Here is a 56,472-nt window from a genome sequence, read left to right as displayed (position 1 = left end):
GGATCAATGATGACAGCGGGGCCGAGGTCGTCGCTGGTCCGGGCGCGCTGATCGGCGAGCTGGCGCTGGTGGTCGAGATGAAGCGGCCGGCCAGTGCGGTGGCGCTGGAGCATTCGACCGTGGTGCGCATCTCGCGCAGCTTGTTTCAGCGCGTGCTCGAAAGCGATCCTGCCTCCGCAGTGCGTCTGCGCGACGAGTTTGCGAAACGCGCGAATCGGGTCGCGGTCGATATCCGGACTGCCGGATCGAGATTGAATTTCTGATCAGATATCCAGAGTGACCGTGACCGGCACGTGGTCGGAGGGCCGCTCCCAGCCGCGCGCCTCGCGCAGAATCCGGAAATCGCTGACCTGGTCCTTGAGGGCTCGCGACACCCAGATGTGGTCGAGCCGGCGGCCGCGGTCGTGGGCGGTCCAATCCGCGGCGCGATAGCTCCACCACGTGTAGACCTTTTCCGAGTGCGGGATGCGTTCGCGCGCGACGTCGAACCATTCGCCATGGCTCTGCGCTGCCAGCAGCTTCTCGCATTCGATCGGCGTATGCGAGACCACCTTCAGGAGCTGCTTGTGCGACCAGACGTCGTGCTCGTGAGGCGCGACGTTGAGATCACCGACCAGGATGTGGCGATCGTCGCCGCGCGGGTGCAGCGGCTCGCACGCCTTCATCTCGTCGAGGAACTGCAGCTTGTGCTCGAATTTCGGATTGAGCGCGGGATCTGGAATGTCGCCGCCCGCGGGCACGTAGAAATTATGCAGCACCAGCGGCCTGTCGAGCGCGGCTTTCTCGCCGAACGAGACCGAGATGTGGCGGCTATCGATCTTGTCGCAGAAGGTGCGGATGTCAGTGTTCTCGAACGGCAGTTTCGAGATCACCGCAACGCCGTGATAACCCTTCTGCCCGTTGAGCGCGACATGCTCATAGCCGAGCCGCTTGAACCGCTTCAGCGGAAAGGCGTCGTCGATGCACTTGGTTTCCTGCAGGCACAGCACGTCGGGCCGCGCCGCCTTGATGAACTTGGCGACGAGATCGATGCGCAGCCGCACCGAGTTGATGTTCCAGGTTGTCAGGGTGAGACGCATGGGAATTGCGTCATAACATGGTTTTTGTTGCTGTCTGCCGCAAGGCTTTAGCGGCGCGGCGCCAAGCGTGAATCACGCGGCGAACAGCGGCGTTTATCCCCAGCTATGTCCCGAGGTGGATCTGGCTCAGCCCGGCGGGGTGCCCGGATAGTTGGTGAAGTCGATCTTGAACAGGCTCGGATCGAGCTTCTTGTTGGGGTCGAGATTGTAGACCGCGACCGTGGTGTCGTAGCCCTGCGGATCGGTCACGGTCCATTGCTTGAGCTGGCCATCCTTGACGCCGACCATCAGCAACATGCGGCTCGTGCCGACCAGCGCCTGCTTCTCCTCGATCGTGATCGAGATGTAGAGATCGTCCGATGACACCGCGATCACGTTGGTGTCCTTCATCAGATCGATGCGGTCCGACAAGAGATAGCGCAGCGGCGTCTGCGACAGGGGATAGACGTCCTGCGTTGCCAGATTGCGATCGCGCACCACCACCGACGATCCGTCGGCGACGATGTCGATCGGGCTCGGCGGATCATATTCGAAGCGCAACTTGCCCGGCTTCTGGATGTAGAAGTCGCCCTTGGTCTTGCTGCCGTCCGGGCCGACCTGGACGAAGTTTCCGACCAGCGTCTGCAGGGACGACAGATAGGCGCTCACCTTGGCTGCCTGCGCCTTCTGGTTGGCGTCGAAGGTGGTGAAGATGCTGGCCGGCGTGTTGCGCCGGGGATCCGGAATGATCGGGTTCGGCGCCGCCTGGCTGCCTGGCGCTGCCCCGCCGCGCTGTGCTTCCGAAGCGCTCAGCTGCGTGCCGTCGCGGCCTTTCGGCGCCGCTTTCGGCGTCGGCACGGTTTGAGCCGCGGAATGTGCCGCGACGCCCGTCAGCGAAATGGCCAGCAGCAGCGCGGCTGCGGAGAGCTTCGCGCTGGGCGGCATGACGGGCTTCGGGTTCTGCAATGGGGTATGGCTGTTCAAAACGTCGTCCCTGGGCTGTCGGGTATCTAGCGCGGTTCGGTCCGGAAGCCTTATCGTTTTTCCGTGAGATTATGATCGTGGTGGGGCCGAGCCCCCACCGCGGGCCGAAATCAGAACCCGCCTTCTTCCTCAGGAACCAGAATTTCGCGCTTGCCGGCATGGTTGGCCTGGCCGACGATACCTTCCTGTTCCATGCGTTCCATCAGCGAAGCGGCCTTGTTATAGCCGATCTGCAGCCGACGTTGAATGTAGGAAGTGGATGCCTTGCGGTCTCGCTTGACGATCGCGACCGCCTGCGTGAACAGGTCGTCGCTGCCGCCGCCGGCGCCCATGCCGGTCGCATCGAACACCGCGCCGTCCTCCTCGCTCGATTCCTCCGCGGTGACGGCCTCGAGATATTCCGGCGCACCCTGCGCCTTGAGGTGGCGCACCACCTTCTCGACCTCCTCATCGGAACAGAACGGGCCGTGGACGCGGCTGATGCGGCCGCCGCCGGCCATGTAGAGCATGTCACCCTGGCCGAGCAGCTGCTCGGCGCCCATCTCGCCGAGAATGGTGCGGCTGTCGATCTTCGAGGTGACCTGGAAGGAGATGCGGGTCGGGAAGTTCGCCTTGATGGTGCCGGTGATGACGTCGACCGACGGACGCTGGGTGGCGAGGATCACGTGCAGGCCGGCGGCGCGCGCCATCTGTGCCAGCCGCTGCACCGTGCCCTCGATGTCCTTGCCGGCCACCATCATCAGGTCGGCCATCTCGTCGACGATGATGACGATGTAGGGCAGCGGATCGAGGTCGAGCTTCTCCTCCTCATAGATAGCCTTGCCGGTCTCCTTGTCGAAGCCGGTGTGCACCGTGCGTGTCAGCTCCTCGCCCTTGGCGCGGGCCTCAGCAAGGCGCGCGTTATAGCCGTCGATATTGCGCACGCCGAGCTTGGCCATCTTCTTGTAGCGCTCTTCCATCTCGCGCACGGCCCATTTCAGCGCGACAACGGCCTTCTTCGGGTCGGTCACGACCGGCGTCAAAAGATGCGGGATGCCGTCATAGACCGAGAGTTCGAGCATCTTCGGATCGACCATGATCAGGCGGCACTGGTCGGGCCGCAGCCGGTAGACCAGGCTCAGGATCATGGTGTTGATGGCGACCGATTTGCCGGAGCCGGTGGTACCGGCGATCAGCATGTGCGGCGTGCGCGCGAGATCGATGATGATGGATTCGCCGCCGATATTCTTGCCGAGGCAGAGCGGCAGCTTGGCGACGCTCTCGGTCGCCTCCTTCGCCACCAATAGCTCGCGCAAGTAGACCTTCTCGCGATGCGCGTTCGGCAGCTCGATGCCGATCGCGTTGCGGCCCGGCACCACCGCGACGCGCGCCGACAGCGCGCTCATCGAGCGGGCGATGTCGTCGGCGAGGCCGATGACGCGCGAGGACTTGATGCCGGGCGCGGGCTCGAGCTCGTACAGCGTCACCACCGGACCCGGATTGGCTTTGACGATCTCGCCGCGCACGCCGAAATCCTGCAGCACGCCTTCGAGCGCGCGCGAATTGGCTTCCAGCTCGCTCTTCGACAGCGGCTGGCGATCGGCAGCTTTCGGCGCCGCCAGCATCGAGACCGAGGGCAGATCGTATTTGTCTTTCTTGGCCGCCGGTTTCGGCGCGGCCTTCTTGCGCGCGACCTTCGCGGGTGGCGCTTCCTCTTCTTCCTCCTCCTCGTCCTCGGCGACGTCCTCCTCGTCCTCCATCTCAGGCGCGAGCGAGGCGCGCGAGCGGCCGGCGAGCGTCGGCTCCTGGCGGCTTGCGCCGCTGCTGCGCGCTCCCGAAGAGACCAGGGCGCGATAGGCCGTGGTCAAGAACCAGCCGATCCGCGCTTTCGTGCTCATGATCGCATGGAAGATCCAGCCCAGCCGCACCGAGCCTTCCTCGTCCTCCTCGTCCGGGTCGGCCAGCGGCTTGTCCTCGTCCTCATCCGCGGACAGATCCTCCTCGCTTTCGCGCGCACCGAGTCCGCCGGCCACCAGCAGCGTGGTAATGGTCGCAAAGCCGAGCAGGCTGCCGAGCACCAGGCGGTAGAGGAAGCCGGGCGGGCCGAACACGACGGCGGGCGCGCGCACCAAGGCGTCTCCGACCACGCCGCCGAGGCCGGTCGGCAGCGGCCAAGTGGTATTGTGCGGCCAGCAGCTGGCAAAGCCTGCACCGATCACGACGCACAGCACCCAGGCGCCGAAGCGCAGCGCCTCGCGGTCGAACGGGCGATGCGTCAGCATCCGCCAGCCGCGCACCGCGATTGGCAGGATCACCAGGATGGCGCCAAGCCCAAGGATCTGCATCAACAAATCGGCGCCGATGGCGCCGGGATAGCCGACCACGTTGCGGATCGCGCGCGAGGTCGCGTGGCTGAGGCTGGGGTCGCGCACCGACCAGGTCATCAGCGCCGCGGCGGCAACGCCTGCGACCGCGATCAGGCCGAGACCCATCAGCTCGCGCAGCCGCTTGGCCAGCGCGTCCCGGATCGACGTCGGCAGGTGGTTGACCAGGGGTATCACGCGCTCGATCGCAGCCATCCTAAGAGGCCTTCAAAACACTAATCCAAAACACCGACCAGCCGGTGCAGGGCTTCGCCGGTCGATTCGCTGTCGGCAACCAGCGCCAGGCGGATATAGCCGGCGCCGGGGTTGAAGCCGTCCACCTGCTGCCTGGCAAGATAGCTGCCCGGCACCACGCGAACGCCGGCTTCGGAAAAGAGTTTCACTGTCATCGCTTCGTCACCGCCGCGATCAGCCACGTCGAGCCAGACACAGAAGCCGCCGGCGGGCCGCTTGTAGCCGTAGCGGCCACCGATGATCTGGTCGGCGAGATCGAACTTGGCGCGATAGAGCCTGCGATTCTCCTCGACATGCGCCTCGTCGGCATAGGCCGCCACCGCGACGTGCTGCAGCGGCACCGGCACCTGCGGCGCCGCGACATTGCGCAGCTCATGAAAGGCCGCGAGGAATTTCTTGTCGCCGGCCGCAAAGCCGATGCGCATGCCCGGCAGGTTGGAGCGCTTCGACAGTGACTGGAATACAACCACGTTGGTGTAGTCGGGACCCGCATGTTCGAGCATGCTGCCGGGCGCCTCGCGCGTGTAGATCTCCGAGTAGCACTCGTCGCTGAAGATCATGAAGCCATGGCGATCAGCGAGCTGCTTCAGCTTGCGGAAGTAATCCGGAGTCGCCACTGCGCCTTGCGGGTTGGCGGGCGATGCGATGTAGAACGCGATGGTGCGCCTCAGCGTCGCCTCGTCGATCGCATCGAGATCGGGCAGGTAGCCGGTCTCGCGCGTGGTCGGCAGATGGATTTGGTCGCAGCCTGCTGTGCGCGCACCGACGCCATAGACCGGGTAGAACGGATTGGGCATCAGGATCGCGGGCCGGCCAGCGCGCGGTCCGACATGGCGAAGCGCGGTGTGGGCCGCGAAGAACAGGCCTTCGCGGCTGCCATTGAGCACCAGCACCTCGCTCTCCGGATCGAGCTCGCGGGGCAGGCGGAAGCGGCGCGACAGCCAGCCGCTAGCTGCCTTGCGAAACGGCTCGATGCCCTTGGCCGCCGGATAGCGGCCGAAATCGGCGATGTGCTTTGCCAGAACGGGACGGACGAAATCGGGAACTGGATGCTGCGGCTCGCCGACAGCGAGCGTGATCAACGGCTTGCCGGGTCGATAGGGCGCCAGCAGCTCGGTCAGCCGCGCAAATGGCGATCGTTCGCTGTCCGGATGGCCGGCGCCAACGGGCGCGGGGGATGAAGCGGTCATTGCCATACGTAACGCGCCAGTACTGTTGAAGCCGCCGATCGCTGCCGTATCAGGTGGAAGCGGATCACATCACCATAGTGAAGGCGAGGTTAAGGCGCGATTAACCATCGGGGCCGGCGCCTGTTTTGATCGCTTTTTGCGGTGCGATCCAGAGGTTTTTTTACCACAGCGGCGCGGATTGTGGCGGGTGAGATCTTGCGCAATCGCGATCTCGAACCCAGGAAATGCGGCGTTTTCAAACCAAATCGGATCACGTGACTGTCGGCGCCGCGCATCGTCGATGCCGCATTCCGTACGATGCCGGATCGCTGGGCGTGAAGTTCTGATGATTGCCGCGTCATCTGCAACGGATGCAGACTTTGTGCGCGTCATGCTTTGCGAGAGCAGCGTGGCGCCTGACCTCTCCCCGCCTGCAGGGAGAGGTCAGATCGCGAAGCAATCCGGGTGAGGGGTACAGATCCGACAACTCACATCGATCGTGCATCTGCCCCTCGCTCCAACCTTCTCGGCGCGAGCGAAGCTCGTCGCGCCCCGCAGAGAACCGAACGGGAAGGGGAGAGCGCACCGGCGCGTTGTGCGAGAGCTTGCAAACTAAGTCGTACTATGTCGCGCCATCCGGCACGCGCGCCATGGCATCCGTGGAACGCTTCGTTATGTCTCGGCGCCTTGCCTCGCGCGGCGTTCTGGCGCCCCCACTCTGACCCGCTCCGCGAGCAGATAATGCTCCGTCACCGTGACGCGCTCGACAACTGCGAGCGCATCGACCTTCGCGTCTATTTCCTCAGCCGCAGGCGCAAGCGCCGCTTCTTCGTCAGCCGTTTCAGGAACAAGCGGCGGCGAACTGACCGGTCCTTGAAACATTGCGAATGGGCCCGCTACCTCCGCGAGCGGCTTCTGCTTATCGGCCCAGTGCAGGGCGGTGTAGTCGAATCCGTTGACGATGGTCGGCTTGACGATCTCGAAATAGGGCGAGATGTCGAAGTCTCTGGGCATGTAGAGCGAGGAATCGCGGATGTGCAGGATCTCGCGCCGTGCCCGCCTCGAACCCGCGCGCGTGATCTTCGGGAGGATCGGGTAGCGAACAGCGTCGAAGGCCTGCGCGATCAGCGCCGAGCAGATCATCTTGGTCGGATCGCCCGAGCCGAGCGCGATCATGCGGCGGCGCCAGCGCTGCGGCACCGGCAGCGGAATCAGATAGCGCATCAGGTCGACGATGTTCTTGGTGTCGTAGCCGAAGCCGATCCGGTTGATGGCATAGCGGCAGACCGTATAGCGGTCTTCATAAGTGAGGCCGACCGGGCGACAGATCCGCGTGTGATAGGAGAAGTATTTCGACAGCGGTGCCGATTCGACGCCTTCGCCGACATTGGCCTCGATCAGCACATGCGGCTCGCCGTCGGGTTCGCAGGCGCCGTCGATCGGACCGACATAGAGCGCCGCGTGCGACCAGGTCGACTGCGTCAGATATTTGATGATGCCGGAAATGCGGTTGTTGCCCTCGACCAGCAGCACGTCGCCGGGCTGCATGTCCTTGCGCAGGCTTTCCGGATCGCTCGGCGTGAACGGCTCATAGCCCGGCACCTCCTTCTGAAGGTAGCCGGCAATGACCTTGCCGATGCTATCGAGCACAACACCCATGGTTCACACTTGCCCCCGAGCCGCCTTGTCCCGGCGCTTGTCCCTGATCCTATGATGGTCTGATGCGGTTGCAATTTGGTTCATGGCGCTGCGAGCTTATCAATCATGATTGATTCACCATCACCGTTGCCGCCCCACCTCAGATGCGGCAATGTCCGCCGATATTCCCCATCGGTCAAACCTTTCGGAAACCATGACATGACGATCACGCGCCGCGGCTTCCTGTCGGCATCCGCAGGCCTTGCCGTGCTGCCCGTATTTGACCGGACATCCGCGGCGGTGCCGCGTGAGGCCGATATCGTCGTGATCGGCGCGGGCGCGGCCGGCATCGCGGCGGCTCGGCGCATCATGGCTGCGAATCGCAAGGTGATCGTGCTCGAGGCCGCGGGGCAGGTCGGCGGACGTTGCATCACGGATCTCACCACCTTCGGCGTGCCGTTCGATCGCGGCGCGCGCTGGATCCATAATGCCGAGAGCAATCCGATGGTGAAGCTCGCGCGCGGCGCCGGGCTCGATGTGTCGGCTGCGCCGGTCGGCCATAAGATCCGCGTCGGCCGTCGCAATGCGCGTCCCGGCGAGACCGAGCAGTTCCTCGCCGCTTTGGTGCGCGCCAACCGCGCTATCGATGACGCCGCGCGGGGCCGGCTCGACACCTCCTGTGCAGCGGCACTGCCGAAGGATCTCGGCGACTGGACCGGCACCGCGGAATTCGCGCTCGGCGCCGGCTTTGCGGGCAAGGATCTCAAAGAACTCTCCGCCATGGACAAGGCCCATGCGCAGGACCGCAACGCGGCGCTGGCCTGCCGCCAGGGGTTGGGCACGCTGGTCACGAGGCTCGGCGAGCAGCTGCCACTGGCGCTGTCGACGCCTGCGACGCGGATCGTCTGGACCAATCGCGATACCAATGTGGAGACTCCTGCCGGACGGATCAGCGCACGTGCGATCATCCTGACAGTCTCCACCAATGTGCTGACGTCGGGCGTGATCAAGTTCACGCCCGAGCTGCCGAAGCGACAGCTCGATGCGGCCAGCAAGCTCAGCCTCGGCAGCTACGACCGTATCGCGCTGCAGTTTTCGGGCAATCCGCTCGGTCTGGCGCGGGACGAGGTCGTGATAGAGCAGAGCAATTCGGCGCGCACCGGCTTGCTGTTCGCCAATATCGGCGGCTCCTCGCTCTGCACGGTCGATGTCGGCGGCGCATTCGGGCGCGATCTCTCTGCGCAGGGCGAAGCGGCGATGATCGCATTTGCGAAGGAGTGGTTGACCGGCCTGTTCGGCGGTGAAGTCGCCGCTGCGATCGGTAAGACCAGTGCGACGCGCTGGAACAATGTGCCGACGATCCTGGGCGCGATGTCGGCGGCTGCGCCTGGTGGGCAGGCCTCGCGCAAGATCCTGACGGAGCCGCTGGGGGGCGCCGTGTTCCTTGCCGGCGAAGCGACTCACGAGACGCTGTGGGGCACGGTGGATGGCGCCTGGGAGTCAGGCGAGCGCGCCGCGGACGCGGCGCTGCGTCGTATCGGCGGCGCGCTCAAGGAGCCGGAACCGCTGGAGGCGCCGGAGCGGCCGAAGCCGCGCCGGCGTGGATCGGTCCGGTCGGTCTCGCCGCTCGATTGATAGTTGCCGTTACACCGGCAGTTTCAGCTCCATCAGGTCCTTGGCGAGGATGACGCGCCCCGAGTAGTTCTTCTTCACGTCCCGCGTCCAGTCGTCGTCGGTCACTGTGGGATCGTCGCCCGGCACGAAGTGGCTGAGCACCAGCGTCTTCACGCCGGCGCTGGCTGCGATGCGGCCGACATCCTCGGTCGAGGTATGGCTGTCCATCAGGTGTTTCTTCAAGGTCGCGCCATTCTTGGTTTTCAGCACCAGCCGATCGACTGCCGGTACATACAAACATTCGTGCACCAGCACGTCGGCTCCCTTTGCGAACTCCGCAAGCTTCGGATTGTAGGCGGTGTCCGAGGAGAACACGATGGTGCCATCCGGCGTCTCGAACTTGTAGGCGAAATTGTCCGTGATCGGTGGATGCGGCGTGCGGAACGCAGTGACCGTCACGTCTGATGTCTTCAGCACCACGCCATCAGCGTCGATATCCTTGGCGATCAACAGCGGGCGCGGATCAGGCCGGCCTTCGTCCGCGATGCGGGTCTCCACATCGAACTTGTTCAGCTCCCAAAAGGTCCTGGTCATCGCCTCGATCCCCTTCGGACCGAAGGAGTGGATCGGCGTCGACAGGCCAGCGGCCCAGGCATTGTAGACCACATTGCCGTATTCCAGATTGTGATCGGAATGATGGTGGCTGATGAAGATGTACTTCACCGACGGAATCGGCACGCCGGCGGCGACGAGCTGGCGGCTAACGCCCATGCCGCAATCGATCAGATAGGGCGTATCGTTCACCACCACGAGGTTGGCGGGATTGGAAGCGCCGATGCCGACGCGCGGGCCACCCTTGGTGCCGAGAAAGACAATGCGCGTGCGGGACGTGCCGGGTTGCGCGAACACCGCCGGGATCGCCAATATCCCTGCGGCGCCGAGCCCCGCCTTCAACATGGCGCGACGGTCGATCATGGTCTCCTCCTCGAACATTCTTGATGTTGAGGAGAGCCTAGCCGCGGCCGAGCATGCCGTCGAGGGCGGGCAGGCCGAAGATGACGGACAGCGCGATCAGCGCATAGCAGATCGCACGGAATGTCCACTCGCTGGCACGGCCGAACAGCGACGCGCCGAAGAATACACCAATCGCGTAGATCGGGCCGACCAGCAGCGACAGCTTGAGCGAATCGGCCGTGATCAATCCACTCGCAGCATAACTCACCATCGAGAAGAAATCGGAAGCGCCGAAGAACAGCAGGATGTTGGCGCGCGCGATCTTCGATGGAATCGGCCGCCCCAGCCAATAGCCGACGATCGGCGGGCCGCCGGTCTGCGCGAGCCCGCTACAGAAACCCGAGATGCCGCCGACCGCGACCGACAGCGCCGGATAATCCTTGCCGCGATAGCGCCAGCGTGAGAGCAACAGCACGAGCAGCGCGATGACAAAGCCGGAGATGATCCAGCGCGTGGTGATGGGATCGAGCCGGCTCAGGAAATAGGTGCCGATGGGTACGCCGACCAATGCGCCGGCGACGATCACCGCCGTCGCCTTGCGATCGGCTTCTTTCCAGGCATTAGGAACCAGCGGCGCGGCTGCCACGAAATCGATCACGAGCAGCAGCGCAGCCACCAGCCGCGGCCCTGCGACGCTGCTGGCGAGCGGCATGAAGATCAGCGCCGAGCCGAAGCCGGAGAAGCCGCGCGCAGTGGAAGAGAGAAACGCGATCGCGCAGAGCGCGATCACGGTCGATAGACTGACGTCGGCAGGGATGAGGCCGGAGAGGCTCATCCGCGCAGCACGCCGCCGGTCTTCTTGCCGACCTCGGCGGTGACCTTGGCGGCGATGGCGTCGATCTCCTCGTCTGTCATGGTCTTGTCGCGCGGCTGCAGGGTCACGGCGATGGCGATCGACTTCTTGCCGTCCTCGATGCCCTTGCCTTCATAGACGTCGAACACCGAGACATCCGTGATCAGCTTCTTGTCGGCGGCTTGCGCCGCACGCACGATGTCGCCGGCCTTGACCTCGCGCTCGACGATGAACGCAAAGTCGCGCGACACAGGCTGGAACGCGGAGAGCTCGAGGGCGGGCTTGGCGCGGGTCGGCTTCTGCTTCGCCGCTGGAATGCGATCGAGAATCACCTCGAAGGCGACCAGCGGCCCATCTGCGCGCAGCGTCTCCAGCACGCGCGGATGAATCTCGCCGAAAGTGCCGAGCACATTCTGCGGCCCCATCTGGATGGTCCCGGAGCGTCCGGGATGCAACCAGCTCGGACCGCCGGCGACGATCTGCAGCGAAGCCATCGGCGCGCCGGCGGCGGCCAGCACGGCGAGTGCGTCGGCCTTGGCGTCGAACGCGCTGGCGGCCTGCGAGCCGGTCCAGTGCCGGCCGAGCCCCTTTGCGGTCGCGATGCCATGGCGGACGCCACTCGCGGCAATGAGCTGATCTTCCGGCCGGTCGCCTTTGAAGATTTGGCCGACCTCGAAGATCGCGGCATCACTGAAGCCGCGATCGATATTGGCCTGCACGGTGGCGATCAGCCCCGGCAGCAGGCTCGGTCGCATGTCGGTGAGATCGGCGGCGATCGGATTGGCGAGCACCAGCTCCGGCTTGCCGCCACCGAACAGCTCGGCTGCCTGCTTGGTGATGAATGACCAGGTCACCGCCTCGACCATGCCGCGCGCGGCCAGCGCGCGCTTGGCGCGGCGGGTGCGCAGCTGGATCGGCGTCAGCACCGGCTTGCGCGGCGCATCGCCACGCTCGAACGGGGTCATGGGCACCTTGTCGACGCCGACCAGGCGGACGATCTCTTCGACGATGTCGGCCTTGCCGTGCACGTCGGTGCGCCATGAGGGGACTGCAACCTTCACGACGGTGCCGGTGCCCGCCAGCATGAAGCCGAGATGGCCGAGGATGCGTTTGATCTCGACCAGCGGCACTTCGATGCCGGCGAGCCGCTTCACCTCGCTCAGCGGGAAATCGATCACGCGCTCGTCGCCGAAGGGATTGCCGACAACGACATTCTCCGACGGCGCGCCGCCGCACAGCTCCATCACCAGCTTGGTGGCCATCTCCAGGCCCGGCACCATGAAGGCCGGATCGACACCGCGCTCGAAGCGATAGCGCGCATCCGAATTGATCCCGAGCTTGCGGCCGGTCTGGGCGATGTTGATCTCGTTCCACAGCGCCGATTCGATCAGCACGTCGGTGGTGTTCTCGTCGCAGCCCGAGGCCTCGCCGCCCATGATGCCGGCGAGCGATTCGACGCCGTGATCGTCCGCGATCACGCACATGGTGCTGTCGAGCGTGTAGGTGCGGCCGTCGAGCGCCAGCAGGGTTTCGCCGTCACGGGCGTGCCGCACCACCAGATTGCCCCTCACCTTCTTAGCGTCGAACACGTGCAGCGGACGTGCGCGGTCATAGGTCATGAAGTTGGTAATATCGACCAGCGCGTTGATCGGGCGCAGCCCGATCGACGTCAGCCGCTGCTGCAGCCATTTCGGCGATGGGCCGTTCTTGACGCCGCGCACCAGCCGCAGCGCGAAGCCCGGACACAGCTTCTCGTCCTCGACCGTGACCGTCACGGGGCAGGGGAATTCGCCCTTCACCGGCTTGATTGCGGGCTCTTTGAGCCTGCCCATGTCAGCCGCGGCGAGATCGCGGGCGATGCCATGCACGCCGGTGCAGTCCTGCCGGTTCGGCGTCAGATTGATCTCGAACAGGGGATCACCGAGCCCGGCCCATTCGGCATAGGGCTTGCCGATCGGCGCATCGGCCGGCAGCTCCATGATGCCGTCGTGATCTTCCGAAATCTGCAGCTCGGCCGCCGAGCACAGCATGCCGCGGCTCTCGACGCCGCGGATGGTGCCGACCGAGAGCGTGATGTTCTTGCCGGGAATGAAGGTGCCCGGGGCCGAGAACACGCTGACAAGACCAGCGCGCGCATTCGGCGCACCGCAGACGACCTGAACGGGCGCGGCACCGTTGCCGGTGTCGACCATGCAGACGCGCAGCCGATCGGCGTTCGGATGCTGCTCGGCGGAGATCACCTGCGCGATGGTGAACGGCGCCAGCAGCTTCGCCTTGTCCTCGAGCTGCTCGACCTCGAGCCCGATCATGGTGAGCTTCTCGGCGAGCTTCTCGACCGGCTCGTCGGTGTCGAGATGGTCCTTCAGCCAGGACAGCGTGAATTTCATGGTTCTTTCCGCGCGTTCAGGTCCTTTTCCCTCCCCCGCTTGCGGGGGAGGGTCAGGGTGGGGGCTCTGGCCGCAATGGCAGCAGCAATGGTTTCGAGGACGCCGCTGCGATTCATTATCACGTCGTTGTTGGCGAAGCGCAGGATCTGAAATCCTTTGGCTTCGATCACTGCCGAGCGTGAAGCGTCGCGCTGCTCGCCTTCGGCCGAGAAGTGCTGTCCACCATCGAGTTCGATGACGAGGCGTGCGGCATGGCAGACGAAATCGGCGATGTAACGGTCGATCGGGACCTGCCGACGAAAGCCCGCACCGAGCAGGCGATGGCCGCGCAGCTCCGACCACAAGATCCGTTCGGCATCAGTCGAGTTCCTGCGGAGTGCCCGCGCATTCGACCGAAGCTTCGGGGAGACCGTCCAGATGGGCTTTTCGTCATCCATCGACACCTCCTTCGCGGAGACACCCCCACCCCAGCCCTCCCCCGCAAGCGGGAGAGGGGGGCTCAGCGTTTGCTGAGAAAGATCGAGGCCCATTACCCTCACGAGCTCAATCCTCCCGCCAAGGTCGGGACGTCGAGCGGCTTGAAGCCGTAATGGCTCAGCCAGCGCACGTCGCCTTCGAACAGCTGGCGCAGATCGCTCATGCCGTATTTCAGCATCGCGATGCGGTCGATGCCCATGCCCCAGGCAAAGCCCTGGTACTCGTCGGGATCGAGGCCGCAGGCGCGCAGCACGTTCGGATGCACCATGCCGCAGCCGAGAATCTCCAGCCAGTCCTCGCCCTCGCCGAAGCGGATCTCGCCCTTGTCGCGGCGGCACTGGATGTCGACCTCGAGCGACGGCTCGGTGAACGGGAAGAACGACGGCCGGAACCGCATGTTGATGTGGTCGACCTCGAAGAACGCCTTGCAGAACTCGTGCAGGATCCATTTGAGGTGGCCGAGATGCGAGCCCTTGTCGATGACGAGGCCTTCGACCTGGTGGAATTGCGGCGTATGCGTCGCGTCCGAGTCGATGCGGTAGGTGCGGCCCGGGCAGATCACGCGGATCGGCGGCTTCTGGCTCAGCATGGTCCGCACCTGCACCGGCGAGGTGTGGGTGCGCAGAAGCATGCGCGATCCATCCGGCTTCGGATTGAAGAAGAACGTATCGTGCATCTCCCGCGCCGGATGGCCTTCCGGGAAGTTCAGCTTGGTGAAGTTGTAGTCGTCGGTCTCGATGTCCGGACCTTCCGCAATCGTAAAGCCCATATCGGCGAAGATCGTGGTGAGCTCATCCATCACCTGGCTCAGCGGATGGATGCGCCCGGCCTCCGCGGGCGTCTCCTGCAGCGGCAAGGTCACGTCGATGGTCTCGGCGGCTAGGCGCGCATCGAGCGCAGCCGATTTCAGCACTTCGCGTCGCTCAGCGAGCGCCTGCGTGACCTTGTCCTTGGCGAGGTTGATCGCCGCGCCTTGAGTCTTGCGCTCATCGGGCGACATCTTGCCGAGCGTGGCGAGCAGCGCCGAGATCGAGCCCTTTTTGCCGAGCGCTGCGACACGCACGGCCTCTAGCGCGGCTTCGTCGCCGGCAGCAGTGATCTGGTCGAGGATCGAGGTTTCGAGGTGAGCTAGGTCGGACACAGCGATTTCTCCGCAAGAAATTGCGAACAGCAAAAAGCGGCCGATAGGATCGGCCGCTTCTCACGTACTACCCGGTCACTGGATGATCAGGCGGCGAGCGCGGCCTTGGCCTTCTCGACGATCGCCTGGAACGCAGCCGGCTCGTGGATCGCGAGATCCGACAGCACCTTGCGGTCGACGGTGATGCCGGACTTCGACAGGCCGTCGATGAAGCGGCTGTAGGTCAGCTCGAACGGACGCACGGCGGCGTTCAGGCGCTGGATCCAGAGCGCGCGGAAGGTGCGCTTCTTGCGCTTGCGATCGCGGAACGCATACTGCCCGGCCTTCTCGACGGCGGCCTTGGCGGCGCGGATCGTGTTCTTGCGGCGGCCGTAGAAGCCCTTGGCGGCCTTGTAGACTTTCTTGTGCTTGGCGTGGGCGGTCACACCGCGTTTGACGCGAGACATGACGGAAATCCTTTATTCGAAAGATGACGGGCGGCCGCGGCTGACGCGGCCATAAGCGAGATGCAGCGGAGGCCGGTCAGGCGTTCGGCAAGAAGTACTTCTTGACGTTGTCGCCGTCGGTCTTGAACAGCACGCGGGTGCCGCGCAGCTGGCGGATCTGCTTCTTCGTCCGCTTGATCATGCCGTGGCGCTTGCCGCGCTGGGCATGCATCACCTTGCCGGTGGCAGTCACCTTGAAGCGCTTTTTGGCGCCGGATTTGGTCTTCAGCTTGGGCATTTGGCTCTCCTCAAGCTGCAACGGCGAGCCGCCCGCGAAAGCGGCCCCATGCAGCGAAAATGCTCGTTAGAGCGTTGAACGTGCTCAGGCTTTTCTAAAAAAGAAACACCCGCACAAAGGCATCGCCACGGCAGCCCTTGATCAGCCGGGCGATGAAGGCTGGGCTTATGGCAGAGAAGCGGCGAATTGGCAACGCCGGAGTGCGAGGCGCGGGCTCCGGCGCCTTAAGGTCCCGTTAAGGAAAAAGCCCGCCAATCGAAGCGTCTTGGCGGGCCGTTCCTCACGTCCGATCGGAGGGCAGCCTCAGCGCGGCGCCAGCACCATGACGACCTGGCGACCTTCGAACTTGGCGTCCTGCTCGACCTTGGCGTACTGCGCCACGTCGGCCTTCACCTTGTCCAGGAGCTTGGTGCCGATTTCCTGGTGGGCCATCTCACGGCCGCGGTAGCGCAGCGTGATCTTGACCTTGTCGCCTTCCTCGAAGAAGCGCTGCATCGCGCGCATCTTCACGTCATAATCATGATCGTCGATCATCGGACGGAGCTTGATCTCCTTGATCTCGACGACCTTCTGCTTCTTGCGGGCTTCCGCCGCCTTCTTCTGCGCCGAATATTTGTATTTCCCGTAATCCATAATCTTGCAGACGGGAGGGCTGCTGTTCGGCTGAATCTCGACCAGATCCATGCCGGCCTCGGCGGCCATCTTGACGGCGATCATCGTTTCCACGGTGCCGTGGTTCTGTCCGTTCTGGTCGATCAGCTGGATCTGCGCATTGCGAATCTCATCATTGGTGCGCGGCCCGTCTTTGGTGGCAGCGGGCGGGGCTCTATTGGGGCGGCGAATGGGTGGTTCTCCAAAGTTGTGAAAGGGGCGGTACTTTGATGGAAGATGCCGCGGCAGGCAAGACGCTGCGCCGGTCGTCTGTCACTTTTCCGGCTCGGCCCGTCAACGGGCTGGAGCTACGGGATAGGTGCGCCGGCAGCCGAATCGGGCGTCGTCCTCGAGGCAATTTCCAAAGCATCTGGTAGATCCGGAACGCCGCAATTTCAGGGCAATCCGGACCCAACGGCGACATAGAGTGCAGAGCGAGCTTTCGCAAGCCGGGACGCCCCCGCAGGCGGCCGGCGGTGTTGACGGACGGCCCCGGCTCGACCAAACGCTCCCGCACACAACACCGCGTCCGGGGTATCGATCCATGACCACCTCCCAAGATTCCGTTGACATGCCGGCCTTTATCGACGTCGGCGCGGGAGCGGCCGCCCGCCGGATCGCGGTCCGCGCCCGTCCGGGCAAGGGAGCCGACCGGGGACCCGGCCTATTCTGGCTCGGCGGGTTCAATTCCGACATGAAAGGCACCAAGGCGGTCGCGCTCGACGCCTGGGCGGCCGAGTGGGGGCGGCCCTGCGTCCGGTTCGACTATTCCGGCCATGGTGAATCAGGCGGTCGGTTCGTAGACGGCACCATCGGGCGCTGGCTCGAGGACGCCATCGCGGTGTTTTCGCAATTCTGTCATGGCCCCCAGGTGGTGGTCGGCTCCTCGATGGGCGGTTGGATGGCGCTGCTGCTCGCGCGCGAGCTCCTGAGACAGCCGCGGGCGGGGACCCTGGCCGGGCTGGTGCTGATCGCGCCAGCGCCGGATTTCACCGAGGAACTGATGTGGAAGGGCTTTTCGCCCGAGATCCGCAAGCAGATCGAGGACACGGGCGTCTGGCTGCGGCCATCCGAGTACGGCGAACCCTACCCAATCACCAAGGCGCTGATCGAGGAGGGCCGGAACCACCTGCTGCTCGGCAGCGCCATCAATGTCGGCTGCCCGGTGCGCATCCTGCAGGGCGCCCAGGACCCGGACGTGCCCTGGCAGCACGCCTTTGCGCTGGCGCACCGGCTGCCGGCCGAGGACGTGGTGCTGACCATGATCCAGGACGGCGATCACCGCCTGTCGCGACCCCAGGATATCGCGCGCATTCTTGCTGCGGTGGCCGAGATCGGCTGAATTGCGGCTACTCGCGCGAGGCGAGCCGCCACTCGTCGCGTACGCTCTGGTCTTGTTCCGACGGGAGCGCCGTGGTGGCGAGTTTCGCGAACGCTTCTGGCGGCAGCAATTGCGCGAGCGCCCAGACCGCGGCGCCCCGCACCAGCGGGCTCGGATCGGCGAGCAGCCGCTCGGCGCTGGCAACGAGCGTCGGATCGTCGGAGTTGCCGATCGCGATCAGAACGTTGCGGATGAAGCGGTCGCGGCCGACGCGCTTGACCGGTGATTTCGAGAACAGCGCGCGGAACGCCGGGTCATCGAGCCCGGCGAGATCGGCAAGCGAAGGTGCGCGGAGTGCATCGCGGGCGGCGAGCTTCGCCTCGCGGCCCTCTTGCGCGAACTTGTTCCAGGGGCAGGCGGCGAGGCAATCGTCGCAGCCATAGATGCGGTTGCCCATCGCCTTGCGGAACTCGTGCGGAATCGGCCCCTTGTTCTCGATGGTCAGATACGAGATGCAGCGCCGCGCATCGAGCTGGTAGGGCGCCGGAAAGGCTGCCGTCGGGCAGCTTTCGAGACAGGCGCGGCAGGAGCCGCAATGGTCGATCTCGGGGGTATCGCAGGGCAGACCGAGTGTGGTGTAGATCGCACCGAGGAACAGCCAGGAGCCGAAGCCTCGTGACACCAGATTGGTGTGCTTGCCCTGCCAGCCGATTCCCGCAGCCTGGCTCAGCGGCTTCTCCATGACAGCTGCGGTGTCGATGAACACCTTGACGTCGCAGGATGCGGTCGCCACCAGCCAGCGTGCCAGCGCCTTCAGCTGCTTCTTGATGACGTCGTGATAGTCGTCGCCGCGCGCATAGACCGAGATGGCGCCGTGCGAGCGCGCCTGCAGCACCGCAAGCGGATCCTCATCCGGTCCGTAGTTCACGCCCAGCATGATCACCGAGCGCACCTCGCTCCATAGCGTGCGCGGATCGGTCCGCCGCTGCGGCTCGCGCGCCAGCCAGTCCATGTCGCCATGGCCGCCGCTCGCGATGAAATCGAGAAAATATTGCGCCCGTTCCGCGGTGGCTTCGGGCCTGGTCACGCCGAGCTGGTCGAAGCCGAGCGCGTGGGCCGTTTCGATCAGCGCCGCCTTCAGCTCAGCGGGCGCGATGAGATCAGTATTGCTCAGAAGTCGAGGTCCACATAGGTCCGCGACGCCGGCACGCCGGCCAGCCAGTCGCTCAGCAGCGGGCGGAACGACGGGCGGGATTTCACCCGCGCGTACCACGCCTTTGCTGCGTCGTCCTCGATCCATGGCACGTCGCCCAGATAGTCGATCGCCGACAGATGCGCGGCGGCGGCAAGATCGGCATAGGTGAGGCGGTCGCCGGCCAGGAAATTGCGCCGCTGCGCCAGCCAGCCGATATAGGCCAGATGATAGCGCACATTGGTCTTGGCGGCGCGGATCACGTCGGTCGAGGGCGGCCCGCCGCCGTCCTCCTCGCTCATGAAGCGCTTGTAGACGCGCTCGGTCACCAGGAGGTTCGAGGCCTCCTCGAAGAACTTTTCGTTGAACCACCCCATCAGCCGGCGCACCTCGATGCGCTCGGCCGGATCCGCCGGCATCAGCCGCCGGTCGCCTACCGCGGCACCGCAGGCTTCGTCGAGATATTCCGCGATCACGTTGACGCCCGGAATCGCCGGCAGCCCCTCGGTGGTCAGCACCGGCGTGGTGCCGGCGGGATTGAGCGCCAGAAAGCCCTCGCGCCGTTCCCAGGCCCGTTCCTCCACCAGCTTCAGATCGAGGCCATATTCGCCGAGCACCAGGCGGATGAACCGTGAATGCGGGCAGATCGGATGGTGGAAGAGCGTGTACATGTAGCCTTTGATTACGTGCGATGCGCTTAACAAAGCCTCAACCATGCGGGCGCCGGCCAAGGTCGTCGTGACACGCATTCAATTGTCGCGAACGCGCAAGAGCCGATGTCGATGCCGTAAACCGACCGGCAACATTCGCACCGTTTCATGATTCGCGCGCGAACCTCGAAGCGGAGCACTAGCGCATGGTCGGCAAAAGTGTAAGCAGTTGGGCGGCCGGACGAGAGGCCAACAATAATTGACCGGATCGCGAATCGCAAAAACGGTCTGTGCTCTTGCCCCGGCGCCGCTTCCGGTCTCGCGGCTGATTCGCTGGCCCGCCGGAGCGGCACCGGCTGGCTTTTTGCGATTGCGGCCGCAAGCCGAATAGGCGAGAAGAGCGCGGCTTTTCTGCCGGCGATGACGGGTCAGGTCAATGATGTCAGATACGTTACGGGCGGTGATTCTCGGCATCGTCGAGGGAGTCACCGAGTTCCTTCCGGTCTCGTCGACCGGCCATCTGCTGCTGGCCGAGCGCTTCTTCGGCCTCGGCGAGGATGGCTTCTGGAAGAGCTTTGCGATCCTGATCCAGCTCGGCGCAATCCTGGCGATCGTGGCGCTCTACTTCGTCAAGCTGTCGCGGGTGGCGATCGGCGCGCTGTCCAATCCGGACGACCGCCGCTTCGTCATCGGCGTGCTGGTGGCCTTTCTGCCCGCCGTCATCGTCGGGCTGATTGCGGGCAAATACATCAAGGCGATGCTGTTCGATCCCTGGGTGGTCTGCTTCTCGCTGATCGTCGGGGGCGCCATCCTGCTGTGGGTCGATCAGCTCGATCACAAGCCGCGTGAGCACGACGCCACGCGCTATCCGCTGATGATGTATCTGTGGATCGGCATCGCGCAGTGCCTCGCGATGATTCCGGGCGTGTCGCGCTCGGGCGCCACCATCGTCGCCGCGATGCTGCTCGGCGCCGACAAGCGCTCGGCCGCGGAGTTCTCGTTCTTCCTGGCGATCCCGACCATGATCGGAGCTTTCGTCTACGATTTCTACAAGAGCCGTGCCGAGATGACATCAGATCATCTCGGTCTCATCGCCATCGGCTTCGTGGTGTCCTTCGTCACCGCAATGATCGTTGTGAAGGCCTTCCTCGGCTACGTCACGCGCCACGGCTTTACGCTGTTCGCCTGGTGGCGCGTGATCGTCGGCACCCTCGGGCTGATCGCGCTGGCGCTGGGGATGTGACGGCCTCTCGCGGAGCCGTTCTCGAGCGATCTCTGCGTCCCGACATTGCGAGGAGCGTAGCGGACGAAGCAATCCAGACCTTCTTCTGTGTCCTGGATTGCTTCGCTTCGCTCACAATGACGCGGGCGGCGCATGTGTCCACCCCACGATTTTCGCAGGCGATCACGCATTCATGCGCTGGAACTGCCCGGCGGGGCGGAAGCGCCAGAGATATTGCGGGGCGATCGCCTCCAGGGAATCCGGCGTGATGCCGAGGCCCTCCAAGGTCAGGCCCGCGGTCTTGGCCGCCTCCGACACCACGTTGTCGTGACGCAGCAGCTCGACCTGGTCGGACGTCAGCTTCAGCGCGCCGGGCGCGAACTGGAGGAAGGCGGCCTGCAGCCTGGCCAGCCCGAACGACAAGGGCAGCAGCGTGCGTTTGCGGTCGGTGATATCGAGGATGATTTGGATGATTTCGCGGAAGGTCAGCACTTCCGGGCCGCCGAGCTCGTAAATCGCGCCTTCGCGCGCCTTGCCGTCGACGGCGTCGGCGATCGCGGTGGCGACGTCGCCGACATAGACCGGCTGCATCTTGGTCTCGCAGCCGACCAGCGGCAGTACCGGCAGCATTCGCGCCAGTCCCGCGAAGCGGTTGGTGAACTGGTCCTCGGGCCCGAACATTAGCGATGGCCGCATGATGGTGGCGGACGGCAGCGCCGCCAGCAGCGCCTGCTCGCCGGCGGCCTTGGCGCGCGCGTAGGCCGAGGTCGAATTCGCGTCAGCACCGATCGCCGAGACATGCACCATCTGCGCGCCCACTGCGGCCGCCGCCTTGGCTACCGTTTCCGCGCCTTTGGCCTGCACCGCGTCAAAGGTCTGCGCGCCGCTCTCGGCCAGGATGCCGACCAGGTTGATGGCGACATGGGAGCCTCGCATCGCCGCCTCGACCGACGCCGGGTAGCGGATATTGGCCTGCACGCTGTGGATCTGGCCGACCCGGCCGAGCGGCTGCAGATGGCCGGCCAGCTCCGGCCGCCGCACCGCCACCCGGATCCGGTAATCGCGCTTGGCCAGCGCCCGCACCACGTTCCGCCCGAGGAAGCCCGAGCCGCCGAAGACCGTGACGAGGGTGTCCAGATTCGATGACATGGCGTGATTCCTAAGGGATGTTTGGCCGTTGCCGCCGGGGATGGCCGGTCGCTTGAGCGGCGAGCGCCGCCTTTGATGCGCCGCTATATAGCGCAACGCCCGCCTTGCGGAAAAGTGGGAGTATTTTTCGGCACGCCTTGGGAAAAATCGTCACAAAACCTGCTCCTGCGGTTTGACAAGCGGCCGGGTGATCCGTAGTAACCGGGCCACATGCCCAGGTGGCGGAATTGGTAGACGCGCTGGCTTCAGGTGCCAGTGGCTTAACGGCCGTGAAGGTTCGAGTCCTTTCCTGGGCACCATCCCTTCCCAAGGGGCTGCTATCTCCAAATCGCAGGCGATTCGAGCCGCAGACCGGAGCACGGCGCTCAGGGCTGCGATGACACAGGTCCTCCTCACGCAGACTCCTCCAATCCCGTCCTTCGACGCGAGGACGCTGACGGATGTCCTTGCCGGCGGCGGGACCGATCGAACTGAAGAAGCTGGCTTTGCAAGCGCGGCCTGGTGAGCGCGACCGGCAAGCGTTGCGAGCCCGCAGCCGTGCCGCGGACATTGGGCAAACGATGCTGGAGGACTTGGGCCGCTGCACCCGCCACGTCTCGCCGGCATCCGCGCAGGCGCCCAAATCGACCTGCTTCCCAACGGCTTCGAAATTACAATGTCGTCCGTACGATTGGCTTGACGGGCGGAACACTTCGGTTCCAATCTGCGAGAACCTTGCGGCGATCCCGCACCGCTCTAGGTGCCGCGCGTGAACCGGTTTCTGGAAAAATATGCAGTTCGACTGCACCCCGTATCGCCAGAGGCATTCCTGCTTGCCGCTGTAGCCGTCAGTGTCAGCAGCGCAATCATGTTCGTTTTCGCCAAGGTTCTTGGCGCGAACGTCTATTTCGCCCCGTACATCCCCGCGGTATTGATCGTGAGCATGTTCGCGGGCGTGTACGCAGCGACATTCGCTGCCGTCGTGAGCGCCCTGGTCGTCTGGTGGATCTTCTTCCTGCCTCCCTCCGGCCTGGGCCAGTTCTCCATCAGCAATGTGAGCAATCTCGGCTTGTTCGCATTTGGTGCAGTGCTGATGATCTGGTTTGGGCATGTGTTTCGATCAGCGCTCAGTCGGGCCATTCTGCGCCAGAAGGAGAAGGAGCTCGTGGCCAACGAACTTCTCCACCGGGCCGGGAACACGTTGGCAGTCGTCTCCTCGATCGTGCGGGCGACGCTGAAGGACGATCCAGAGAGGGCGGACGTTATCGGCGGGCGGCTTCGGGCCGTATTGAAGGCGGACGAGCTGATCATAAGGTCTCATGAATACCCCGATCTGCGCGGCGTTCTGACAAGTGAGTTTCACCCCTACCAGATCGAGCAGCGGGTCGAGATGCACGGGGAGCGGCTCGAGCTGCCCGCCAAGGTCGCGCGTAACATGGCCTTGGTATTCCACGAGCTGACCACAAATGCGGTCAAGCACGGTTCGCTTTCGAATGAACGCGGCCGGCTTCGTATTTCCTGGGAACGGAAGGATGGAATGGTGACCGTGAATTGGATTGAGTTCGATGGGCCGCTGATTTCAGAGCCGAAAGCACTTGGACAAGGCAGTCGACTGATCCGCGCCGCCCTTGCCGAAGTGAATGGGTCCGTTACGAAGGAGTTTCGGGCGACCGGACTCTCCTGCCGGGTTTGCTTCGACGTCGGCCATTCCCAAGATGCATCTGACAGCGCAGGCTCAGGGCTGGCAACCAGAGACGCTGAGCGACCGGACGCAGCTCCAGCCTGAAGCATCGGCTGCCCTGCAGTGATGGCTTGCCGATAGTCCTCCCGATTGAGCGACCTTTGCCGGCCGGACAGACAGACGTTGCCCGTCGAACGCGCCGGGCAGTTCGACAGCATCAGGCTTTGCCTTTCAGGGCACCACGCGGCGCAGCTGACTGATTCTCTGGCCGCGAAGTCGGCAAGAGCGGCCGGGGGCCAACTCCGATTTACGTTTCAAACAGCTGCACGCCATCTTTCGCCGGTAAAGTCTCTGGATCCTTCGTTGCGGTGCTCGTCGCGATGAGGTCGTGGCAAGTGCTCGCATTCTCGCGGCGCGTGTCGCGTCCGAGCTTTGCTAAGACGTCACCCTCGGAAATCGAGGGCGCAGGGAAGGCCGGGTGCTGGCCGCACCCATGGCCCGCGTGCAACAAAAAGCATGCGGCAGAACCACAGGTACGTGCCGAACAACCGGCCTTCCCTGCGCGATGGTTTTAACGCTTATACGTACTCTCCCCGGGGACCGGCTCTCTTGCCCCCGTCGCTCGCAATGCTCGTCAAAGCGCATCACGAACTTGACGCCAGCACCGCGGCGCCAGGACCACACGACTTCACGTCCGCATCGATGCTGTTCGTCCGCTCGCGAATGCGCGCTGCAACACTGACACGTCCACCGCATCCCCCGCCCAACGTTCGTGACGATCGCGAAACGCCCCTCTTGGAAGAGCGCGGGACGCCGACAAAAATCGTCTTGATTTGCCCGACGACGCAACCTCGCATGCGTGCGACAAAGTAACCCGACGGGCAATTTGCAGATGGCTGACATGCATGTATGTGCGCCCGCGGGGTAGAGCGATCTGGGCGCAGGCCACGAATGCTCGGCCGCTTGTCATACGTCAGGTGTGAGCTGGCCCGAACCGAGCATTGTCGGCGCGCACATCACTTCCAGATTTTTGTGCCGCAGGAGCCTTGACCGGGCAGACGCCCGAGAACGCCGACCACAACCGCAAGCTGCGGACGATGGCGCACAAACGCGGCAGAGTTCTAACTGATTTGGCTGAACCGCGACCCAGCGACTGGAGCGAAAATTTACCTTTCTGGCCTACTTTCGGCAGCGGAAATCGGGGCTCGCCATGCTGAACCGCGTCACTGTCTCTGCGCTGCTAAAACTCGTCATGGGCGTCATGGCGGCGATCGTCGCCATCCTTCTGGCTTTGGGGGCATGGGATTCCTGGCAACGGCTCCGAGACGACGAGCGTGTTGCGGTGGTCGCGGACGCCTCGGCGCATGCCTTCCGCGCCATGCACAATCTGCGGACCGACCGGTCCACGACATTCCGGTCCCTGAATTCAGACGTTCCGATTGCGGCCGAGACCGAGGACTATCTTCGCGGCCTGCGCGACGGCGAGACGCCGGCGCTGAAGGCCGCGCTCGAAGTGTTGCCGCAGGCCGAATTCGAGGGCAAGGCGTCGCTACTGCCCGAATTGCAGCGACTGAGTCAGGACCTGTTCAAGCTGCAGACCGAAACCTGGGAGCAGATCCACCAGCCCAAGGCGTCGAGGCGACCGTCGCTCGCCAAGGAATATTTCGACAATAACGACGCCCTGATCGCCAACCTGGAAAAGATCTCGGCTTCGCTCGCAGCGGCGGTGAACCACCACGATCCGGTGGTCGACCAGCTGCTTGCGATCAAGCAGACCGGATGGCTCCTGCGCTACACCAAGGGCGACATCGCCATCATGCTGTCCAATGCGCTCAATAGCGGCAAGCTTTCACCGGACCAGCAGAAGGCCTATCTGAAGCTCATCGGCGGGACCGAGGCCGCGTGGTCTGCGCTGCAGCTTTCGGCGTCGGGCATGCAGCTGCCGCCAAGCCTCACCACCGCGTTTTCCGACGTCAAGGCCGCGTTTTTCGATCCGCAATTCCTGGCACTCTGCGATCGCATCGTGAATGCGCTGGCCACGGGAGAGAAGCCGGAAATAGCCGCGACGAGCTTCACGCCGCTGATCGTCGGACGCATGAGCAGCGCGGTGAAGCTTGCCGAAACGGCGCTCGACGAAGCCAAAGCCCACACCAAGGCGCAGATCGCCTATCAGCAGCGATCGCTGATTCTGCAACTGGTGCTGCTGGCGGGCGCGCTGACGCTGGCATTCGTGAGCATGGCGGCGGTCAGCCATCGCGTCATCAAGCCGCTGCACGACATCCGTGACTCCATGCTCAAAGTGGCTTCGGGCGATCTGGCCGTCGATATCGGTTACGCCGACCGGCATGACGAGATCGGTGCGCTTGCCGGCGCGCTGGAAACCTTCAAGCAGCAGGCCGAAGAAAAGGCGCGGATCGAAATGCAGGAGCAGGAGCGCAATGCTCATGCAACCGCGCGCCAACGCGCCGTCGAGTCCCATGTCGCCGAGTTCGAAACCACCATGCGCAACACGCTGAAGCAGCTCAGCGGCGCATCCGACCAGATGCGCAATACGTCGACCGAATTGTCCGAGGTCTCGCGCCATACCAACCAGAAGGTCGAGATCGCGCAGCAAGCCTCCGGCGACGCCTCGACCAGCGTCGAGAATGTCGCCGCCGCCGCCGAACAACTCAGCGCCTCGATCGGCGATATCAGCAAGCAGGCGGCGCATGCGGCCGGTATTGCCAGCCGTGCTGTCGATCAGGCCAGGCAGACCGATGGCACCGTGCAGGGGCTGGCGCAATCGGCGAGCCGGATCGGAGAGGTCGTCGGCCTGATCAACAGCATCGCGGCCCAGACCAACCTGCTGGCGCTCAATGCCACCATCGAGGCCGCGCGCGCGGGCGAGGCTGGCAAGGGCTTTGCCGTGGTCGCCTCCGAGGTGAAATCGCTGGCCAGCCAGACCGCGAAGGCGACGGACGAGATCTCCGAGCAGATCGCCGACATTCAGAAGGTCGCCAATGAGGCCATCGACGCCATCAAGGGCATCGGCAGCATCATCGGCGAGGTCAACGAGGTTGCAACCGCGATCGCCGCCGCCGTGCAGGAGCAGGGCGCAGCGACGCAGGAAATCACCCGGAGCACGCAGTTCGCCGCGCAAGGCACCAAGAACGTTTCCGAGAACATCACCGGCGTCAAATCGGACGCCGACGCCGCGGCGGCCGCGGCTCACAACGTCAAGCGCGCCTCGGAGATGCTTGAAAGCGAGAGCCAGCATCTCGGCGATCAGGTCAACGACTTCCTCAGCAGGATCCGGGCGGCGTAGGCGGCGGTGAAACTATCCTTCGCGCGGAATCAGAACCTGCCGCGGTCCGGGGCGGGAATGCCATGGAGCCGCTCGCGTTGGGTTTCAAGCCATACCAGCCGTTTCATCGCTGATTTTCTCAATGAGGCCGAGAGCTTCGCGTGCAGCGCGCGATATTTGGCGTAGCTGATGAACCTGTTCAGCTCGCTGAGGCTGAGCTTCGCGGCATCTGCCTCGGTCTCCGGCGCTCCTGATCGGTCACCCATTTTCCGAATCTCGATCGGCTTTAGCTGGACAGGGATAGACTGTAATCCCAATGTCCACACCGAGCTTTGCTATTCGCAGAAGTAAGTCGGAGCTGATTGTCGTGTCGAGCACGGGGTGCTCGTGTCCGCTTTCAAAGCCGTAGGAGAAGGTACGAGAGGTGCAGCTGTTCCAAAGCTCGCGCGCCGCATCCGGAAGCGCCTCGTGCACCATCCTGCATCCTCAATTGGGCCTTCGACATTGAGTTCGAGGGCGAGAAGAGATTGCTGCTCGTGCTTCTGATGCTGGAGCACAAAAACTCTTTCATCCAAATGATCGATGAGTGGGCTGAGATCCGAGTTCGATTTCAAGACCAGATCCAGATTCAGGAAATGCGGAAGTGACGCCATTTTATTCACGCTCGCCAATTTCGGTTCGGCGTCATGGATTGCTGCATTGTCCAGTGCGCCGCGCTTCGCGATCGACGATCACAGTCGGCCCCAGATCGCTTCGATCTCATCGTAGAGATGTTGATTGGCGGGACCCATGGACGCGCCAAGGATGGATCGGATGCCTCTGAAATATGAGCGGATGGCTTCAAGTTGCTGCACCGAGAAGCCATTCCAGAAGTCCGTCCACTCCGCACGGTCAGTGCGGCGCCTGCGTCCGGCCGGCAGCAGGCACTCGAGCGCCCAATCGAGATAGCCACTGTCGTCGAGCACGCCGAGCAGCAGCGATGGCAAATAATAGCGGAACGCGTCAGGATGCAGGTAGAGCTTGGCGAAGCAGGCAGGACCGATCATCGTCCAGTCATGCATCGTGACATCGACCCAGCGCCGGTGCGTAAGTCGTCTCTCAAGTTCTTCGGGTATGTCGCCGACCGGCCGTCCTCCGCCCTCAATCCAAAAAAAGCGGGGCAGGGGCTCCACCGGGAAGCTCGTCTTCAGAAGCTCGGCAAGCTGATCGGGTGCGGTCATGGACATCATTGCGAGCGCTTGCTGTCAGCGCGAACTCGTTCGTCGCGTTTCGAGAGCGTAGACCACACCAGTGCACAACATCATACCGGCGAGATGAAAATCCGAACGAAGCGGCTCGACTCGCGGCACGTGCGGGGTGAGCGCCACGCTGGCGCTGCTCAAGCACCTCTGACCCGCAGCAGCAGCTTCAGCGCCAGTTCGGCGCGGTGCAGCGGTTCGAGGCTGCGATAGGTGCGCGACAGCAGCAGCGCGCCTTCGAGCTGGCTGAGCACCAGGGTGGCGACCAGGTCGGCATCACCGGCCGACAGGCCGAAGCGGAACAGCCCGCGCTTGATCTCCAGCTCCCATTTCTGGAATGCGGTCCGGCTCGTCGCGCCCAGCGCCTCGGATTGCGCTGATGTCTCGAGCGCCGTGGTCGCGATCGGGCAGCCGTCTCGGTAATTCGATTTTTCCAGATCAGTCGCCATGCCCCTGATCACGCGAGTCAGGAACGCCTCGGCGTCCTCCGAGGACTCGGCCGCCTGAGCAATGGTCTTGCGGACGGTCTCGCCGGACTGCGTGAGCGCGGAGCAGCCGATCTCCTCCTTGCCCTTGGGGAAATGGAAATAGAGCGAACCCCGGGGCGATCCGGCGGCGGCCAGAATGTCCTGCAGGGCCGTGCCTTGATACCCTTGCCGGCGAAACAGCGCCGCCGCGGCGGCGAGTGTCTTTGCCTTTGAATCGGCCGCCTTTCCCATGCCTCAAGATATCCAATGCCGATAGGTATGTCGACCTACATAATATGTAGGTCAATCAGCATATTTCCGATATGTGCGTGATTCCAGTCATTTACGGGTCGTACCGTCAGGAGATTTGGAGCAGAAACAGGAAGCGGCAAAAACTGATAGGAACCTGAAATTCACCGCACTAGTGTCCGGTCCTTTAGCGACCTGACCTGTTGAGGCTTCCCCATGACCGTACGCCTGCATCGCGGCGACCTGCCTGATCTTTCCCGCTACACCTCGTCCGTCGCGATCGACACCGAGACCATGGGGCTCAATCCGCATCGCGACCGGCTCTGCGTGGTGCAGCTCTCGCCCGGCGACGGCTCGGCGGACGTGGTGCAGATCCCGCTGGGACATACGGATGCGCCGAACCTGAAGGCGCTGCTCGGCAATCCCGCTGTCACGAAGATCTTCCATTTCGCCCGCTTCGACATCGCGGCGCTCTATCACGCGTTCGGCGTGATGCCGCAGCCGCTCTACTGCACCAAGATCGCCTCGCGGCTGTCGCGCACCTACACCGACCGCCACGGCCTGAAGGACCTGGTGCGCGAGCTGCTCAACATCGACCTGTCGAAGCAGCAGCAATCGAGCGATTGGGGCGCCGATAGCTTGAGCGAGGCCCAGCTCGCTTATGCCGCCGCCGACGTGCTGCACCTGCATGCTCTGCGCGAGCGCCTCGATGCGATGCTGGCGCGCGAGGGACGGACCGCATTCGCGCAGGCCTGCTTCGATTTCCTGCCCACGCGCGCCCGGCTCGACCTGCAGGGGTTCGAGGCCGAGGACATCTTTGCCCATTCTTGAGGCAGGATTTCCAAGGCCGACATCCTTAAACTCTCGTAACCATCTGCCGGCGGGCGCAAATTTGGTCGTCTTTTCAGGCCATTTGAGCCGGCCCGCGACCGCCCTGGAATTCGCCGGTCTCAGTTCCCGGCTGTATTGCCGGCTGAGGCCATGTAAAATACCGGTTCGATCCTCGCCTTGGAGCCACGGTGAATTCGGTCCAGAACCCAGCCTATGATCCCGGGCTCGAAGCGCGCTTCGCGCTGGCTGCGCGGCACAGCCGGCTGGTCCGGGCCTTGCGGCTGGCGGTGCCGACTGCCGTGGGATTGGCGATGGCGCTCGTCATCGGCATCTCGCTCTTCAACCCGTTCCACATGGAGATCAAGACCGACAACCTCTCGGGCAATCTCGTCGTGTCGGGCAGCAAGATCACCATGGAAACGCCACATCTGACCGGCTTCACCCCGGACCAGCGGCCCTATGATCTCGTAGCCAAGACCGCGACCCAGGATCTGACCGATCCCGACCATGTCGAGCTCAAGATCCTGCGCGCCAAGGTGCTGATGGAGGACCATTCGACCGTGACGCTGGATGCCCGCACCGGCCTGTTCGACACCAAGCAGCAGGTGCTGGATCTGCACAAGGACATCCTGCTGACGACCTCGACCGGGTACGAAGCGCGGCTGAACTCTGCGCATGCCGACATGGCGAAGGGCACCGTGTCCTCGGACGAGCATGTCGACGTCAAGCTCACCAACGGCACGCTGACCGCCGACCGGCTGCGAATCACCGACAATGGCGATGTCATCCGCTTCGAGGGCCATGTGGTGATGAACCTGGTCAATCTCGACGGCGGCAATCCTGCGTCCGTGCAGAGCGAGGCTACCGCCGAGCCGGCGCCCGCTCCGCCGCCGCAACGGACGCGTCGGCCGAAGACAACTAATGCGAAGTGATTCATGACTGGACGATCCAACTCGCTATTCGCACGCGCGGGCCTCTCGCGCACGCTCGCTGCCTTGCTGCTGCTGTCGGCGGCGCATCACGTCGTGCATGCGCAGAGCTCGTCGACCGGCGTGCCGAACGCGCTGCAGGGCTTCTCGCAAAACCGCGACCAGCCGATCCAGATCGAGGCCGCCTCTCTGGAGATGCAGGACAAGAAGAAGGAAGCGACCTTCTCCGGCAATGTGAAGGTGACGCAGGGTGACACCACCATGACGTCGAAGACGCTGGTGGTGTTCTACGAAGGCGGCGGCTCCGGCGCTTCGGGCGCCAAGCCGGCGAAGGGCGCAACGATGCAGGCCGCGACGCCCGGGCCCGGCGGCTCGTCCTCCATCAAGCGGCTGGAGGCGCGCGGCAATGTCATGGTGACCCAGAAGGACCAGGTCGTCACCGGCGAGACGGCGGTGTTCGACCCCAAGACCAACCTGATCACGATGCAAGGCGGTGTGGTGCTCACCCAGTGCAAGAACGTGATGCGCGGCGACCGGCTGACTGTCGACATGACCACGGGCGTGTCGCGTGTGGAATCCGATAGCGGCCGCGGCGTGCAGGTGCTGTTGCCGCAGGGCAACGGCTCCGGCGGTGGGAGCGGTGGCGGTTGCGGCTCCGATGGTGCAAGCGCCAAGGGCGGCTCGCCGCTGCAGCTGCCGGGCGTCAATAAACCGAAATGACGTCAACGGCTTGCGATTTCGTCTCCGCCCTCCGTTGAACCCGTCGATGTCGCGTTCTATCTAGCGGACGGCAGCTTCCGCTTTCGCGCCGCAATGAGCTGCGAAGGGCGGAAGCCGAAACGATCGAGCATTGACGCTTAAGATCCAGCCCTGAGGTCGAAGGTGGTCCGGAGGGCAGGGGCATATCGGTTCGTTCACGGACGAGACGAGGACGAATCAAGGCTGCTGCGGCAGACGAGGGCACCTTCGAAAAGGCGTAAGCGAACGGGGATGGTGGACATATTCGGCAAGTTCGGTCGGCGTCCTGCCCAGCGCGGCCAGCGCGGATCGGGACGTGCGCGGGACGACATCACCGCGCTCGATGCGTCCATGGATGATCCCTTTGACGATCCTTTGGCGATGCTGGCGGAAACCGCGCGCGAGCAGCCACGCGAACAACTGAGTGAGCAGCCTCGGCCGCGCATCAATCCGCGCTCGCCGCAGAACACCGAGACCTTGCAGCGCAGGGCCAAGCCGAAGGCGAGCAATGCCGGTGGGCAGCAATTGCTGCGCCGACCGGGCTTCCTCGCCGTGCACAACATCGAAAAGAGCTTTGGCAGCCGCCAGGTGGTGCGCGGCGTCTCGATCTATGTCCGCCGCGGCGAGGCGGTCGGCCTGCTCGGGCCGAACGGCGCCGGCAAGACCACCGTGTTCTACATGATCACCGGGCTGATCAAGGCCGACCGCGGCGCCATCGAGCTCGACGGCCACGACGTCACGCGGCTGCCGATGTATCAACGCGCCCGGCTCGGCATCGGCTATCTGCCGCAGGAGGCCTCGATCTTTCGCGGCCTCACCGTGGAGCAGAATATCCGCGCCGTGCTCGAAGTGGTCGAGCCGTCGCGCAAGAAGCGCGAGCGCGAGCTCGATGCGCTCTTGGAGGAGTTCACCATCACGCGGCTGCGCAAATCGCCATCGATCGCGCTGTCCGGCGGCGAACGCCGCCGCGTCGAGATCGCCCGCGCGCTCGCCACCCGACCGAACTACATGCTGCTCGACGAGCCCTTTGCCGGCATCGACCCGATCGCGGTTGGCGACATTCAGCAGCTGGTGCGCCATCTCACCAATCGCGGCATCGGCGTGCTCATCACCGACCACAATGTGCGCGAGACGCTGGGCCTGACCGATCGCGCCTACATCGTCTATGCCGGCCAGATCCTGACCGAGGGCAGCCCGGAGGAGATCGTCGCCGATCCTGATGTGCGCCGGCTCTATCTCGGCGAGGAATTCAGGCTGTAGAGCGTTTTCAAGCGAAGTGGATACCGGTTCGCGTCAAGAAAGCGCGTCAAAGCAGAAGCCAGAAGCGTCTATTTCGGTACAGTCCGGATGCTTGTGATGCGCGGCGGTAACTAGGTCTGCTGCGCCGCGCCATACTCCGTTTTTCTTATTCGTCAACCCGTGTACATCGGGTCAGGACTGAGATAAGCAAGAATTGGACCATCTCTAGGGAACGTTCTTGCCTCCATGGCGCTGACGCAGAGATTAGAATTCCGCCAGTCGCAATCGCTGGTGATGACGCCGCAGCTGATGCAGGCGATCAAGCTGCTGCAGCTCTCCAATCTCGATCTCTCCACTTTCGTGGAAGAGGAGCTTGAACGGAATCCGTTGCTCGAGCGCGCCAGCGACGGGCCGGAGCCGCCTGTGGCCGGTGAGTCCGCCCCCGAGCGCGCCGAATACGCCGCATCCGAGGGCGGCGCCGGCGACGAGTTCAGTGACGGCGGCGGCGCCGAGAGCTTCGAGCCAAGCCAGGAAGACTGGATGAGTCGCGATCTCGGCAGCCGCACCGAGATCGAGCAGACCCTCGACACGGGCCTCGACAATGTGTTCTCCGAAGAGCCGGCGGAAGCCGCCGCCCGGAACGCCCAGGACGCGCCACCGAACACCTATACCGAATGGGGTGGCGGTGCCTCCAGCGACGAGGACTACAATCTCGAGGCCTTTGTCGCCGCCGAGACCACGCTATCGGATCATCTCGCCGAGCAGGCGGCGGTGGCCTTCGTCACGCCCGCCGACCGGCTGATCGCCCAGTATCTGATCGATCTCGTCGACGAGTCCGGCTATCTGCCGGCCGATCTCGGTCAGGTCGCCGAGCGGCTCGGTGCGGAAACGGAAGATGTCGATGCCGTAGTCGCGGTGCTGCAGACATTCGATCCGCCGGGAATCTGCGCGCGCAATTTGAGCGAATGCCTGGCGATCCAGCTCCGCGAGCTCGACCGCTACGATCCGGCGATGCGCTCGCTGGTCGAGCATCTCGACCTCTTGGCGAAGCGGGACTTCGCCGGCTTGCGCAAGCTCTGCGGCGTCGATGACGAGGATCTCGTCGACATGATCGGCGAGATCAAGCGGCTCGATCCGAAGCCGGGCCTGAAGTTCGGCACCACGCGCACGCAGACTATGGTGCCCGACGTCTATGTGCGGCCTGGTCCGGACGGCGGTTGGCTGGTCGAGCTCAACAGCGACACCTTGCCGCGCGTGCTGGTCAATCAGGTCTACTACACGGAGCTGTCGAAGACGATCCGCAAGGACGGCGACAAATCCTACTTCACCGACTGCCTGCAGAACGCGACCTGGCTGGTGCGCGCGCTCGATCAGCGCGCCCGCACCATCCTGAAAGTCGCGACCGAGATCGTGCGGCAGCAGGACGGCTTCTTCACCCACGGCGTCGCGCATCTGCGGCCGCTGAATCTGAAAGCGGTCGCGGACGCGATCCAGATGCATGAATCGACGGTGTCGCGCGTCACCGCCAACAAATACATGGCGACCAATCGCGGCACCTTCGAGCTGAAATATTTCTTCACCGCCTCGATCGCCTCCGCCGACGGCGGCGAGGCGCATTCCGCCGAAGCCGTGCGGCATCACATCAAGCAACTGATCGATGCCGAGGCGCCTAACGCGATCCTGTCCGACGACACCATCGTCGAACGGCTGCGTGCGTCCGGCATCGACATCGCCCGCCGCACCGTGGCGAAATACCGCGAGGCGATGCGGATACCATCATCGGTCCAGCGGCGGCGCGATAAGCAGAGCATGCTGGGCCATGCCCTCTCGACCTCGTCATCCAGCTCCGACCGATCCAGAGACACCGCCTCCGCCTGATTGCGTGCGGCCCAAATCGGAATAGTCTGCAGGTCCGGCCCACCTTCATCGAGGTAGCAAATGACCCTGAGGATTTCCGGAAAAAGCATCAGCGTCGGCGAGGCGCTGCGCGGCCGCGTCAACGAGCGCACCGAGGAGGTGCTGCGCAAATATTTCGACGGCAATTATTCGGGCCATATTACGGTTTCCAAGGATGGCTTCGGCTTCCGCACCGATTGCGCGCTGCATCTTGATTCGGGAATCACGCTGGAGGCGGAATCGAACGCCCAGGATGCCTATGCCAGCGCCGACCAGGCGCTGCTGATGATCGAGAAACGGCTGCGCCGCTACAAGAGCCGGCTCAAGGATCGCTCCGCCCGCAAGACTGCCGCGGCGTCCGCCGCGCTCGCCGGGCTGGACGCGCCAAGCTACGTCATCGAGGCGCCCGGCGAGGGCGAGGAGGAGGTCACCGGCTACAATCCCGTAATTATCGCAGAAGCAACCACGGCGTTGAAGCGGCTCTCGGTGTCGGAGGCCGTGCTGGAACTCGACCTGACGGGTGCGCCTTGCCTGGTATTCCAGCATGGCTCCAGCGGGCGGGTGAACATCATCTACCGCCGCGCCGATGGCAATATCGGGTGGGTCGATCCGCCCGCTGTAAAGGCCTGAATTTGCCTTCAGCCTGCCGCCTTGAGGATGTCATGGTCGGCTGGTCCTTGAGGCTACGATCTTAAGGATAGGTCGCAGGAAACATGCTTGCGGGAGTTGGCACCGCCGTTGCATTGGGGTAGAAGGCCCCCGCGTTGGACAGGGCCGTGCGGCCCGCGGCCTCACCTTCTTGACGCGGGTCTGTCCCGCCCTATCTCGCACACTGACGGTTCAAATCACCTCGGAACGCCCTATGCCGATTACCGATCTGGTCGCACCCGAGGCGATTCTCCCGGCTTTGAAGGTCAACAGCAAGAAGCAGGCGCTGCAGGAGCTGGCAGCGCGCGCCGCTGTCCTGACCGCGCAGAACGAGCGATCGATCTTCGAGGTTCTGCTGCAACGCGAGAAGCTTGGCACCACGGCCGTCGGCTATGGCGTTGCGATTCCGCACGGCAAGCTGCCGAAGCTGGAGAAGCTGTTCGGCCTGTTCGCGCGCCTGGAGCGGCCGATCGATTTCGAGGCGATGGACGGCCAGCCGGTCGACCTCGTGTTCCTGCTGCTGGCGCCCGAGGGCGCCGGCGCCGATCATCTCAAGGCGCTGGCGCGGATCGCGCGCCTGCTCCGCGACCAGGACGTCGCCAAGAAGCTGCGCGCCTCCCGCGATGCCCAGGCGATCTATTCGGTGCTGGCGCTGCCGCCGGCCTCCGCGGCCTGATTGAGCCGCGCGCTTTCCACCGTCACGGCAATAACCGCTCAAGATAGCGCACTGTCTTGGCACCGCCATGGATGCTGGCCTGTCCGATCTCGACAAAGCCGAGCGCAGCGTGGAAGGCATCCGAGGCCGGGTTGGGCGGGCTGATATTGACCTCGCAGACGATGCGCTCATGGCCCCTCTGCGATGCCGCCTCGATCAGCGCATCATAGAGTTGTCGCGCCAGTCCTCGCCCGCGCGCGTGCGATGCGACCACGATGCGGTCGACATAGAGGAAGCGGGGATAGCGCGCGCGAAACCAGCGGAAGTTCGGGCTGTCGTAAGCAGCGCTCTCGTCGAGCACGACCATGAATGCATCGACCTCGCCGATCCGCAAAGCCAGCCACGCTTGCGCCACGAGGCCCGCGAGGCCGGACGGCTCGAGCCATGATAGTTCGCTCGCATGCGCATTGTTGAGCGCGAGCAGGGCACTCCCGAGCGGCGTGTCCGACAGCGCATCGGCGAGCGTGAGGCGGTCGAGGCTGAGCTGATTCGAATTCATATCCAGCGCGGCAAAAAAATACGCGGGCGGCTCCGGAAGGATACCACCCGCGTATCATGAAATTCTCTGCGCTGCTCGGATCTCGGCCGCCGCGTCAGCAACTGCCGCGAGAGCCGCGCTTGACGCTTAGTGCACGCTCACGGCCTGGAGCTCGTGGCTCCACGCATTGGCGATCGCCGCTTCGCGGCTATCGGTGAGCATGATCGGCGTGCCGTCGGCGGCATGGAGCGCAAACAGCTTCAGGCCGGGCGCAATGCGCGGCGCCTGCGGGAAGAGATCGGGAACGTCCTCGGACCGGATCTGCTTGACATAGGCGATATGGCCCTCGCCCAGCGTCGCCAGCGATTCCAGCGAGACGTTCGATTCCGACGCGACGATACCTTCAGTCATGGTCTCGACTCCTTCTGAGACTTAAGCGGTCGAGTCCGCTACTCGTTCCATACGATCCATTATTCGTGTTCATTGATAGCGATTGTCTTAACGATACGCTCCGGCTCAGGCCGGATCAGATCGATCGACAAAAGCCCGTTCTTCAGGTCCGCGCCCTGCACCTGCATCCCCTCCGCCAGCACGAAAGTGCGCTGGAAGTGGCGCGCGGCGATGCCGCGATGGATGTATTGCCGAGCCTTGTCGTCCTGCTGACGGCCGCGGATCACGAGCTGGTTTTCCTCAATGGTGACATCGAGTTGATCGCGGGTAAAACCCGCCACCGCCAGCGTGATCCGTAAGCGCTCGGGCTGGCCATTGGTGCGCTCGAACCGCTCTATGTTGTAGGGCGGATAGCCGTCGGCACCCTTGACCACGCGGTCGAGCACACGCTCGATCTCGTCGAAGCCCAGCAGGAACGGACTGGAGAGCGATGGAACACGCGACATAGTTTACAAAGTCCTCTCGAAGCGACTTTGATGTTTCAGGGCCCTATTGGCACCCCTTGCACAGCAATATGGGCATCTCCCCGGCGCGTTCAAGCGCCGGACAGAGGCCGGAACGATCCATACCCGGAACAGGTTAAGGGTTGATGCGCCGTCGGCCATCGGCCGAGAACAGGTGCAGCCTCTCGCGCGGCGCGCAGGCGCGGATCCGCTCGCCGATGCCGGGGGCGGTATCGCCGGGCACGCGCACGATAATGTCGCCGACTGTGGCCGCAAGGCTCAAGCCGTCATCATCGGCATCGCGGCGTCGTGCCCCATAGACATAGCTTTCGGCGCCGACATGCTCGATCGCCTCGACCGAAAGCTCCAGCGCCACGCCGCCGGCGGGGGCGCTGTCCGCCACCTCGAAATGCTCCGGACGGATGCCAAGAATGCCGGCTTCGTCCATTGCCGGGCTGGCGCCGAGCTGCGCCTTGATGCCCGGCTCGTCTAGCTTGATCAGGTTCATTGGAGGAGCACCGATGAACGAGGCGACAAAGGTCGTGGCCGGCTTGTGATAGATCTCGAGCGGATTTCCAATCTGCTCGATCTGTCCGGCATTCATCACGACCAGGATATCGGCCAGCGTCATCGCCTCGAGCTGGTCATGAGTGACATAGATCGCCGTGGTCGCCAGCCGCCGCTGCAGCTTGCGGATCTCGACCCGCATTGCGATGCGCAGCTTGGCATCGAGATTGGACAGCGGCTCGTCAAACAGGAATACCTTCGGCTGGCGCACGATGGCGCGGCCCATGGCCACGCGCTGGCGCTGGCCGCCGGACAATTGCCGCGGCTTGCGCTGGAGCATCGCGCCGAGCTCGAGGATGCGCGCCGCTTCCTCGACGCGGGTCTTGATTTCGGCCTCGGCCATGCCGCGGTTGCGCAGCCCATAGGCCATGTTGTTGTACACGCTCATATGGGGGTAGAGCGCGTAATTCTGGAACACCATCGCGATGTCGCGATCGGCCGGCTCGACCTGGTTGACGATCCGGCCGCCGATGTCGATCTCACCAGAGGTGATCGTCTCCAGCCCTGCGACCATCCGCAGCAGCGTGGACTTGCCGCAGCCGGAGGGGCCGACCAGCACGCAGAATTGGCCGTCGCCGACCTCGAAATCGATGCCCTTGATGGCGTCGAATCCGCCTTGATAGGTCTTGCGGACGTTGCGGAGCGTGACATTAGCCATGGAAGATTCCAACGCGCAGCATGTGTTTGTTCGAGAGACGCGAATAGCGGATCGCGAATAGCAAATGGATCGCGCCAAGGACGTCCCTACTCGCTATTCGCCATTCCCTATTCGCCCTCCTCACTTTTCCGTCTCCACCAGTCCGCGCGTGAACAGTTTCTGCATGACGACGACGACGAAGACCGGCGGGAGCATCGCGAGCACGGCCGTCGCCATCACGATCGGCCATTCCGTCAGCGCGTCGGTGGTGGTGATCATCTTGCGGATGCCGATCTGGATCGTCTGCATGTCGTCGCGCGTCGTGATCAGCAGCGGCCAGAGATATTGATTCCAGCCGAGAATGAACAGGATCACGAACAGCGCCGCCATGTTGGTGCGCGACAGCGGCAACAGCGTATCCCAGAAGAAGCGGAGCGGCCCGGCGCCGTCGATGCGCGAGGCTTCCAGGAGCTCGTCCGGGACGGTCATGAAGAACTGCCGGAACAGCAGCGTCGCGGTCGCCGACGCAATCAAAGGCAGCGTCAGCCCGGCATAGCTATCGAGCAGATGCAGGTCGGCCGTGATCTTGTAGGTCGGGTAGATGCGCACTTCCACCGGCAGCATCAACGTGATGAAGATGACCCAGAAGATCGTCATCCGGAACGGAAAGCGGAAATAGACGATCGCATAGGCCGAGATGATCGAGATCGCGATCTTGCCGACCGCGACCAGCAGCGCCATCACCAGCGAGTTCAGGAGCATGGTGCCGACCGGCTCGCGGGTCGAGCCGCTCGTGCCGATGAAGATGGTCTGGTAGTAGGTTTGCAGGAAACGACCGCCTGGCAGCAGCGACATCTGCCCGTTCGCGATGACGGCATTGTCCTGCGTGGAGGCGATGAAGGCGAGATAGACCGGGAAGGCGACGATGGCGATCCCGATCCAGAGGATGACGTGCGCGACGTAACGCCGGATGCCCTCTTGCTCGACCATCAGTAGGTCACCTTGCGCTCGACGAAGCGGAACTGGATCGCCGTCAGCACGATGACGATGACCATCAGGATCACCGATTGCGCCGCCGAGGAGCCGAGATTGCCGCCGATCAGGCCCTCGGTATAGACCTTGTAGACCAGCGTGACCGTCGACGTGCCGGGGCCGCCGCGGGTCATCGTGTCGATGATGCCGAACGTATCGAAGAAGGCGTAGACGATGTTGACGACGAGCAGGAAGAAGATCGTCGGCGACAGCAGCGGAAAGATCACGGTCCAGAAGCGCCGCATCGGGCGGGCGCCATCGATCGCGGCCGCCTCGATCACGCTTTTCGGAATGCTCTGCAGTCCCGCAAGGAAGAACAGGAAATTATACGAGATCTGCTTCCAGGCGGCGGCGAGAATGATGAGCAGCGCCGCCTGATCGCCGTCGAGCAGCGGATTCCAGTCGATGCCCATGGCGCGCAGATAGCGCGCGAGCACGCCAAGCGAGGGGTGCAGCATGAAGATCCAGAGCACGCCGACCACGGGCGGCGCCACGGCATAGGGCCAGATGAGGAGCGTGCGATAGAGCGTGCCGCCGCGCAGCGGCTTGTCCGCCATGACCGCGAGCAGCAGCGCAAGCGACAGCGAGGAGAGCGCGATCGCGAATGAAAAGAAAAAGGTGCGGACGACCGTGGCGAAGTAATCGGCGTCGTGCAGCAGATCCAGATAGTTCTCAAACCAGACGAAGCTGGTCGAGAGGCCGAACGCGTCCTGCAGCAGGAAGGATTGCACCACCGCCTGGGCTGCCGGCCAATAGAAAAAGATCAGGACGATCGCGAGCTGCGGTGCAACCAGCGCGTAGGGCAACAGCTTTGACTGGAAGATGGCGTTCTTTTGCATGGCGATTGGAGCGGGCAGGCGCGAAGCCTCGCGGCCTGCCCGCTCACGGCCTCACTTCACGGCCGTTTTTTCGAACTGCCGCAGCATCTGGTTGCCGCGTTGGACGGCAGCGTCCAGCGCCTGCTTGGCAGTCTTCTTGCCGGCGAGCGCCTGCTCGATCTCCTCGGACCAGACGTCACGCAGCTGCACCATGTTGCCGAGCCGCAGCCCGCGCGAATTCTCGGTCGGCTCCTTGTTGGTGAGCTCCAAGAGCGGCGTCTCGAGATAGGGCTGGTCCTTGTAGAAGCCCTCCGCCTTGGCCTTCTCGTAGGCCGCCTTGGTGATCGGCAGATAGCCGGAAGCCTTGTGGATGTAGACCTGACGGTCGGTGTCCGAGAGGAAGGTCAGGAACTTGGCGACGCCCTTGTATTCCTCGGGCGTCTTGCCACCCATCACCCAGAGCGAAGCGCCACCGATAATGGAGTTCTGCGGGGCGCCCTTCACGTCGGGATAATAGGGCATCGGGGCGGCGGTGAAGTTGAACTTGGCCTGGGCCTTGACGTTGCCGAAGAACGACGACGAGGTCAGGTAGATCGGGCATTCGCCCGAGGTGAAACGACCCTCGCCGGTGTTGGTGCGCCCGGCATAGTCGTAGGTCTTGTCCTTCTGCAGGTCGACAAGGTTCTCCAGGTGCTTGACCTGCAGCGGCCCGTTGAACTCCAGCACGGTGTCGAAGCCGTCGAGGCCATTGGCCTTGCTGGCCAGCGGCACGTTATGCCAGGCGGAGAGCTGCTCGAGATTGACCCAGGTGACCCACGAGCCGGAGAAGCCGCAGGTGGAATAGCCGGCAGCCTTCAGCTTCTTCGCATCGTCGAACACTTCCGGCCAGGTCTTCGGAATCTCGGCAATGTTCGCCTTCTTCAACGCGTCGAGATTGATCCACATGACGGTCGAAGACGAATTGAAGGGGAACGACAGCATCTCGCCCTTCGAGGTCGAGTAGTAGCCGGTGATCGCCGGCAGGTAGCTGTTGGGATCGAATTTCTCTCCCGCCTCCTGCATCAGCTTGTAGACGGGCTTCACGGCGCCGGTCGCTGCCATCATGGTCGCGGTGCCGACCTCGAATACCTGCATGATGTGCGGCGCATTGCCGGCGCGGAAGGCCGCGATGCCGGCGTTCATCGTATCGGGGTAGTTGCCCTTGTAGGTCGGGACGACCTTGTAGTCGGTCTGCGAAGCGTTGAAGTCGTTGGCGAGCTTGACGATGACGTCATTATTCGCGCCCGTCATCGCGTGCCACCACTGGATCTCGGTCACGGCATGGGCCGGCGAGGCGGCCGCGAGCGCCAGAGCGGCTGCCGTCGCCGTGGCTGCGAAAAATTGTCGAAGTGACATCAAAAAATTCCTCCAGAGGTCGTCATCGCGTTGGGGCCGTTAGCAGCGGTGGATGACGATTATGTGAACTGTATAACCGGTGGGATCGTCAGGGGAAAGTGCTGTGCAAGGCATGCGGGAGAGGGTGGAAATCTCCCGTTGGACACGCCTCGCCATGCGCTCGCTGCGCTCTTCCGTAGCGCAGCGAGACGACAGGATGATTGCGCCATCTTGGGCTTGATTAGCGCCTGCGCTCGGTGCTGACGATTCCACCTTTGACCAAGGCATCGATGGCCTCGGTCGAATAGCCGAACTCGCCCAGCACCTCGCGGGCATGCTGGCTGTATTTCGGTGGGGTCGAGCGCAGGCTCGCCTTGGTTCGTTCGAGCCGGATCGGCGATGCGACGCCCTTGTACCAATCCTTCTCGATGATGTCGCCGCGATGCAGCGTATGTGCGTTGGTGAGCGCCTGGTCGATCTTCTGCACCGGGCCGGCCGGCAGACCCGCTCCAAGCAGCCGATCGCATAGCGGCTCGGCCTCGAACTCCTTGAACACGGCAGCGAGCTCGGCCCGCAGCGCCTCGCGGTTAGCGACACGATCCCTGTTGCGGGCAAAGCGCGGATCGGTGCCGAGCTCGGGCCGTCCGATTTCCTTAGCTAGCTTGCGGAAGGTGCCGTCATTGCCGACGCCGATGAAGATGTCGCAGGTCTTGGTCGGGAAGATCGCATAAGGCACGAGGTTCGGATGCTCGTTGCCGGTGAGCTGTGGCGGCTTGCCGTGCATGAAATAATTCGCCGTATGCGGATGCATGATGGCGAGACCGGTCTCGTACAGCGTCACTTCGAGAAACTGGCCCTCGCCGGAGCGCTGCCGCTCCGAGAGCGCCATCAGGATGCCGATCGCCGCATACAGCCCGGTGGTGATGTCGACCAGCGGCACGCCGATCCGCATCGGGCCGCTCTCCGGCGAGCCGGTCGCGGCGATCATGCCGGTCATGGCCTGGATGATGGCGTCATAGCCGGGATTGCCGCCGCGCGGGCCGTCAGCGCCGAAGCCGCAGATGCGGCAATGCACCAGCTTGGGAAATCTCGCGCGCAACGCGTCGCTGCCGACGCCCCATTTCTCCAGCGTGCCCGGCTTGAAATTCTCGATCAGCACATCGGCAGTCTCGAGCATCTTCAAGAGCACCTCGCGGCCGCCCTCGGAAGCAAGGTCAAGGCCGATCGAGCGCTTGTTGCGGTTGATGCCGACGAAATAGGCCGCGTCCTCCTCGTGGAAGGGAGGGCCCCAGTCACGCACCTCGTCGCCGGCCGGCGGCTCGACCTTGATCACGTCGGCGCCGTGGTCGGCGAGAATTTGGGTGCAATAGGGGCCGCCGAGCACGCGCGTCAGGTCGATCACGCGCAAGCCGGCCATCGCGCCGGGAGCAAAGGGAGGGGTCATCGATGGGTTCGCGAAGTTGTTATCAACTCGCGATCATAAAGCATTGCCGCGGCACCAGCGCAAATGCGCAGTGGCCGCAGCCACGTGCCGGTCGACGCATGCCGTGGGATGGAAAGAATCGCCCCTTTGCGGAAAAGAGTGAGTATGCGCACAGCTTACGACGCGCTCGCTGCAACCTCGCCCCGCTTGCGGGGAGAGGTCGGATTGCGAAGCAATCCGGGTGAGGGGCTACAGGTCCAGCAATTCACACCGATAGTGCGTCTGCCCCTCACCCCAACCCTCTCCCCGTGAAGAACGGGGAGAGGGAGCCTACCGCCCGCTTCGCGATGGCTCGCGAAACGTCGCTCGCCTCAGACCACGCTCAGCTTGACGTCGATATTGCCGCGGGTGGCGTTGGAGTAAGGGCATACCTGGTGCGCCTTCTCGACCAGCGCTTCCGCATCGGCCTTGGCGAGGCCCGGCAGCGACACCGCGAGCTCAACGGTGAGGCCGAAGCCGCCTTCGGAGCGCGGGCCGATGCCAACGGTCGAGGTGACGGATGTGTCGGCCGGCACCTTAGGGCCGCCCTGGGACGATACGAACTTCATGGCGCCGAGGAAACAGGCGGCATAGCCGGACGCGAACAGCTGCTCAGGATTGTTGCCGGTGCCGCCGGCACCGCCGAGTTCCTTCGGGGTGGCGAGCTTGACGCTGAATGCACCGTCAAGCGTTGCAGCCTGGCCGTCGCGGCCGCCGGTTGCCTTGGCGCTGGTCTTGTAGAGCACGTTCACGGACATGGGAGACTCCCGGGTAGCGGTTTCAATGCGGTGCATATTGCAAACAATTCGATTGTGCACAATCTATCTCCTGATCGAATTTTCGTGATCATTGCGGCGACTCGTGCCAAGCCGCGCGCAAGCTGGCCGATAGACATCCCGATGAGGTGAGCATGCCCAGAAAGTCCGCAGGCGACGCGCCGCTTCTGCTCGCAAACCAGCTCTGCTTTGCGATCTACTCGACGGCGCACGCGTTCAACCGCGTCTACAAGCCGCTGCTCGACCGGCTCGGCCTGACCTATCCGCAATATCTCGTGATGCTGGTGCTGTGGGAGCGCGACGGCTTATCCGTGAAAGAGATCGGCGAGCGCCTGTTTCTCGATTCGGGCACGCTGACGCCGCTCCTGAAGCGGCTCGAGGCCGCGCATCTGGTCAAGCGCACGCGCTCGGTGGCCGACGAGCGCCAGGTGCTGGTCGCGCTGACCGCGCAGGGCACGGGCCTGCGCGAGAAGGCCAAGGCCACCATTCCTCCGGCCATCCTCGACGCCACGGGCTGCTCGCTCGCCGAATTGTCGGCGCTGCAGCGGAGCCTGATCGCGCTGCGCGAGCGGCTGAACGAGGCGGCGGAGGGGTAGGGCTAATTAGGCCGGTCTTGTCAGCCGCTTCCTCGTGAAGGCTCGACCCGAGTGCGACTTGAGATAGGCCTCGAATGCAAGCGCCATCTGTTTATCCGGAAAGGCGCAGTACCAGATCAGTGTCCTGGGCATGTATTTCGAAGTGTGAGAAGAGCGCCCAGCGTTGTGGTCCGCAAACCGCTGTTTCAGGTCGGTGGTAGCGCCGATATATTCCTGGTCAGGAAAAGCAACGCTGCGGATGATGTAGACATACCACATCGGGTTTGCGCTCGTGGCGCGGCAATGAGTCAGAATATTCCAAGACTAAATGACCACGCTAGGAGCGTGCGAAGTCAAGATGGGAGAAGAGAAAGTCTAGCTTGCTGCGGCCCGGCTTCGCCAAGAGGCTTCGCCGGGCACCACGCTTCGCCCTTCGGGCTCCGACGTGGCTGCGCCACGCGTAGCCCGAAGGGCGAAGCGTGGTGGAGCCAGGCGGGATCGAACCGCCGACCTCTTGCATGCCATGCAAGCGCTCTCCCAGCTGAGCTATGGCCCCATTCAACGACCCGGCGGTCTGGGTGACGCGCCGGGGAGCACCGTGAACCACAGTTCGCGGATTATCTCAAGTGTCTTCTGTTAGGTATCTTCATCGCCTCCGACGTCGCCGATGATGTCGGTGACGTCTTCATCGCCTTCTTCCTCGTCGGCGATGAAGGTCGAATCATCGTCCTCGTCGTCGTCGAGGGTCTCGTCGATCTCGATGTCGTCCTCGGACTCCGGCACGACGGCCTTCACCTTGCCGGTGTTCTCCTCGGCATCGGCCTCCTCGAGGGAGACCAACTCCTCGTTCTCCATCGGCTCCTGCGCGGCGTCGGCGGCAGCGGTCGCCCGCGCGGCCTCGCCGCGGCTGGCGCGCGCCGGGGCCGCGGGGGCGATCGGCACCACCTCGCCGGTGTAGGGCGAGATCACCGGGTTCTTGTTGAGGTCATAGAACTTTTTGCCCGTCGTCGGGCAAATGCGTTTGGTTCCGAGCTCGGATTTGGCCACGTGCGGCGTCCTGGCAATGTCTGAAAAGCGGTGCTTCACTTGGCTAGTTGCTGCGCTGCTGTCAATAGCGCATCGCATGAGAATTCACGGGCCGTGACGGCCGTTGGCCGCTGTGATACCTGCCGGCCCGGAACATCCAAGGGTACCGCCTTTGACCACATTTTTAGCCCCGACCCCGCTCGAATCCCGCGCTTCAGGCCCGCTGAGCGGCATGATTCGCGTCCCCGGTGACAAGTCGATCTCGCACCGCTCCCTCATTCTGGGTGCGCTGGCGGTCGGCGAGACCATTGTGTCCGGCCTGCTCGAGGGCGAGGACGTGCTGAACACGGCCAAAGCAATGCGGGCGCTCGGCGCCAAGGTCGAACGATCGGGCGAATTCGCCTGGACCGTTCATGGGGTCGGCGTCGGCGGCTTCGGCCAGCCGGCGGCTCCTCTGGATTTCGGTAATTCGGGCACCGGCTGCCGGCTGGTGATGGGGGCCGTCGCCGGCTGCCCGATCACCGCCGTGTTCGACGGCGATGCCTCGTTGCGCAGCCGGCCGATGCGGCGCGTGCTGGATCCCCTGGCGCTGATGGGGGCCAAGGTCACCGCAGGCGGCGAAGGCGGCCGGCTGCCGCTAACGCTGCAGGGCGCGCGCGATCCCATTCCGATCACCTATAAGACGCCGGTGGCCTCGGCCCAGATCAAGTCGGCGGTGCTGCTCGCCGGCCTTGCCGCCCCCGGCGTCACAACTGTCATCGAGCAGGAGGCGAGCCGCGACCATACCGAGCTGATGCTGAAGCATTTCGGCGCCGAGATCGTCACCACGGCCGAGGGACCGCATGGCCGCCGCATTGCGCTGACGGGCCAGCCCGAGTTGCACGGCGCTGAGGTGATCGTGCCGGCCGATCCGTCCTCGGCTGCGTTCCCGATCGTGGCGGCGCTGATCGTCGAGGGCTCCGACATCGTGCTGCCTGACGTCATGACCAATCCGCTGCGCACCGGCCTGTTCACGACGTTGCGCGAGATGGGCGCGTCCATCGAGGAGGCCGATGTGCGTGGCGATGCCGGCGAGCCGATGGCGCGCCTGCGCGTGAAGGCCTCGCGCCTGCGCGGGGTCGAGGTGCCGCCCGAGCGGGCGCCGTCGATGATCGACGAATATCTGGTTCTGGCAGTGGCAGCCGCGTATGCGGAAGGCACCACGGTCATGCGCGGGCTGCAGGAGCTGCGGGTCAAGGAGTCGGATCGGCTGGAAGCGACCGCCGCGATGCTGCGGGTCAATGGCGTCGAGGTCGAGATCGCCGGCGACGACCTCATCGTCGAGGGCAGGGGCCATGTGCCCGGCGGCGGCCTTGTCGCCACTCACATGGACCATCGCATCGCCATGTCGGCGCTGGTGATGGGCCTGGCTTCCGACACTCCGGTCAAGGTCGACGACACCGCCTTCATCGCCACCAGCTTCCCCGACTTCCTGCCGCTGATGCGCAAGGCCGGCGCGGAGTTCGCATGATCATCGCGATCGACGGGCCGGCGGCGTCCGGCAAGGGAACGCTCGCCAAGCGCCTCGCTGCGCATTATGGGTATCGGCATCTTGATACCGGCGTCATCTACCGCGCAGTGGCCCATGCCATGCTCTCGGCCGGTCTCGATCTTAATGACGAGGCGAGGGCGGCCGAGGTTGCGATGACGCTCGATCCCGGAACTTTCGACGATCCTGCGCTGAAGAGCCACGCCGTCGGTTCCGCCGCCTCGGTGGTCTCGGCGCTGCCGAAGGTGCGGGAGGCGCTGGTCGCGTTCCAGCGCCAGTTCGCCGCCGTTCCTCCGGGGGCGGTGCTCGACGGCCGCGATATCGGCACGGTGATCTGCCCCGACGCCGAGGTGAAGATCTTTGTCGTCGCCGATCCCAAGATCAGGGCGCAGCGCCGCGCGCTCGAGGCGCGGAGCCGAGGCGAGGCGGCCGACGAGGCGGCCATTCTGGCCGACATCCTGGCGCGCGACGAGCGCGACCAGAACCGCAGCGTTGCCCCTTTAAAACAAGCACCGGATGCTTACTTGCTAGATAACTCCCATTTGGATATAGAAGGCGGCGTCCGGGCCGCCATCGATATTGTCGAGGCCGTCCGAGCGGGCCGGCAGCGGGTTTGACATCTTCCGCTGTCGTCATTGGAGGAACGCCCGCTCCCGCCCTTGAACGTCGATAGCCCGATCCGTTTCGATCGGGCGCGATCAGCCGGACAGCACTTCAACGTATCGCATGTGCAGCCACTGCCGGCCCGCTTCTTTGCGCGTTTGCGCGAAGGAAGCGGACGTCTGGGGTTCGTGGACCTCCAGGCACTGTCCATCCGATCCGCCGATCAACCTAAACGCTGGCAAGACAGTCCACCCCTGGAGAACAAATGGCTTCGAGTACGTCTGCAAATTCCTACAATCCCAGCCGCGATGATTTTGCCGCGATGCTGGATGAGTCCTTCACGCGCGGCAACCTGCAGGAAAGCTCCGTCGTCAAGGGCAAGGTGGTTGCGATCGAGAAGGACATGGCCGTCATCGACGTCGGCCTGAAGACCGAAGGCCGCGTGGCGCTGCGCGAATTTGCCGGGCCCGGCCGCGATAGCGAATTGAAGGTCGGCGACGAGGTCGAGGTGTTCCTCGACCGCATCGAGAACGCGCTCGGCGAGGCCGTGCTGTCGCGCGACAAGGCTCGCCGCGAAGAGAGCTGGGGCAAGCTCGAGAAGGCCTTCAACAACAATGAGAAGGTTCACGGCGTCATCTTCAACCAGGTCAAGGGCGGCTTCACGGTCGACCTCGACGGGGCCGTGGCCTTCTTGCCGCGCTCGCAGGTCGACATTCGTCCGATCCGCGATGTCGCGCCGCTGATGAACAACTCCCAGCCGTTCCAGATCCTGAAAATGGATCGCCGCCGCGGCAACATCGTCGTGTCGCGCCGCACCGTGCTGGAAGAGACCCGCGCCGAGCAGCGCCAGGAGCTGGTGCAGAACCTCGAAGAGGGTCAGGTGATCGACGGCGTGGTCAAGAACATCACCGATTACGGTGCGTTCGTCGACCTCGGCGGCATCGACGGCCTGCTGCATGTCACCGATATCGCGTGGCGCCGCGTCAACCATCCGACCGAGGTGCTCACCATCGGCCAGACGGTGAAGGTCAAGATCATCAAGATCAACCACGAGACGCACCGCATCTCGCTCGGCATGAAGCAGCTGCTGGACGATCCGTGGCAGGGCATCGAGGCGAAGTATCCGCTCGGTGCGCGCTTCCACGGCCGCGTCACCAACATCACCGACTACGGCGCCTTCGTCGAGCTGGAGCCGGGCATCGAGGGCCTGATCCACGTCTCGGAGATGTCGTGGACCAAGAAGAACATGCACCCAGGCAAGATCGTCTCGACCTCGCAGGAGGTCGAAGTGCAGGTGCTCGAGGTGGACAGCGTCAAGCGCCGCATCTCGCTCGGCCTCAAGCAGACCATGCGCAATCCCTGGGAGGTCTTCGTCGAGAAGCATCCGACCGGTTCGGTGGTCGAAGGCGAGGTCAAGAACAAGACCGAGTTCGGTCTGTTCCTGGGTCTCGAGGGCGACGTCGACGGCATGGTCCATCTGTCGGATCTCGACTGGAAGCTGCCGGGCGAGCAGGTCATCGACAACTACAAGAAGGGCGACATGGTCAAGGCCGTGGTGCTCGACGTCGATGTGGAGAAGGAGCGTATCTCGCTCGGCATCAAGCAGCTCGAAGGCGATCCCTTCGCCGAGCCGGGCGATGTCAAGAAGGGTGCGGTCGTCACCTGCGAAGTGCTCGACGTCAAGGATGGCGGCATCGACGTCAAGATCGTCGGCACCGACTTCACCACCTTCATCAAGCGCTCCGAGCTGGCGCGCGACCGCAACGATCAGCGCTCCGAACGCTTCGCCGTCGGCGAGAAGGTGGATGCGCGCGTGATCCAGTTCGACAAGAAAGCCCGCAAGGTGCAGGTCTCGATCAAGGCGCTGGAAGTCGCGGAAGAGAAGGAAGCCATCGCGCAGTACGGCTCCTCCGATTCGGGCGCCACGCTCGGCGACATCCTGGGCACCGCGCTCAAGAACCGCGATCAGAAGTAATCGTCTTCTCGTCGCTCGCCAATCAAAGCCCCGGTTTCGACCGGGGCTTTTTTGTTACAGTCGTGCAATTGAACGATGAGGCAGAAGGCACGACGTGTGCACCGGCCATACCTGGCTGTGATCCGGCCGCATTGCGGCGGGCCATGCTTTCTTCATATTGGGCCGCAATTGGTGTAAGCAGATAACCCTATTTTCACGCTGCGGATGCAATACGCGCTGATACTTCCGGGAGATTTCCATGTCGCTTGATTCGGACGTGATCGTCGATCGTCGCAGGCTCCGCCGCAAGCTGACGTTCTGGCGCGTCACCGCCGTGCTGATCGCGATCGCCGCGCTGTCCGTTGCCGGGCTCGTGATGTCGCCGCGCGGGACCAGCGCGATATCGACGACCGGCTCGATCGCGCGCGTCAATATCGAGGGCCTGATCCGCAGCGACCAGGAGCGCACCGAGGCGCTGGAGCGGCTGGGGAATTCCTCCACCGCGGCCGTGATCGTTCATATCAATTCGCCCGGCGGCACCACCGCCGGCTCCGAGCAGCTCTATGATTCGCTGGTGCGGCTGAAGGCTAAGAAGCCGCTCGTCGTCGTCGTCGAAGGCCTTGCGGCGTCCGGCGGTTACATCACCGCGATCGCGTCCGATCACATCGTCGCGCAGCAGACCTCGCTGGTCGGCTCGATCGGCGTGCTATTCCAGATTCCGAATGTCAGCGATCTGTTGAAGACCGTCGGCGTCAAGGTCGAGGAGGTGAAGTCCTCGCCGCTGAAAGCCGCGCCCAACGGCTACGAGCCGACCAGCCAGGAGGCGCGCGATGCGCTCGATGCGCTGGTGAAGGACTCCTACGCCTGGTTCAAGGATCTCGTGAAGACCCGCCGAGGCTTGGACGACGAGCAGCTTGCGAAAGTGTCCGACGGACGCGTCTTCACGGGGCGACAGGGGGTCGACCTGAAGTTGATCGACGAGCTCGGCGACGAGAAAACGGCGGTCGCCTGGCTCGTGGCGCAGAAAAACGTCAAGAAGGACCTGCCGGTGCGCGACTACAAGCTCACGCCCCGCTTTGGCGATCTCACTTTCCTGCGTACGGCGGCGGCGATCACGCTCGATGCAATGGGCCTCGGTTCCATCGCACGCCAGCTCGAGCGCGCCGGCGTGACCCAGGCGGTCGATCGGCTCGGCCTGGACGGCATGCTCGCGCTCTGGCAGCCGGGGAGCGGCAATTAAGCCCGCCAGGACCGCTTTCTCGGCCCTTTTCCCGCTTCGCGTGTGTTGCGGTGACGCCCGTTTCGAGGCTTTGTCACGCGATTTCGCGCCGCGTTTGAATGATTTAGCGTCTTGACAGCGCGAGGCTTTTTCACGGAAATGGACCGCCGACTTTCCCCGGGTACACTTTCTCGATGATCAAATCCGAGCTTGTTCAGCGTATCGCCGAGCACAACCCGCATCTCTACCAGCGGGATGTCGAGAACATCGTGAATGCGATCCTCGACGAGATCGTAGCTGCCCTTGCACGCGGTGACCGCGTCGAGCTGCGCGGTTTTGGCGCTTTCTCCGTGAAGCACCGTCCAGCGCGGGCCGGGCGCAATCCGCGCACCGGCGCGCATGTGCCGGTCGATCAGAAATGCGTGCCGTTCTTCAAGACCGGGAAGGAGATGCGCGAGCGGCTGAATCGCGACGATCCGTCAGCCGCGGCCGACGACTCCGAAGAGTCCTGAGTTCAACAAACGGCCGAGCGGTCGCCGGACCGTCTACCGTTACTCGTGAGCTGGCGGATGCGAAAATTCCTCACTACCGTGATCGTCATCGCGCTGTTCGTTCTTTGGGTCGTGTTCGCAGTGGCGAATCGGCATGACGTTACCGTGTCCTTCGATCCGTTCAACTCGGGCGATCCGGCGCTGACGTGGCAGATGCCATTGTTCGCGGTGATCATCGCGGCGGTCGCCACGGGCGTGCTTGCCGGCGGCTTTGCCACCTGGGTCGGCCAGCGCCATTGGCGGCGGGCCGCCCGGCGCCATCGTGCAGAGGCCGAGGCAGCCAAGACCGAACTCGTCAGCGTCAAATCCGCGGCGCTGGCGGCCCAGGGCGGATCTCAGAGGTTGCCAGCCCCGTTCCAGGCCGGCGGATATGGGCCTTACGGGCGAGACAAGCGGGGCGCGGCGTTGTAGAACGCGCTGCTCGCAGACGGTATCCCGTCTGCCCGGAACCCCTTGCACCATGTCCCTGCATGTCAAAATCTGCGGCCTGACCACGCGCGAGACGCTCGATGCGGCGCTCGCGGCGGGCGCGGACATGGTCGGATTCGTGTTCTTCCCGCCGTCGCCGCGGCATCTCGGTCTTGAGGCTGCACGCGAGCTCGGCCTCGCGGCCAAGGGCCGCGCGCTGAAGGTGGCGCTCACGGTCGATGCCGGCGACACGACGATCGAGAACATCATCGAGACCTTGCGGCCGGATTTGTTGCAATTGCACGGACACGAGGGCGTGGCGCGCGTGCGCGATCTCAAGAGCCGCTTCGGTCTGCCTGTCATGAAGGCGATCCCGGTGGCGACCGCCGCCGACCTTGCGCCGCTCGCGGGCTATGCCGCGGTCTGCGACCGCATTCTGTTCGATGCGCGCGCGCCCAAGGGGGCGACACGTCCGGGCGGTCTAGGCGCGACCTTCGACTGGCATTTGTTAACGAGCCTTGCGCTCGAGCGGCCCTTCATGGTCTCGGGAGGGCTGAGCATCGACAACGTCGCCGAAGCTGTGCGCATCACCCGCGCCGATGGTGTCGACGTGTCCTCCGGCGTCGAGCGCGCGCCCGGCGTGAAGGACTGCGACATGATCAGAGAGTTTGTTCGCGCCGCGCGCGCCACCGAAGAGTTGAGCAGCCGATGACGACCCAACGACCCAATTCCTATCGTACCGGCCCTGACGAGCGCGGCCATTTCGGCATTTTCGGCGGCCGCTTCGTCGCCGAAACGCTGATGCCGCTGATCCTTGATCTCGAAAAGGCCTACGCGGAAGCCAAGGTCGATCCAGCCTTCCACGCGGAGATGGGCGGCTATCTCAAGCATTATGTCGGCCGGCCCTCGCCGCTTTATTTCGCCGAACGCCTGACCGAGCATCTCGGCGGCGCCAAGATCTACTTCAAGCGCGAGGAGCTCAATCACACCGGCTCGCACAAGGTCAACAATGTGCTTGGCCAGATCCTGATGGCGCGCCGCATGGGCAAGCAGCGCATCATCGCCGAGACCGGCGCGGGCCAGCACGGCGTCGCCACCGCGACGCTCTGCGCCCGCTTCGGCCTCGAATGCGTGGTTTACATGGGTGCGGTCGATGTCGAGCGGCAGCAGCCGAACGTGATCCGCATGGAGATGCTCGGCGCCAAGGTGGTGCCGGTGCAGTCCGGTGCGCGCACCTTGAAGGATGCGATGAACGAGGCGCTGCGCGACTGGGTCACCAACGTGCACAACACCTTCTATTGCATCGGCACGGTGGCGGGGCCGCATCCCTATCCGATGATGGTGCGCGACTTCCAGTCGGTGATCGGCAACGAGACTCGCACGCAGCTGCAGGAGCTCGAAGGCCGACTGCCGGATTCGCTCATCGCCTGCATCGGCGGCGGCTCCAACGCGATGGGCCTGTTTCACCCCTTCCTCGATGATCCCTCGGTGGAGATCTACGGCGTGGAGGCCGCAGGCCATGGCCTGACGCAGCTGCATGCGGCCTCGATCGCCGGCGGCCGGCCCGGCGTGCTGCACGGCAATCGCACCTATCTGCTGATGGACGAGGATGGGCAGATCGAAGAGGCGCATTCGATCTCCGCCGGCCTCGACTATCCCGGCATCGGGCCGGAGCATTCCTGGCTGCATGAGACGGGAAGGGTCAAATATCTGTCGGCGACCGACGAGGAGGCGCTAGCCGCGTTCCAGCTATTGTCGCGGCTCGAGGGCATCATTCCGGCGCTCGAGCCGGCCCATGCCATCGCCAAGGTGATGGAGCTGGCGCCGCAAAAGCCCCGGGATCATCTGATGGTGGTCAATCTGTCCGGCCGCGGCGACAAGGACGTGCCGCAGGTCGGCGACATCTTGCGCGCGAGGAAGTCGTGACGGGGGCATCGGTTCACCTCTTTCCGTCGCGAGAGGCCCCCTCCCTAACCCTCCCCCGCAAGCGGGAGAGGGAATCGACTGCCGTCGCGGCGGCTGATCGGTCGCAACTGACAACTCCCTCTATGAGATCGATCTCTGTCGCGGCACGACGTGCTGTGCTCCCTCCCCCGCCTGCGGGGGAGGGTTGGGGTGGGGGCGTTGGTTTGCTCCGCCAGCAGCCGCGATCTATTTTCAGGAAGCTTCCATGACCACCCGCATCGACACGCGTTTCGCGCAGCTTAAGAAAGAGGGCCGCTCGGCCTTCGTCACCTTCGTGATGGCCGGCGATCCCGATCCGGAGACTTCGCTTGCGATCGTCAAGGCGCTGCCGCAGGCCGGGGCTGACGTGATCGAGCTCGGCATGCCCTTCACCGATCCGATGGCCGATGGCCCGTCGATCCAGGCCGCTGGCCTGCGCGCGCTCAAGGCCGGCATGTCGCTGAAGAAGACGCTTGCGCTCGTGAAAAGCTTCCGCGAGACCGACAACGCCACACCGATCGTGCTGATGGGCTACTACAACCCGATCTACATCTACGGCGTCGACAAATTCCTCGCCGATGCCAAGGCCGCCGGTGTCGACGGGCTCATCATCGTCGACCTGCCGCCGGAGGAAGACACCGAATTGTGCGTGCCGGCGCTGAAGGCCGGCCTCAACTTCATCCGGCTGGCGACGCCGACCACCGACGACAAGCGGCTGCCGGCGGTGCTCGCCAACACCTCCGGCTTTGTCTACTACGTTTCGATCACCGGCATCACGGGTGCTGCGGCGGCGGATGCCAAGGCGGTCGGGGGGGCGGTCGCCCGCATCAAGCGCCACACGTCGCTGCCGGTCTGCGTCGGCTTCGGCATTCGCAGTCCGGAGACGGCGCGTGCCATCGCCGAGAACGCGGATGGTGCCGTGGTCGGCACCGCGCTGGTCGATGTGGTCAAAACCAGCCTCGACGCCGAAGGCAAGGCGACGCCGAAGACCGTCAGCGCGGTCGCCGATCTCGTGGCCGCGCTGGCAGAGGGTGTTCGCGGCGCCAGACAGGCCGCGGAATAGACGACAATCATCGATCCCACGACTGGCGGCGGCTTGCCGGGTCTCCAAATCCTCGCCATATGACAGGGCACGACGGAGCGACACATGAACTGGCTTACCAACGTGGTCCGGCCGAAGATCCGCAACATCCTGCGCCGCGAGACGCCGGAGAACCTGTGGATCAAGTGCCCCGATTCCGGGCAGCTCGTGTTCTACAAGGACGTCGAGGCCAATCAGTTCGTCATCCCCGGCTCGAACTACCACCTGCGGATGGGGGCGATGGCCCGGCTCAAGTCGGTCTTCGACAATGAGACCTGGTTCGACGTCGCGCTGCCCGAGGTCACGCCGGATCCGCTGAAATTCCGCGACGAACGCCGTTACGCCGACCGCATCCGCGATGCGCGGTCGCGCACCGGAATGAATGACGCTGTCAAGGTCGGCTATGGCAAGCTCGAAGGCATGGGCGTCGTGGTCGCCGTGCAGGACTTCGACTTCATGGGCGGCTCGCTCGGCATGGCCGCGGGCGAAGCGATCGTGCGCGGGCTCGAGCTCGCGGTCGAGAAGAGCTCGCCCTTCATCGTATTCGCGGCCTCCGGCGGCGCCCGCATGCAGGAGGGCATCCTGTCGCTGATGCAGATGCCGCGCACCACCGTCGCGATCCAGATGCTGCGCGAGGCACGCAAGCCCTATATCGTTGTGCTGACCAATCCGACCACCGGCGGCGTCACTGCCTCTTACGCGATGCTGGGCGATGTCCACATCGCCGAGCCTGGCGCGCTGATCGGCTTTGCCGGTGCTCGCGTCATCGAGCAGACCATCCGCGAGAAGCTGCCGGAAGGCTTCCAGCGCGCCGAATATCTGCGCGATCACGGCATGGTCGACATGGTCGTGCATCGTCATGATCTGCGCCCGACCTTGGCGCGGCTCTGCCGCATCCTCACCAAGTCGCCCGCGCTCGAGCCGATCAAGCCCGCCCCGCAACTGCCGCCACCGGCCCCAGCGGTGGCCAGCACTGACGCGCCCTCGGTCGCGCCATCTGCGTGAACAGCCCGGCGCCCCAGCCCTCCCGATCGCCGCTTGACGAGCTGATTGCGCGGCTGTCCGCGCTGCATGCGGGCAAGATCGAGCTCGGGCTGGAACGGATGCACCGGCTGCTGGCGCAGCTCGATCATCCCGAGCGCAAGCTGCCGCCGGTGATCCATGTCGCCGGCACCAATGGCAAGGGCTCCACGGTCGCTTACTTGCGGGCCATGCTGGAAGCCGCGGGCCTGCGCGTGCATGTCTTCACCTCGCCCTGGCTGGTGCGGATCAACGAGAGCTATCGGCTCGGCATGCTCGGCGGCGGAGTCTTCGTCGATGATGACGAACTGCATGCCGTGCTCACACTGTGCGAGCAGGTCAATGCCGGCGCGCCGATCACCTTCTTCGAGATCAAGACCATCGCCGCCTTCTGCCTGTTCGCAAAGCATCCGGCGGACGTGGTGCTGCTGGAGGTCGGGCTCGGCGGCCGGCTCGATTCGACCAATGTGGTCGACCAGCCTGCGGCGGTGGTGCTGACGCCGATCGGCATGGATCACATGGATTTCCTCGGCAACTCGCTGGCCTCGATCGCAGCGGAGAAGGCCGCAATCATCAAGAGCCGCGTGCCGGTGATCTCTGCCGAGCAGGAGCCGGATGCCATGGCCGTGATCGAGCAACAGGCCAAGCGGATGCGCGCGCCACTGTTCGCAGCCGGCGAGGAGTGGCACGTCAATGTCGAGCGCGGCCGCCTGGTCTATCAGGATGACCGTGGCTTGCTCGATCTGCCGGCGCCAAAACTGTTCGGCCGGCATCAGTTCGCCAATGCCGGGCTCGCGATCGCGACCCTGCGCGCGATCGGCAATTTCAAGCTCGCGACCAAAGCATTCGAAGC

Annotated in this window: 55 protein-coding genes and 2 tRNA genes (2 of these 57 running past the window's edge); 26 read left to right on the top strand and 31 right to left on the bottom strand. The window is 64.2% G+C overall.

The features are described from left to right. Positions 1-263 carry the 3' portion of a cyclic nucleotide-binding domain-containing protein gene (locus P6U24_RS00765; protein WP_407157320.1) on the top strand. It extends 181 nt beyond the left edge of the window, so only the last 263 of its 444 coding nucleotides appear in the window; its start codon lies off the left edge, out of view; the stop codon is at positions 261-263. Here the strand turns inward: P6U24_RS00765 and P6U24_RS00760 are convergent, their stop codons facing one another. The 5 genes from P6U24_RS00760 to P6U24_RS00740 all read right to left on the bottom strand — a co-directional run bounded on the left by P6U24_RS00760 (position 264) and on the right by P6U24_RS00740 (position 7,467). Further along, entirely contained in the window at positions 264-1,079 is an 816-nt protein-coding gene (locus tag P6U24_RS00760) for an exodeoxyribonuclease III (RefSeq protein WP_407157319.1), read from the bottom strand. Between the two features lie 126 nt (positions 1,080-1,205). Further along, entirely contained in the window at positions 1,206-2,003 is a 798-nt protein-coding gene (locus tag P6U24_RS00755; protein WP_407157318.1) for an outer membrane lipoprotein carrier protein LolA, read from the bottom strand. Positions 2,004-2,152: 149 nt separating this feature from the next. Continuing rightward, positions 2,153-4,600, bottom strand: coding sequence for a DNA translocase FtsK (locus tag P6U24_RS00750; RefSeq protein ID WP_407157317.1), 2,448 nt, complete (start codon positions 4,598-4,600; stop codon positions 2,153-2,155). Between the two features lie 20 nt (positions 4,601-4,620). Next, positions 4,621-5,835, bottom strand: a complete 1,215-nt coding sequence (locus P6U24_RS00745; RefSeq protein ID WP_407157316.1) for an aminotransferase class I/II-fold pyridoxal phosphate-dependent enzyme — start codon at positions 5,833-5,835, stop codon at positions 4,621-4,623. Between the two features lie 645 nt (positions 5,836-6,480). Beyond that, positions 6,481-7,467 carry a YiiX/YebB-like N1pC/P60 family cysteine hydrolase gene (locus tag P6U24_RS00740; protein ID WP_407157315.1) on the bottom strand — a complete coding sequence of 329 codons (987 nt, stop codon included), beginning with the start codon at positions 7,465-7,467 and terminating at the stop codon, positions 6,481-6,483. Between the two features lie 198 nt (positions 7,468-7,665). Between P6U24_RS00740 and P6U24_RS00735 the strand changes: the two genes are divergently transcribed. After that, positions 7,666-9,081 carry a flavin monoamine oxidase family protein gene (locus P6U24_RS00735; protein ID WP_407157314.1) on the top strand — a complete coding sequence of 472 codons (1,416 nt, stop codon included), beginning with the start codon at positions 7,666-7,668 and terminating at the stop codon, positions 9,079-9,081. Between the two features lie 9 nt (positions 9,082-9,090). On the opposite strand, the gene P6U24_RS00730 is transcribed toward P6U24_RS00735, so the two are convergent. The 8 genes from P6U24_RS00730 to infC form a co-directional block, all read right to left on the bottom strand. Next, complete coding sequence (locus P6U24_RS00730; protein ID WP_407157313.1) at positions 9,091-10,035, bottom strand: MBL fold metallo-hydrolase; 945 nt, start codon at positions 10,033-10,035, stop codon at positions 9,091-9,093. A 37-nt stretch (positions 10,036-10,072) separates the two neighbouring features. Continuing rightward, positions 10,073-10,849 (bottom strand): sulfite exporter TauE/SafE family protein, encoded by a 777-nt coding sequence (locus P6U24_RS00725; protein WP_407157312.1) that lies wholly within the window; start codon positions 10,847-10,849, stop codon positions 10,073-10,075. Beyond that, positions 10,846-13,254 carry a phenylalanine--tRNA ligase subunit beta gene (gene pheT / locus P6U24_RS00720; protein WP_407157311.1) on the bottom strand — a complete coding sequence of 803 codons (2,409 nt, stop codon included), beginning with the start codon at positions 13,252-13,254 and terminating at the stop codon, positions 10,846-10,848. Before pheT ends, P6U24_RS00725 begins: the two co-directional genes overlap by 4 nt. After that, positions 13,251-13,691, bottom strand: a complete 441-nt coding sequence (locus P6U24_RS00715; protein ID WP_407157310.1) for an endonuclease domain-containing protein — start codon at positions 13,689-13,691, stop codon at positions 13,251-13,253. The genes pheT and P6U24_RS00715 overlap by 4 nt, the downstream gene beginning before the upstream one ends. Positions 13,692-13,789: 98 nt before the next feature. Then, positions 13,790-14,872 carry a phenylalanine--tRNA ligase subunit alpha gene (pheS, locus tag P6U24_RS00710; protein WP_407157309.1) on the bottom strand — a complete coding sequence of 361 codons (1,083 nt, stop codon included), beginning with the start codon at positions 14,870-14,872 and terminating at the stop codon, positions 13,790-13,792. Between the two features lie 86 nt (positions 14,873-14,958). After that, on the bottom strand, positions 14,959-15,318 hold the full coding sequence (gene rplT / locus P6U24_RS00705) for a 50S ribosomal protein L20 (protein ID WP_407157308.1): 360 nt from the start codon (positions 15,316-15,318) through the stop codon (positions 14,959-14,961). A gap of 76 nt (positions 15,319-15,394) precedes the next feature. Beyond that, positions 15,395-15,595, bottom strand: coding sequence for a 50S ribosomal protein L35 (rpmI, locus tag P6U24_RS00700; protein WP_008539890.1), 201 nt, complete (start codon positions 15,593-15,595; stop codon positions 15,395-15,397). A gap of 303 nt (positions 15,596-15,898) precedes the next feature. Continuing rightward, the gene (infC, locus tag P6U24_RS00695) at positions 15,899-16,438 is read right to left on the bottom strand and encodes a translation initiation factor IF-3 (protein ID WP_407160724.1); all 540 of its coding nucleotides are present in this window, start codon (positions 16,436-16,438) and stop codon (positions 15,899-15,901) included. A 352-nt stretch (positions 16,439-16,790) separates the two neighbouring features. Between infC and P6U24_RS00690 the strand changes: the two genes are divergently transcribed. Beyond that, on the top strand, positions 16,791-17,588 hold the full coding sequence (locus P6U24_RS00690) for an alpha/beta hydrolase (RefSeq protein WP_407157307.1): 798 nt from the start codon (positions 16,791-16,793) through the stop codon (positions 17,586-17,588). Between the two features lie 7 nt (positions 17,589-17,595). Here P6U24_RS00690 and queG read toward each other — a convergent pair whose 3' ends face one another. Further along, positions 17,596-18,789 (bottom strand): tRNA epoxyqueuosine(34) reductase QueG, encoded by a 1,194-nt coding sequence (gene queG / locus P6U24_RS00685; protein ID WP_407160723.1) that lies wholly within the window; start codon positions 18,787-18,789, stop codon positions 17,596-17,598. Next, on the bottom strand, positions 18,738-19,430 hold the full coding sequence (locus P6U24_RS00680; RefSeq protein ID WP_407157306.1) for a glutathione S-transferase family protein: 693 nt from the start codon (positions 19,428-19,430) through the stop codon (positions 18,738-18,740). Before P6U24_RS00680 ends, queG begins: the two co-directional genes overlap by 52 nt. Before the next feature lie 415 nt (positions 19,431-19,845). On the opposite strand from P6U24_RS00680, the gene P6U24_RS00675 reads away from it, so the two are divergent. Then, a complete protein-coding gene (locus P6U24_RS00675) occupies positions 19,846-20,652 on the top strand; it encodes an undecaprenyl-diphosphate phosphatase (RefSeq protein ID WP_407157305.1) in 807 nt (268 codons plus the stop codon). Between the two features lie 162 nt (positions 20,653-20,814). On the opposite strand, the gene P6U24_RS00670 is transcribed toward P6U24_RS00675, so the two are convergent. Further along, positions 20,815-21,780, bottom strand: a complete 966-nt coding sequence (locus P6U24_RS00670; RefSeq protein WP_407157304.1) for a complex I NDUFA9 subunit family protein — start codon at positions 21,778-21,780, stop codon at positions 20,815-20,817. 212 nt (positions 21,781-21,992) lie between these two features. Between P6U24_RS00670 and P6U24_RS00665 the strand changes: the two genes are divergently transcribed. The 3 genes from P6U24_RS00665 to P6U24_RS00655 all read left to right on the top strand — a co-directional run bounded on the left by P6U24_RS00665 (position 21,993) and on the right by P6U24_RS00655 (position 26,744). Further along, a tRNA-Leu gene (locus P6U24_RS00665) sits at positions 21,993-22,079 on the top strand. Positions 22,080-22,528: 449 nt separating this feature from the next. Continuing rightward, entirely contained in the window at positions 22,529-23,545 is a 1,017-nt protein-coding gene (locus P6U24_RS00660) for an HWE histidine kinase domain-containing protein (protein ID WP_407157303.1), read from the top strand. Positions 23,546-24,650: 1,105 nt separating this feature from the next. Beyond that, positions 24,651-26,744: a methyl-accepting chemotaxis protein gene (locus tag P6U24_RS00655; RefSeq protein WP_407157302.1), complete on the top strand. Its 2,094-nt coding sequence runs from the start codon at positions 24,651-24,653 to the stop codon at positions 26,742-26,744. A gap of 29 nt (positions 26,745-26,773) precedes the next feature. On the opposite strand, the gene P6U24_RS00650 is transcribed toward P6U24_RS00655, so the two are convergent. The 3 genes from P6U24_RS00650 to P6U24_RS00640 all read right to left on the bottom strand — a co-directional run bounded on the left by P6U24_RS00650 (position 26,774) and on the right by P6U24_RS00640 (position 28,680). Beyond that, positions 26,774-26,989 (bottom strand): hypothetical protein, encoded by a 216-nt coding sequence (locus P6U24_RS00650; protein ID WP_407157301.1) that lies wholly within the window; start codon positions 26,987-26,989, stop codon positions 26,774-26,776. 465 nt (positions 26,990-27,454) lie between these two features. Beyond that, positions 27,455-27,943, bottom strand: a complete 489-nt coding sequence (locus P6U24_RS00645) for a hypothetical protein (protein ID WP_407157300.1) — start codon at positions 27,941-27,943, stop codon at positions 27,455-27,457. A 158-nt stretch (positions 27,944-28,101) separates the two neighbouring features. Continuing rightward, positions 28,102-28,680, bottom strand: a complete 579-nt coding sequence (locus tag P6U24_RS00640; RefSeq protein ID WP_407157299.1) for a TetR/AcrR family transcriptional regulator — start codon at positions 28,678-28,680, stop codon at positions 28,102-28,104. A 213-nt stretch (positions 28,681-28,893) separates the two neighbouring features. On the opposite strand from P6U24_RS00640, the gene P6U24_RS00635 reads away from it, so the two are divergent. From P6U24_RS00635 to ptsN, 7 genes are all read left to right on the top strand, one after another. Continuing rightward, positions 28,894-29,508 (top strand): ribonuclease D, encoded by a 615-nt coding sequence (locus P6U24_RS00635; RefSeq protein ID WP_407157298.1) that lies wholly within the window; start codon positions 28,894-28,896, stop codon positions 29,506-29,508. A 188-nt stretch (positions 29,509-29,696) separates the two neighbouring features. Continuing rightward, a complete protein-coding gene (lptC, locus tag P6U24_RS00630; protein WP_407157297.1) occupies positions 29,697-30,440 on the top strand; it encodes an LPS export ABC transporter periplasmic protein LptC in 744 nt (247 codons plus the stop codon). 3 nt (positions 30,441-30,443) lie between these two features. Then, entirely contained in the window at positions 30,444-31,157 is a 714-nt protein-coding gene (locus P6U24_RS00625) for an LptA/OstA family protein (RefSeq protein WP_407157296.1), read from the top strand. A 270-nt stretch (positions 31,158-31,427) separates the two neighbouring features. Then, positions 31,428-32,435 (top strand): LPS export ABC transporter ATP-binding protein, encoded by a 1,008-nt coding sequence (gene lptB, locus P6U24_RS00620; protein ID WP_407157295.1) that lies wholly within the window; start codon positions 31,428-31,430, stop codon positions 32,433-32,435. Positions 32,436-32,660: 225 nt separating this feature from the next. Beyond that, entirely contained in the window at positions 32,661-34,292 is a 1,632-nt protein-coding gene (rpoN, locus tag P6U24_RS00615; protein WP_407157294.1) for an RNA polymerase factor sigma-54, read from the top strand. Positions 34,293-34,352: 60 nt separating this feature from the next. Continuing rightward, positions 34,353-34,940, top strand: a complete 588-nt coding sequence (gene hpf / locus P6U24_RS00610) for a ribosome hibernation-promoting factor, HPF/YfiA family (RefSeq protein ID WP_407157293.1) — start codon at positions 34,353-34,355, stop codon at positions 34,938-34,940. A 232-nt stretch (positions 34,941-35,172) separates the two neighbouring features. After that, positions 35,173-35,634 (top strand): PTS IIA-like nitrogen regulatory protein PtsN, encoded by a 462-nt coding sequence (gene ptsN / locus P6U24_RS00605; protein WP_407157292.1) that lies wholly within the window; start codon positions 35,173-35,175, stop codon positions 35,632-35,634. Between the two features lie 22 nt (positions 35,635-35,656). Here the strand turns inward: ptsN and P6U24_RS00600 are convergent, their stop codons facing one another. The 9 genes from P6U24_RS00600 to P6U24_RS00560 form a co-directional block, all read right to left on the bottom strand. Beyond that, entirely contained in the window at positions 35,657-36,172 is a 516-nt protein-coding gene (locus tag P6U24_RS00600; protein ID WP_407157291.1) for a GNAT family N-acetyltransferase, read from the bottom strand. 126 nt (positions 36,173-36,298) lie between these two features. Continuing rightward, a complete protein-coding gene (locus tag P6U24_RS00595) occupies positions 36,299-36,562 on the bottom strand; it encodes a DUF1150 family protein (protein WP_407157290.1) in 264 nt (87 codons plus the stop codon). 59 nt (positions 36,563-36,621) lie between these two features. Beyond that, positions 36,622-37,047: an Hsp20 family protein gene (locus P6U24_RS00590; protein WP_407157289.1), complete on the bottom strand. Its 426-nt coding sequence runs from the start codon at positions 37,045-37,047 to the stop codon at positions 36,622-36,624. A gap of 133 nt (positions 37,048-37,180) precedes the next feature. Then, the gene (locus P6U24_RS00585) at positions 37,181-38,269 is read right to left on the bottom strand and encodes a sn-glycerol-3-phosphate import ATP-binding protein UgpC (RefSeq protein WP_407157288.1); all 1,089 of its coding nucleotides are present in this window, start codon (positions 38,267-38,269) and stop codon (positions 37,181-37,183) included. Between the two features lie 120 nt (positions 38,270-38,389). Next, positions 38,390-39,238 (bottom strand): sn-glycerol-3-phosphate ABC transporter permease UgpE, encoded by an 849-nt coding sequence (ugpE, locus tag P6U24_RS00580; RefSeq protein WP_407157287.1) that lies wholly within the window; start codon positions 39,236-39,238, stop codon positions 38,390-38,392. Beyond that, positions 39,238-40,119 carry a sn-glycerol-3-phosphate ABC transporter permease UgpA gene (gene ugpA, locus P6U24_RS00575; RefSeq protein WP_407157286.1) on the bottom strand — a complete coding sequence of 294 codons (882 nt, stop codon included), beginning with the start codon at positions 40,117-40,119 and terminating at the stop codon, positions 39,238-39,240. The genes ugpE and ugpA overlap by 1 nt, the downstream gene beginning before the upstream one ends. Before the next feature lie 51 nt (positions 40,120-40,170). Continuing rightward, positions 40,171-41,493 carry a sn-glycerol-3-phosphate ABC transporter substrate-binding protein UgpB gene (ugpB, locus tag P6U24_RS00570; RefSeq protein WP_407157285.1) on the bottom strand — a complete coding sequence of 441 codons (1,323 nt, stop codon included), beginning with the start codon at positions 41,491-41,493 and terminating at the stop codon, positions 40,171-40,173. 220 nt (positions 41,494-41,713) lie between these two features. Continuing rightward, entirely contained in the window at positions 41,714-42,916 is a 1,203-nt protein-coding gene (locus tag P6U24_RS00565; RefSeq protein WP_407157284.1) for a CaiB/BaiF CoA transferase family protein, read from the bottom strand. A 350-nt stretch (positions 42,917-43,266) separates the two neighbouring features. After that, positions 43,267-43,692, bottom strand: a complete 426-nt coding sequence (locus P6U24_RS00560) for an organic hydroperoxide resistance protein (protein ID WP_407157283.1) — start codon at positions 43,690-43,692, stop codon at positions 43,267-43,269. A 152-nt stretch (positions 43,693-43,844) separates the two neighbouring features. Here P6U24_RS00560 and P6U24_RS00555 point away from each other — a divergent pair, with 152 nt between their 5' ends. Then, positions 43,845-44,306, top strand: coding sequence for a MarR family winged helix-turn-helix transcriptional regulator (locus P6U24_RS00555; RefSeq protein WP_407157282.1), 462 nt, complete (start codon positions 43,845-43,847; stop codon positions 44,304-44,306). Between the two features lie 6 nt (positions 44,307-44,312). Here the strand turns inward: P6U24_RS00555 and P6U24_RS00550 are convergent, their stop codons facing one another. The 3 genes from P6U24_RS00550 to P6U24_RS00540 form a co-directional block, all read right to left on the bottom strand. Continuing rightward, a complete protein-coding gene (locus P6U24_RS00550; RefSeq protein WP_407157281.1) occupies positions 44,313-44,564 on the bottom strand; it encodes a GIY-YIG nuclease family protein in 252 nt (83 codons plus the stop codon). A 201-nt stretch (positions 44,565-44,765) separates the two neighbouring features. Then, a tRNA-Ala gene (locus tag P6U24_RS00545) sits at positions 44,766-44,841 on the bottom strand. Positions 44,842-44,921: 80 nt separating this feature from the next. After that, complete coding sequence (locus P6U24_RS00540) at positions 44,922-45,332, bottom strand: TIGR02300 family protein (RefSeq protein ID WP_407157280.1); 411 nt, start codon at positions 45,330-45,332, stop codon at positions 44,922-44,924. A 211-nt stretch (positions 45,333-45,543) separates the two neighbouring features. Here P6U24_RS00540 and aroA point away from each other — a divergent pair, with 211 nt between their 5' ends. The 11 genes from aroA to P6U24_RS00485 form a co-directional block, all read left to right on the top strand. Further along, positions 45,544-46,821 (top strand): 3-phosphoshikimate 1-carboxyvinyltransferase, encoded by a 1,278-nt coding sequence (gene aroA, locus P6U24_RS00535; RefSeq protein ID WP_407157279.1) that lies wholly within the window; start codon positions 45,544-45,546, stop codon positions 46,819-46,821. Continuing rightward, positions 46,818-47,456, top strand: coding sequence for a (d)CMP kinase (gene cmk, locus P6U24_RS00530; RefSeq protein WP_407157278.1), 639 nt, complete (start codon positions 46,818-46,820; stop codon positions 47,454-47,456). Before aroA ends, cmk begins: the two co-directional genes overlap by 4 nt. Before the next feature lie 251 nt (positions 47,457-47,707). Beyond that, positions 47,708-49,417, top strand: a complete 1,710-nt coding sequence (gene rpsA, locus P6U24_RS00525; protein ID WP_407157277.1) for a 30S ribosomal protein S1 — start codon at positions 47,708-47,710, stop codon at positions 49,415-49,417. Positions 49,418-49,655: 238 nt separating this feature from the next. Continuing rightward, positions 49,656-50,636: a signal peptide peptidase SppA gene (sppA, locus tag P6U24_RS00520; protein ID WP_407157276.1), complete on the top strand. Its 981-nt coding sequence runs from the start codon at positions 49,656-49,658 to the stop codon at positions 50,634-50,636. Positions 50,637-50,809: 173 nt separating this feature from the next. Then, positions 50,810-51,127 carry an integration host factor subunit beta gene (locus tag P6U24_RS00515; RefSeq protein WP_407157275.1) on the top strand — a complete coding sequence of 106 codons (318 nt, stop codon included), beginning with the start codon at positions 50,810-50,812 and terminating at the stop codon, positions 51,125-51,127. A gap of 57 nt (positions 51,128-51,184) precedes the next feature. Continuing rightward, entirely contained in the window at positions 51,185-51,577 is a 393-nt protein-coding gene (locus tag P6U24_RS00510) for a lipopolysaccharide assembly protein LapA domain-containing protein (RefSeq protein ID WP_407157274.1), read from the top strand. Positions 51,578-51,626: 49 nt separating this feature from the next. Then, positions 51,627-52,286 (top strand): phosphoribosylanthranilate isomerase, encoded by a 660-nt coding sequence (locus P6U24_RS00505; RefSeq protein WP_407160722.1) that lies wholly within the window; start codon positions 51,627-51,629, stop codon positions 52,284-52,286. Then, positions 52,283-53,500 carry a tryptophan synthase subunit beta gene (gene trpB, locus P6U24_RS00500; protein WP_407157273.1) on the top strand — a complete coding sequence of 406 codons (1,218 nt, stop codon included), beginning with the start codon at positions 52,283-52,285 and terminating at the stop codon, positions 53,498-53,500. Before P6U24_RS00505 ends, trpB begins: the two co-directional genes overlap by 4 nt. 244 nt (positions 53,501-53,744) lie before the next feature. Further along, positions 53,745-54,581 carry a tryptophan synthase subunit alpha gene (gene trpA, locus P6U24_RS00495; RefSeq protein WP_407157272.1) on the top strand — a complete coding sequence of 279 codons (837 nt, stop codon included), beginning with the start codon at positions 53,745-53,747 and terminating at the stop codon, positions 54,579-54,581. Positions 54,582-54,665: 84 nt separating this feature from the next. Next, positions 54,666-55,604 carry an acetyl-CoA carboxylase, carboxyltransferase subunit beta gene (accD, locus tag P6U24_RS00490; RefSeq protein ID WP_407157271.1) on the top strand — a complete coding sequence of 313 codons (939 nt, stop codon included), beginning with the start codon at positions 54,666-54,668 and terminating at the stop codon, positions 55,602-55,604. Beyond that, positions 55,601-56,472, top strand: the 5' portion of a protein-coding gene (locus tag P6U24_RS00485; protein ID WP_407157270.1) for a bifunctional folylpolyglutamate synthase/dihydrofolate synthase. The gene runs 475 nt beyond the window's last position; only the first 872 of its 1,347 coding nucleotides appear in the window; the start codon lies at positions 55,601-55,603; its stop codon lies beyond the right edge, outside the window. Before accD ends, P6U24_RS00485 begins: the two co-directional genes overlap by 4 nt.

The sequence above is a fragment of the Bradyrhizobium sp. STM 3557 genome, assembly GCF_045571465.1.
GTDB lineage: Bacteria > Pseudomonadota > Alphaproteobacteria > Rhizobiales > Xanthobacteraceae > Bradyrhizobium.
Note: the sequence above shows the minus strand (reverse complement) of the source record. Positions and strands in the feature narration are given on the sequence as shown.

Coding starts and splice junctions, on each gene's coding strand:
- P6U24_RS00760 (WP_407157319.1), bottom strand. CDS start 1,079: ATGCGTCTCACCCTGACAACCTGGAACATCAACTCGGTGCGGCTGCGC.
- P6U24_RS00755 (WP_407157318.1), bottom strand. CDS start 2,003: ATGCCGCCCAGCGCGAAGCTCTCCGCAGCCGCGCTGCTGCTGGCCATT.
- P6U24_RS00750 (WP_407157317.1), bottom strand. CDS start 4,600: ATGGCTGCGATCGAGCGCGTGATACCCCTGGTCAACCACCTGCCGACG.
- P6U24_RS00745 (WP_407157316.1), bottom strand. CDS start 5,835: ATGGCAATGACCGCTTCATCCCCCGCGCCCGTTGGCGCCGGCCATCCG.
- P6U24_RS00740 (WP_407157315.1), bottom strand. CDS start 7,467: ATGGGTGTTGTGCTCGATAGCATCGGCAAGGTCATTGCCGGCTACCTT.
- P6U24_RS00735 (WP_407157314.1), top strand. CDS start 7,666: ATGACGATCACGCGCCGCGGCTTCCTGTCGGCATCCGCAGGCCTTGCC.
- P6U24_RS00730 (WP_407157313.1), bottom strand. CDS start 10,035: ATGATCGACCGTCGCGCCATGTTGAAGGCGGGGCTCGGCGCCGCAGGG.
- P6U24_RS00725 (WP_407157312.1), bottom strand. CDS start 10,849: ATGAGCCTCTCCGGCCTCATCCCTGCCGACGTCAGTCTATCGACCGTG.
- pheT (WP_407157311.1), bottom strand. CDS start 13,254: ATGAAATTCACGCTGTCCTGGCTGAAGGACCATCTCGACACCGACGAG.
- P6U24_RS00715 (WP_407157310.1), bottom strand. CDS start 13,691: ATGGATGACGAAAAGCCCATCTGGACGGTCTCCCCGAAGCTTCGGTCG.
- rplT (WP_407157308.1), bottom strand. CDS start 15,318: ATGTCTCGCGTCAAACGCGGTGTGACCGCCCACGCCAAGCACAAGAAA.
- rpmI (WP_008539890.1), bottom strand. CDS start 15,595: ATGCCCAAGCTGAAGACCAAATCCGGCGCCAAAAAGCGCTTCAAGGTG.
- P6U24_RS00690 (WP_407157307.1), top strand. CDS start 16,791: ATGACCACCTCCCAAGATTCCGTTGACATGCCGGCCTTTATCGACGTC.
- P6U24_RS00680 (WP_407157306.1), bottom strand. CDS start 19,430: ATGTACACGCTCTTCCACCATCCGATCTGCCCGCATTCACGGTTCATC.
- P6U24_RS00675 (WP_407157305.1), top strand. CDS start 19,846: ATGATGTCAGATACGTTACGGGCGGTGATTCTCGGCATCGTCGAGGGA.
- P6U24_RS00670 (WP_407157304.1), bottom strand. CDS start 21,780: ATGTCATCGAATCTGGACACCCTCGTCACGGTCTTCGGCGGCTCGGGC.
- P6U24_RS00655 (WP_407157302.1), top strand. CDS start 24,651: ATGCTGAACCGCGTCACTGTCTCTGCGCTGCTAAAACTCGTCATGGGC.
- P6U24_RS00650 (WP_407157301.1), bottom strand. CDS start 26,989: ATGGGTGACCGATCAGGAGCGCCGGAGACCGAGGCAGATGCCGCGAAG.
- P6U24_RS00645 (WP_407157300.1), bottom strand. CDS start 27,943: ATGACCGCACCCGATCAGCTTGCCGAGCTTCTGAAGACGAGCTTCCCG.
- P6U24_RS00640 (WP_407157299.1), bottom strand. CDS start 28,680: ATGGGAAAGGCGGCCGATTCAAAGGCAAAGACACTCGCCGCCGCGGCG.
- P6U24_RS00635 (WP_407157298.1), top strand. CDS start 28,894: ATGACCGTACGCCTGCATCGCGGCGACCTGCCTGATCTTTCCCGCTAC.
- P6U24_RS00625 (WP_407157296.1), top strand. CDS start 30,444: ATGACTGGACGATCCAACTCGCTATTCGCACGCGCGGGCCTCTCGCGC.
- lptB (WP_407157295.1), top strand. CDS start 31,428: ATGGTGGACATATTCGGCAAGTTCGGTCGGCGTCCTGCCCAGCGCGGC.
- rpoN (WP_407157294.1), top strand. CDS start 32,661: ATGGCGCTGACGCAGAGATTAGAATTCCGCCAGTCGCAATCGCTGGTG.
- hpf (WP_407157293.1), top strand. CDS start 34,353: ATGACCCTGAGGATTTCCGGAAAAAGCATCAGCGTCGGCGAGGCGCTG.
- ptsN (WP_407157292.1), top strand. CDS start 35,173: ATGCCGATTACCGATCTGGTCGCACCCGAGGCGATTCTCCCGGCTTTG.
- P6U24_RS00600 (WP_407157291.1), bottom strand. CDS start 36,172: ATGAATTCGAATCAGCTCAGCCTCGACCGCCTCACGCTCGCCGATGCG.
- P6U24_RS00595 (WP_407157290.1), bottom strand. CDS start 36,562: ATGACTGAAGGTATCGTCGCGTCGGAATCGAACGTCTCGCTGGAATCG.
- P6U24_RS00590 (WP_407157289.1), bottom strand. CDS start 37,047: ATGTCGCGTGTTCCATCGCTCTCCAGTCCGTTCCTGCTGGGCTTCGAC.
- P6U24_RS00585 (WP_407157288.1), bottom strand. CDS start 38,269: ATGGCTAATGTCACGCTCCGCAACGTCCGCAAGACCTATCAAGGCGGA.
- ugpE (WP_407157287.1), bottom strand. CDS start 39,238: ATGGTCGAGCAAGAGGGCATCCGGCGTTACGTCGCGCACGTCATCCTC.
- ugpA (WP_407157286.1), bottom strand. CDS start 40,119: ATGCAAAAGAACGCCATCTTCCAGTCAAAGCTGTTGCCCTACGCGCTG.
- ugpB (WP_407157285.1), bottom strand. CDS start 41,493: ATGTCACTTCGACAATTTTTCGCAGCCACGGCGACGGCAGCCGCTCTG.
- P6U24_RS00565 (WP_407157284.1), bottom strand. CDS start 42,916: ATGACCCCTCCCTTTGCTCCCGGCGCGATGGCCGGCTTGCGCGTGATC.
- P6U24_RS00560 (WP_407157283.1), bottom strand. CDS start 43,692: ATGTCCGTGAACGTGCTCTACAAGACCAGCGCCAAGGCAACCGGCGGC.
- P6U24_RS00555 (WP_407157282.1), top strand. CDS start 43,845: ATGCCCAGAAAGTCCGCAGGCGACGCGCCGCTTCTGCTCGCAAACCAG.
- P6U24_RS00550 (WP_407157281.1), bottom strand. CDS start 44,564: ATGTGGTATGTCTACATCATCCGCAGCGTTGCTTTTCCTGACCAGGAA.
- aroA (WP_407157279.1), top strand. CDS start 45,544: ATGATTCGCGTCCCCGGTGACAAGTCGATCTCGCACCGCTCCCTCATT.
- cmk (WP_407157278.1), top strand. CDS start 46,818: ATGATCATCGCGATCGACGGGCCGGCGGCGTCCGGCAAGGGAACGCTC.
- rpsA (WP_407157277.1), top strand. CDS start 47,708: ATGGCTTCGAGTACGTCTGCAAATTCCTACAATCCCAGCCGCGATGAT.
- sppA (WP_407157276.1), top strand. CDS start 49,656: ATGTCGCTTGATTCGGACGTGATCGTCGATCGTCGCAGGCTCCGCCGC.
- P6U24_RS00515 (WP_407157275.1), top strand. CDS start 50,810: ATGATCAAATCCGAGCTTGTTCAGCGTATCGCCGAGCACAACCCGCAT.
- P6U24_RS00510 (WP_407157274.1), top strand. CDS start 51,185: ATGCGAAAATTCCTCACTACCGTGATCGTCATCGCGCTGTTCGTTCTT.
- P6U24_RS00505 (WP_407160722.1), top strand. CDS start 51,627: ATGTCCCTGCATGTCAAAATCTGCGGCCTGACCACGCGCGAGACGCTC.
- trpB (WP_407157273.1), top strand. CDS start 52,283: ATGACGACCCAACGACCCAATTCCTATCGTACCGGCCCTGACGAGCGC.
- trpA (WP_407157272.1), top strand. CDS start 53,745: ATGACCACCCGCATCGACACGCGTTTCGCGCAGCTTAAGAAAGAGGGC.
- accD (WP_407157271.1), top strand. CDS start 54,666: ATGAACTGGCTTACCAACGTGGTCCGGCCGAAGATCCGCAACATCCTG.